Origin of the sequence: Marinobacter sp. CH_CUG1437-1, from assembly GCF_037029655.1 — a bacterium.
Classification (GTDB): domain Bacteria; phylum Pseudomonadota; class Gammaproteobacteria; order Pseudomonadales; family Oleiphilaceae; genus Marinobacter; species Marinobacter salsuginis.
This window is the reverse complement of the sequence record NZ_JAYMEW010000001.1, coordinates 283,412-341,082: the sequence shown is the minus strand read 5'-3', so window position 1 is coordinate 341,082 and position 57,671 is coordinate 283,412. Positions and strand designations below refer to the sequence as shown.

Below are 57,671 nucleotides of genomic sequence, written 5' to 3'. Positions count from 1 at the left end.
ATCGGGATTTGCGCGCGGCAACCGTAGGAGATCTGGTGAGCACATTCCGTGAAGTCCATGAGGGGTATCTGCTTGTGCTGGATGACGACAGGCGTCAGCCTTCACGTTCCTTTCTGCGCGGGCTGGTTTGTGCAGAGGAGCTGTTGCAGCGACTGGATCTCGCCATCGACCTGGATCACCGGGCAACCAAGTTCTATGAGATTGTCCATGTGGTGAAAGGCGGCTTCTGACCTGGTTGATGTCTCCGGCGCAAATGAGGCGCCGGAGACACGTTGTTTTCAGCAATAGCATCGAAAAAATCGATGTTTCTGGCCCAGAAAACCGTATTGAACCGATGCGGTAATCACGTGACACTCTCTACGACTTTAGTCACACCAAAGGACGCCCATGCAGGACGCCCAACAAAATTGCCGGATACGAGTTCCAAGCCTCTTGATGATTCTGGCATTGGGCCTGATTTCACTGCCTGCCTATGCCTCTGACGCCAACCCTGCTCCCCTGTTCTGTGAGTCGGGTTTCTGCCCGCTATTGTCGGATGTCACAAGCGACGGAGGTCTGGAGGGCGGGCTCTCTGATGGCAACCGCTCACAGGGTTTCAGTCTTCACCAGAACGGCATTCTTTCAGGTATCAAAGGCTTCTCGGGACTGGTCCATTGCGCCAGTTTTCCGGTCTTGCCGCAGGCGCCACCTGCTACCTGAGCCCCCAAGTCCAGAGGGCATTCCTGCCCTTAGCAACAACCTTTCGACTTAAACGACTTCCATCACCTGGAGGATTTTCCATGGCTATACGGAAGCTGCTGATCGCCAATCGCGGAGAGATTGCGGTCAGGATTGCCCGGGCCTGCAGTGAACTGGGTATACGCTCAGTTGCCATTCATTCGGAGGCCGACGAGTACTCCCTGCACGTCAAGAAAGCCGACGAAGCCTATCAGATCAGCAAGGACCCTCTGTCGGGTTACCTGAACCCCCACCATATTGTGAATATGGCAGTGGAAACCGGCTGCGATGCCCTGCATCCCGGTTACGGATTTCTGTCCGAGAATGCCGAGCTTGCAGCTATCTGCGAGCAGCGGGGCATCACCTTTGTGGGGCCTTCTGCGAACGCGATTTCATCCATGGGTGACAAGACTCAGGCGCGCCAGACCGCCGTTGCTGCGGGCGTGCCGGTGACTCCCGGATCGGAAGGCAATCTTGAAGATGTGGAAGATGCCGTAGCCCAGGCCGAGGAGATCGGCTACCCGGTGATGCTGAAGGCCACCTCCGGCGGGGGCGGCCGGGGTATCCGCCGCTGCGACAACGAAAAGGAGCTTCGGCAGAACTACGAGCGGGTAATCTCCGAGGCCACCAAAGCGTTTGGTAGTGCCGAGGTGTTTCTCGAGAAATGCATCATCGAGCCCCGTCACATCGAGGTACAGATTCTGGCCGATACCCACGGCAACGTTGTCCACCTGTACGAGCGGGATTGCTCCATTCAGCGCCGCAACCAGAAACTGATTGAGCTGGCGCCGTCGCCGCAACTGGAGGAAAGCCAGCGCGAATACATCGGTGATCTGGCCAAGCGGGTAGCGAAGCAGTGCGGGTATGTGAATGCCGGCACCGTTGAGTTCCTGCTGGACCATGACGGCAGTTTCTACTTCATGGAAATGAACACCCGGGTCCAGGTGGAACACACCATCACCGAGGAAATTACCGGGGTGGATATCATCAAGGCCCAGATCCGGATCGCGGCCGGAGAACCGCTGGGCCTCAGGCAGGAAGACATCTCCTACCGGGGATTCGCGGCCCAGTTCCGTATCAACGCCGAGGATCCGAAGAACGGCTTTCTGCCGAGTTTTGGCCGCATCAGCCGCTACTATTCAGCCGGCGGCCCGGGCGTGCGTACCGATGCCAATATGTACACCGGTTACGAGATTCCTCCTTATTACGACTCCATGTGCGCCAAGCTGATTGTCTGGGCCATGGATTGGGACGAGCTGATTGCCCGCTCCCGACGTGCCCTCGGGGATATGGGCATCTATGGCGTCCAGACCACCATTCCTTATTACAAACAGATTCTCGAGCACCCGGATTTCCAGGCCGCCGACTTCAATACCGGCTTTGTGGAGCGCAATCCCCAATTGCTTGAGTACAGCAGCAAAACCCGCCCGGAATCCATCGCCACAGCCATTGCCGCGGCCATCGCGGCGCAGGCGGGCCTGTAAAAGAACATCGGAGAGATCCCAATGACCAAGCGCAAGATTCACATTACCGACGTTATTCTCAGGGACGCCCACCAGTCCCTGATCGCCACCCGCATGCGTACCGAAGACATGCTTCCGGCCTGCGAGTGGCTGGACCAGGCTGGCTACTGGTCCCTGGAGTGCTGGGGCGGCGCCACGTTCGACGCCTGTGTACGTTTTCTGAAAGAAGATCCCTGGGAGCGCCTGCGGACCCTGAGAAAGGCCCTGCCGAACACCCGACTGCAGATGTTGCTGCGCGGCCAGAACCTGCTGGGTTATCGCCATTATGGTGATGACGTGGTCGAGGCATTCGTGGCCAAGGCTGCGGAGAATGGCATGGATGTGTTCCGCATTTTTGATGCCTTGAACGATGTGCGCAATCTCGAAACCAGCATCAAGGCGGTCAATAAGGCCGGCAAACACGCTCAGGGCACCATCTGCTATACCGTAAGCCCGGTACATGGCACCGATGCCTATCTGGAACAGGCCAAGGCCATGGCCGACATGGGTGCGGACAGTATCGCGATCAAGGACATGGCCGGGCTGCTGACGCCGGCGGTAACCGCCGAGCTGGTCGGAAAACTGAAGCAGACCCTGGATTTACCGGTGTTCCTGCACTCCCACGCCACTTCGGGCATGGCGCCCATGTGCCAGTGGGCGGCCATGGAAGCCGGCGTTGACCATATCGATACCGCCCTGTCGGCCTTTGCCGGCGGCACCAGCCATCCGCCCACGGAATCCCTGGTGGCGGCACTGCATGATGCCGGCCTGGAAACCGGCCTGAACCTTGAGCTGCTCGACAAGGCAACACGCCATTTCCGGGAAGTGCGCAAGAAGTATCACCAGTTCGAGAGCGCCTACAACGGTGTTGATACCTCGGTGCTCCTGTCCCAGGTGCCCGGTGGCATGATGTCCAACCTGGCCAACCAGTTGAAGGAGCAGGGTGCGCTAGATCGCATCCAGGACGTGTTCGAGGAAATTCCACGGGTACGCAAGGATCTCGGTTACCCGCCACTGGTTACACCCACCTCCCAGATTGTGGGTACCCAGGCGGTGATCAACGTGCTGGCCGGCAAGCGCTATGACTCCATCACCAACGAGGTGAAGAAATACCTCCAGGGTTGGTATGGCAAGGCACCGGCCGCGGTCGATAAATCGCTCCAGCAGCGCGCCGTGGGCAAGGAAGAGCTGATTGAAGAGCGCCCTGCCAACCTGATTCCGCGGGAGCTGGACGAGCTGCGTACACAGGTGGGCGATCTGGCCACCAGCGAGGAGGATGTGCTCACCTACGCCATGTTCCCGGACCAGGCCAAGGCGTATCTTGAGCAACGGCGTGACGGCACGCTGCAGCCGGAGCCCCTGGAGCCGATTCCCACCGGTTCTTCGGGCGGCTCGGTCTCCAGCAAATTCAAGATCACGGTTCATGGCGAGAGCTACGATATCCACGTCACCGGCGCCAACCCCTCCGGAGAGAATGAGCGTCGTTTCTACATGACCGTTGATGGCGTGCCGGAGGAAATTCACCTTGCGTCATTGGGAGAAGATGGCGAGGGCGCCCGCTCCAGCGGTGGCCGGGCGACCGCCACGAAGGAAGGTCATGTGACAACCAGCATGCCTGGCAACATCGTGGATGTGCTGGTGAAGGAGGGCGACGAGGTTCAGGCTGGCGACCCGGTGCTGATCATCGAGGCCATGAAGATGGAGACTGAAGTCAAGGCGACCACGGCCGGAAAGATTACCGGTGTGTTCATTGCCAAGGGTGATCGCGTGGTGCCCGGCGAGGTTTTGGTGGAGATCGCATAGTAGTCGTGCGATTACAGCCGGACGGACACGCCAAGAGTGGCCGTCCGGCGATCGTAATCGTACCGGGCAATGTTGCTGTTGTTCTGCGCCTGCTCGAGTTTCAGTCGCACGGAAACAGTGTTGGTTGCCTGATACTCGCCCTCCAGTCCCAGAGTGAGTCGGTTGTCTTCCCGACGCACAATGAATAATCCCTCCGGCACTTCCAGGCGGTGGGGTGTGCGGTAGTAATTGAATCTATAGCTGGCTGATGTGCCGAGTTCGAGTTTCGGTGTAACTGAGTAGCCAAGCCCCACGGTGAGAGTCTGCCCCAGTGGTGAAACGCTGAAGTATTCCGCGCCGGTATCCAGGTTTTCCCGATCATCGTAGTCAACTCGATAACGGAACTCGCCCCGCCAACGCTCATGCCGGGCCTTGTATCGGCTGTCAATCCGGTAATGCTGTCCGTCGTAGGCCTTGAACCGGTTGCCAGCAAACACCTGCTCAGCATGGAGTGTGATGGAACAGCTGGCGGACTCCGAACCAATGGCACATTGCCCGGTACTGAGCGCACTGATCAATCGGGCACGCCTCTCCCTGGAGGAATTGCCCTGCCAAAGCTGATCCGCGCCAAGGCCCAGTTTGAACGTGTACAGGTTGCCGGAATGCTTCCACGCGGTTTCAGCACGGGCAAGATGACTGTTGAAGTCGGTCTCTTCCAGATACTCGCGTCCATAAAGCAGGAGCTTGGCCTGGAGCGCATTGTTGCCTTTACGGATCGGGTACCCCGAAATAGCGTTCACCGATTCCAGAAAACTACCGTCAAGGGTACTTGGAGCAGAATCGGGAAACAGCGCGACGTTTTCCTGAAAGCCCGCATACAGTGACATCAATGCCTGCCAGCGGGCTGATGGTGGTGCCGCGCCGATTTTTTCCAACTGTCCGAGCGCCAGTTTTGTCAGATTGTCTTCTGTGCTTTCATTGGCGACTGCCACGAAGGCCTCGCGGGCCCGTGATTCCTGATTCGTGGCGAGGGCGATCAGCCCGAGATTGTAGAGGGCAAGAGCTCGCTGTTTCGTCGACAGGAGCTTGCTGAACATTCGCTCGGCTGAGTCATACTCACCGAGGCGGTAGTAGAGAACGCCAAGATTGTAAGTCAACGCGCGGGAGTCCAGCTGTGTGGCGGCGGCCTCCAAATGCTTGCGCGCCTGTTCAAGTTCGTTCTTTTGAAAGGCGGCAATACCGGCTTTGAACTGTGCCCGGGCATTAGCGAGTGAGTCAGCCTGCAAGGGCGCCGATGCGACCATGAAAAGCGCTACGAAAATCGGCAAGAGTCGACGAGACGGCAAAACGCGTTTCCCTAACCTGGAGAGCTTACAGAGAATCCGGTTCTGTACTCAGGACCAGAACCCGACACCGCGTAAAATGCAGTGCTGGAAGCTTAACCCAGATCAGGTAGGGAAATCATCAAACCACAGCACGACGCTCCCCGTAAAAAAATGCTTTCACGTTTGAGTGCGTCCCAATGTTGCCTATTCGGTCGAACTTTCTAGCGTGGAGGATGGGTTGTCCAACAGGTCGACGTCGGTATCCGGGATCCCGATATCTGGCAGTTCCGTATTTGGAAGGTCGGGCTCCGGTAAGTCTGTGTCCGGGAGATCAGGCTCTGGTAGGCCCGTGTCGGGAAGATCGCCAGCCGGTGAATCCAAAAGGTTTTCGCCCGGCAGTTCCGTGTCCAATGCGTCCCGCGTTTCTCTGGCCTGCGAGGAAAGGGTCTCAATAAGCTCTTGTGACTCCGCCGAGAGCTCTCCGGCGTCCAGATCATCGAGTTGAGCTGCTCGATCGAGTTCTTCGAGTGACTCTGGAATCTGCATTTCCTGTACAAACGATGAGTCTAGCTCTTCTTCGTCGACGACCATTCTCATGGTAACGTCGTAATCAGTCTCGGCGGCCGCAAAGGTCGGAAAACAGATGCCCACCAACAATATGGCAGGGATGAGACCCGGTGCCCGGCTTTTCAGTACTGTCATGACGATGGCTCCGTTAATTTGCCAATGTCAGTTCTAAAGGTTTTCCGTTTCTCTCCTTCCCCGAGGTGAGCTACCAGACTGCCTTGGCCGGGGAACAGTACGTTTACAGGTAAGGCCAACAGGTTATCTCCGGGTTTCAGACTCACTTTCCAGCTTACTTTATGTCTTCCTGGGAAAGGGGTCAGCTCGAGATTTGGGGGAAGTTCAAGAGTCAAAGTCACGTTTTCCACAGCGTCAGTGGACGTGAACGCCAGTCTCACGGTTTTTTGGGTTATGGCAGGAGGCTGGGAGCCCTCCGCAACCGTCTGAGCAGAAAGCACGTCTTGTCCCGGTTGATTCCACTTTCCGCCAAGAAACACGCCGACAACAAGAGCTGCTGCTACGGCACCAATCCAGGCAGGTGTCTTCCAGTGCTTCGTGGCTGACGGTGAGGAGCCGGCAAGGGCTCGACCCAGAATTCTGGATTCATAATCCGCATCCGGTTCCGGCGCGCGATCCTTGGCTGTCTGTCTGGCAACGAATTTGGCAGTGGCTAGGTTTGCAGCGCAGTCTTCGCAGGAGGCAGCATGTTCCTCCATTGCCTGCTTGGCAATATCTGGAAGCTCGCCTCTCGCCAGCGCGTCCACGTCTTTTTTAAATTCGCTGCATTGCATTCCATTCACCTCATTGGCAGCCACGTTGTTCCGTTTCAGAAGGTTCCATTTCTTCCTGAAGTTTTGTTCGAAGAAGTGCTCTTACCCGATGAAGTCTCGATTTTACAGTACCTAGCGGTATATCGAGAACTTCGGAAATCTCCTCCAACCGCCATCCCTCGGAATCGTGCATCAGTAATAGTGTGCGCTGATCGGGTTTGAGGTCGCTTATCAAGCGCCGCAGAACTATTGCCTGCTGACCATCTTCGGTGTGAGAGAGCGGGTCCCGCGACGCCCCGGGCAGGGTGTCGAGAAATGGCGTTTGCTGGTCGGCTCGATCCAGAGCGCTGGCACTTGTTTCCCGGCCAACAGGCCGTTTACGGATGTTATCGACAAATTGGCGGTAGGTTACCCGGTGCAGCCAAGGGCGTAGCTCATCAACCCGCTCCAGCTCATCGACTTTGGGGACGAGCTTGGTAATTACATCCTGCACGAGGTCTTCCGCATCATGTTGACTGCCGGTCAAGCGATACGCAAAACCATGCAGTGCCCTGAGGTGAGGGCGAACAAGGCTCTCAAATCGTTTTGACTTTGATTGGCGGAATGGAAGCAAGGCCAAATGGACCCCCTGTTGGTCACCTTGCACTTGGCATGTGCATAAAACTTTATGGTTTTTGTAGGCAGACCAGAGTCTAACAGTGCCAGTCGTGTAAAGGTATTCCGGTATTGTAAAAAAAAGAACGAAAGAAAACCTATTTAAAACATGCAGATAAGTAGTGATCTGGGTGGTTCTTGAAGAAAAATCCAAAGACCTTTGGAACTTTTGCAATTAGACCTCCGTGGTGGGCAGCTAAAGGCGACGGATTCGCTGAATACAAGAAACCCAGAGGTGACAGAGTATGTTTATCCGCAATCTTTTAGTTACTGCTGTCTCGGCAGCCACCTTCACGCTCTCTGGTTGTCTGGACAGTTCCAGTCAGACCCAGACCAACGCCGATCCCGACTACCAGATAAAGGGTGGCCAGATTGAACGCGGTACCCACCCCCTATTCGATCCGCTTGAGACGCAATTCGTCATTCCAAGTGATGCGCTTTTTTACCTGAGTGATATCGATGACGGAACCATGCTCAACGGGACCGATCCTGCTAATCCGGTAACGCAGGGTATCGGATTCCTCGATGGCGCTTCTGTGCTGGCGCCAACCGACCTCAAGATCAGTGGTAGTCTGGATAGTCAACAGGTGCTCGACGCTCGCCAGTTCGTTGATATTGACGGAAGTGTGGTTCCCAACCCGGACCAGAATGTCTTTTTGATACCCGTCGACTATGCCGGTGGCGATCCTTTGCAACCACTTGAAAATGAGGCGCCAGGCCTTTCATCGGCGGCGCAGTATCGGCAGGCGCTGCGACTGCAGGAGCAGGGTAATACAGAGGAGGCTGACCGCCTTTTCAGTGAATTGCTGGAAGAAAGAGTACGCGTGGAGTTGCTGGACATTGATGGTGGCCAGAACAACCTTGTGCGGATTTTGCCGCTGAAACCGCTGGCGCCCAAGACCCAGTATATCGTGGCCCTGACCGACGAGATCGTGGACGCAAACGGCGAGCCACTGGTTGGCTCTCCCACTTACCAGTCCGTCGCGGACGGCGAGCGGACTCTGTCGAATCCGCTGTTCCAGCCGTTCCGTCAGGCGATGTTGCCCGCACGAAAGCTTGTGGCCGACTATTTCGACTTCAAGCGTGAGTATCCCACCTCTGCAGATTTTCCCTCCCGGTTCGAAGACATTACCTACGCGACAGCAATCACCACCACCGCTGTAGAGGATGTTTTATTGGCCAATGCGGCACCGATAACGTTTTACCGTGCCTTGCTGGGCTCGGCGCAGCGCCGGCAGGAACTCCGCAAGCTTTTCGAAGGCTTCTACAACCTGAGCGATCAACCCCTCGGCGAAGGCGTCAGTGCCGCAGAAGCTGATATCAACTCCGCCATCTACAATACACTGACGGATCCGGCGTTTCGTCTGTATGACCCGGAGTTGGCGACCATCCTGATGGATGCCAACTCCAACGGAACGGTTGTTCTCTACGGTGACGTTGTAGCCGATTCCGAGGCGGACCGGCGTCTGGCTCATGCGATTCAGGTCGCAACTGCAAGGGCCTCGGATACCAACATTGATGTGGAGGCAGACGCTCAAGCTCTGGCCGGCGCGGCGGATGCGGTGCTGGACACCCCGAAACCCCGGCCGGTGAGAATATTCAGCCAAAAGGAAGGTGGCGATGTGAATCCCGCGCTCCGACAGAGTGTTGGTCTGGGAGGTTTACAGGCGGATCTGGATATCAGGGTGTATGAGGGTGAGATTACGCTGCCTTATTTCCAGGCGCTGCCTGAGACCGGCAATGGAACCCCGTTAACGAGCGAAAACTGGAAGGCTGCCGATTTCACGGATCAAGAGTCCCTGGATGCGGCATCATCGGATCGAGTCAGCTATCGCTTTCCGTTTGCTAAAAAGACAGGCGATACCACCATCCCTATAGTCGTTACCGCCCCTGAAGAGGCGCAGGCTACGGAATACCCCTCCGGCTTCCCGGTGATCATCTATCAACATGCAGTGACAACCGATCGGTCTGCCATCCTACCCATGGCTACGGCGGCAGGCCTGACGTGCCTGGCCGAAACGGCGGATGACTGTTTCGTGACTATCGGCATTGATCAGCCTCTCCATGGTATTTTTGATACGGGGATTGTCGGGCTCGAACCCATTTCGGCCCAGAGTGGTGCTTCGGAGAGTGCCACAGAGCGTCATTTTGGCTTCGCAGCCGATGACAATCTGAACCCGGTTGATGCTACAGCACTGGAAGCGCCGGAGTCCGGCAGCCTGTTCCTGAATTTTGCCAACTATGCCAACACTCGGGACAACATGCGCCAGGGGGCACTGGACCTGCTGAACGTCAATGCCTCGTTGCAGGCGATCGAGGATGCGGTTAATGCGTGTTCCAGTTGTCCCGCAGGCCTGCAGATCGACACCAGCCGCGTTTATTTCATAACGCATTCATTGAGTGGTATGGGTGGTGCTGCCGTGCCCCACATCGCGAATGCCGCCATGGATGCTGGCAATACCAACCTGAACCGGATTACGGCCTCCAATTTCTTCAATACCGGTGGTGCTTTCACCAGGCTGGTTGAAAACTCACAGTCTGTTGCGCCGCGGGTACTGCCAGGCCTGGATGAGGCGTCTGATGGCATTCTGGCGCAGGGCAGGACGGAGTTGAACATCTACTTCAATGTGTTCCAGGGGTTGCTGGACTCCGCCGATCCGACAGCATTTGCACCGTTCTATGCCGGTGAGCCTGTCTTGCTGACAGAGATCGCGGGGGTTCCGGCTGACCCAGACCGTCCCACCGACGACACAATCCCCAACGCTGCCGATGATGTTCGGTATGAGCTGGGGCCACTGACAACCACCATCCCTGAAACCGGCTTCGTCATAGAGGGTGAGAACATGCCACTGGCCGGCACAGATCCGCTGGCAGCTACCATGACGGCTGAGTCAACACCTCTGGGCTCCAGTCTCCCTCTCATTACTCGCTACCTGGAAGGGTCCCATGGCAATCCCATCTCGGCGGGACAAAAAGAAGCGGATGCGTTCTCGTCCAGCGCGGTCTTCTCCGAGATGACCGCCCAGATGCTGGAGCTGTTCAGCCTCGGCTCGGTGAGCGTGACGAATCCCTGTGTGGTTGAAGATGCCGACACATCTGGCACCGACTGCTCAGCTGACGGCAATTCTGATGCCGGCGATGAGCCAGGTGGTGGCGGTGACACTGGCGGAAACGACTCCGGTGGCCTTCTGGGAGGGGGGCTCGGCCTCTGATCTCAACGGCGGCGGCCCAGAAAATCGGACTGTCGCCGGAATCATCCCTGAAACCAGAAAAATCATGGCGTTAGCCTCGCCATACGGGGAGGCTTTGTCCAAAAAACATGCGGAGCAAACGCAATGACAACAAAAAACACCATTTTCGCAAAACCAGTTCGACTTGCGGTGGCGGTGCACCTGGCGTGTCTTTCCAGTGCCGCAGTGGCGTTCGATTTCGACATCTATGAGATCGATGCATCCTTGAGCACCACGCTCACAGCGGGCATCGGGGTGCGGCTTGAGGATCAGGACAAATCCCTGATCAGCCAGGGTAACCTCGGTCCGGAATTCGCTTACAGTAATGTTGGTGCGTCGTCCAATAACTTTGATGACGGCAACCTGAACTTCGAGAAAAACGAGCCATATTCGCAGATTCTGCGGGGCCGATCCGAACTCTTTCTGGACTATGCACCGGACAGTGACACCCTGACACGTGTCGGTGCGCTGGTGCGTGGCACCTACTACTACGACTACGAGCTCAAGAATAACCCGAGGGCGGTTGATCCCGTGGGCCAGCAGCGCGAGCTCAACCCGGAGGCCAAAGACAATGCGGCCGGGGCCGACCTGTTAGACGCCTATGTGTTCACCGACTGGTACTTTGGCGACACCCCGGTTTCGGTTCGCTACGGTCGCCAAGTCGTCAACTGGGGTGAGAGTACCTTTATTCTGGGTGGTATCAACGCAATCAACCCGATTGACGTGCCCGCCTTCCGGGCGCCCGGTGCGGAGCTCAAGGACGTCCTGCTGCCGGTCGAAATGCTCTATACCTCAGTCGGGGTTACCCCGGAAATCAACCTGGAAGCCTTTGTACAAACGGACTGGGAGCCCTTCCGGATTGACGACTGCGGTACCTTCTTTTCGACGGCCGACGTGGCGGCTGATGGCTGCGGACCCGTTCTCCTGGCTGGACAGGTGCCCGACTCTCAGGCCCTGGCTGAGGGTTTTGTGTCACCGAGATTGGGAGACAAAGAGCCGGGAGACAAGGATCAATTTGGTGTGGCCGCCCGCTGGTTTGTGACCGATCTGGATGCCGAACTCGGTTTTTATTACACGCGGTATCATAGCCGACTGCCCTACATCAGCGGCGTGGTGAATAACCCGTCCGATGCGGATGAGACCCAGCAGTACGATCCCAGTAAGCCCGATGCCCGGTTTCCGAGTTATTTCATTGAATACCCGAAAGGTATCGACCTTTACGGTATCAGCATTAATACGACCCTGCCGACTGGCACATCGCTGGGCGCCGAGTATAGCTATCGCCCGAACCTTCCCATTCAGTGGAACACCTTCGAGCTGATCTACGGTGGCCTTCAACAGCGTGGGCCGGATGGGCAGATAGTTAGCAATCTCGAGCGGCGCCGGGCGGAAAAGGGCGGCACCTATGCAGGCACAGCCGTTGAAGGATACGACCGTTATGGCGTATCCCAGGCCCAGGCGACAGCAATCCATTTTATTGATCGAGTGATGGGGGCGGCACGTTTCATCATTGTTGGTGAAATCGGTGCAACCTATGTCCATGACCTGCCGGGCAAATCCGAGGCGCGGTACGGACGCTCGGGTATCTATGGGTCGGGTCCCGTTCCACTGGATGGTGAGAACTTCACAGGGGATTTCTGCAGCCAGAGCCCGGATCCCAACGACCCGAACAAGCGGCTGAACATCAACCCCACCAACTGCCGCGGTGACGGGTTCACGACATCATTCTCCTGGGGCTACCGCACCCTGTTCGTATGGGATTACCCCAGTGCCTTTGCAGGAGTAAATCTTCGACCAAAGCTCTTCCTGACCCACGACGTTAAGGGCTACGCGCCGGACCCGGGGGGCAACTTCAAGGAAGGCAACAAGTCCGTTGGTCTCGGCCTCGAGGCCACCTATCAGAACGCCTACAAGGCCAACATCAGTTACACCAATTACTTTGGTGGTGACTTCAATGAAACCAATGACCGGGATTTCGTCGCTGCTTCCGTTTCTTATTCCTTCTAACGAACCCAAAAACTGAACAGGAGATGTATTCAATGAACATCATGAGAAATTTTCTATATGGCGCTTTCGCGGGGGCCTTTTTGAGCTCGGGCATGGCTCTGGCTGCTGTTTCCCAGGAAGAGGCGGCCAAACTGGGCGCGAGCCTCACTCCCATGGGTGCTGAAAAAGCTGGTAACGGTGATGAAATACCATCCTGGGACGGGGGGCTCACCAAGGCGCCCGCTGACTATAAAGGCGATGGTCGATACGTAAACCCTTTTCCCGGCGACAAGGAGCTGTTTCGAATCGATCAAAGCAACGTAGAGCAGTACGCGGACCATTTGAGCCCCGGCCAGGTGGCCATGATCGACAGGTATGAGAGTTACTTCATTCCGGTTTATCAAAGTCGCCGGACCGCCACCTATCCGGAGGCTGTGCAGAAGCAGACAGTCGAGAACGCCACGAAGGTCGAACTGGTCGAAAGTGGCAACGGGCTGAAGAACTACCAGACGGCAACGCCGTTCCCAATTCCTCAGAATGGTCTGGAAGCCATTTTCAACCACATCACACGCTACCGAGGGGGGTCGTTTACCCGAAATGTGGCTCAGGTTACGCCTCAGCCAAACGGCGATTTCAGCCCGGTAAAGTTCACGGAGTACTTTACCGAGCGGGTCGCTCTGGAGGACTACGACCCCGCTGAAGATCCGAATGTGATGTTCTACTTCAAGCAGGCGATCACGGCGCCTTCTCGCCTCGCCGGTAATGTCCTGCTAGTTCATGAAACCATCAATCAGGTAAAGGAGCCTCGTCGCGCCTGGCTGTATAACTCTGGGCAGCGTCGGGTGCGCCGAGCACCGAACGTGGCCTATGACGGCCCGGGTACCGCTGCCGATGGACAGCGTACATCCGATAATCTCGACCTCTATAACGGAGCGCCTGACCGGTATAACTGGGAGCTGATTGGAAAGAAGGAGATGTATATACCGTACAACTCATACCGGCTGGCGGGAGCGGATCTGAGTTATGACGATATCATCCAGCCGGGCCATATTGACCAGAGTCTCGCGAGGTACGAACTGCACAGGGTTTGGCATGTAAGGGCCACCCTCAAGGATGGCGAGCGCCATGTTTATGAAGTGCGGGATTTCTATATTGATGAAGATACCTGGCAGATTGCAGTGGCTGATCACTACGACGGCCGTGGAAATCTGTGGCGAGTTGCAGAGGCACATGCGATGCAGATTTATGATGCCAACATTCCCGCGTACGCTTTTGAAACTCTTTATGACCTGCTTTCGGGGCGGTACCTCGTTATGGGACTGACAAACGAGGAGGATACGCCTTACGAATATGGAACTGAGCGAAGCTCTCGGGAATACACCCCTGCTGCGCTGCGCAGAGCCGGCGTTCGGTAAGCGTCGGGGAGCAAATGTGGCCCCCGGAGCATAAAAGCTCTGGGGGCAATACAAGAAAGGGAGATGCAATCATGTTTGCAGTTCTTCGCACCGGCCCATTATTCGACGTTAAAAGCCGACTGGTCTTCCGTAGCGGGCAATGGCTGGTCCGAACCCGTGAAATAGCTGAACTTGGTCCCTATCCATCGCGTCTTCAAGCCATCGAAGCATTGTACCGCCACGTCGCCATTTGCTCGGGCAAGCTAAACGATGCCGAACCAGAAGTGGCCCGAGAATTTGTCGGGCACAGCGTGACCCAATGCACCTCTTCCGACTGTGGTATGTGTGCCGATATGCTCTCGGTTGTACCCCAGTGACCGGATTTTCAGCTGAACGCCTGAATCCCGGTCTGGCCGCGGCCCAGAATCAGGGCGTGGACATCGTGCGTGCCCTCATAGGTGTTCACGGCTTCCAGATTCATCACATGGCGAATCACGTGGTACTCATCCGAAATGCCGTTGCCGCCATGCATGTCCCGGGCAACCCGAGCGATGTCCAGAGCCTTGCCGCAGTTGTTGCGCTTGAGCAGCGATATGGCATCAGGCGTGACATTGCCGGCATCCATCATGCGACCCAGTTGCAGAGCGGCCTGCAGGCCAATGGTGATTTCGGTCTGCATATCTACCAGCTTCTTCTGGATCAGCTGGTTGGCGGCCAGGGGTTTGCCGAACTGCACCCGCTCCAGGGTGTAGTTCCGGGCTGCGTGCCAGCAGAATTCAGCCGCGCCCAGGGAGCCCCAACTGATGCCGAAGCGGGCCTTGTTGAGACAACTGAACGGGCCTTTCAGGCCTTCCACCTCAAGGTGGTTCTCCTCCGGAACGAACACCTCGTCCATAAAGATGGAGCCGGTTTCTGACGCCCGGAGGGAGAATTTGCCCTCGATCTTAGGTGTGTCCAGGCCCTTGGCGCCCTCACGCTCGATCACAAACCCGTTTACCTTGCCGTCCAGCTTGGCCCAGACCACGCAGACATCGGCAATCGGGGAGTTGGTGATCCAGGTTTTGGAACCGCTGAGCAGGTAGCCGCCGTCCACTTTCTTGGCCCGGGTTTCCATGCCGCCGGGGTCGGACCCGTGATTGGGTTCGGTCAGGCCGAAACAGCCCACGTACTCGCCGGAAGCCAGCTTGGGCAGGATGCGTTTTTTCATCGCTTCCTTGCCGTAGGAATAGATCGGATACATGACCAGAGAGGATTGAACGCTCAGGGCCGAGCGGTAGGCTGAATCCACCCGTTCCACTTCCCGCGCGATCAGGCCGTAGCAGACATGGTTCAGCCCCGGGCCACCGTACTCTTCAGGCAGGGTCGCGCCCAGCATGCCGAGTTCCCCCATCTGGTTGAAGATGGAGCGGTCGAACTTTTCGTGCCGGTTGGCCTCGGTGATACCGGGCATCAGTTGCTCATCACAGAAGCTGCGGATGCTGTCTCGGACCTGACGCTCCGTTTCGTCCAGTTGACCGTCAAAATCGAGCAAATCATTCCAGGGTGCGGAAGCCATTGTGTACTCTCCTGAAAGCGAATATCGAAAGTCCGGCGCTAGGGGCGAGGGACCAATCTGTGCTATCTTTGTATCAATGATGTTTCATTAAGCGAAACACAGTTTTGTAATTTGATGTTGAAAGACTAATCCGGGTGTTATGGAAATGCAAGCAGTGTTCAAGGCTGACCAGGTGCCTCTGTGCTGAACGGCATGCTGCAGTGGTTGGTATCCCTGGCTGTTGTTGCAGAGCTGGTGGCCATCTGTCTCGATAGCCGCGAGCTCAGTGCTGTGGCGGGCGTGGCGTTCGTTACTGCCTTTCTGGCAGGGGCCGGGCGCCTGCAGGGGTACGCCCGTATGTTACTGGTTATCGCCCTTCTGATTCTGGGAGGGCTTGCCTGGCGCGGGTCGCTGAACAGCGGGCAGGTGTTGAAGGCGGCATCTGACGCCGCGTTCTATTCCGCGTTTCTGGGCAGCCTGGGCCTGATGCAGTGCCTGGTGCGCCGGTTCGAAGTGTTGCGCCGGATTCACGATGTTCTGCTGGGCGGAAGGCCCATGCTGCTCTATCCCAAGTACGCCCTGGTCAGCTGTGGTGTTGCCACGGTTTTGAGTTTCGGCATGATGAACCTGCTGTGCGGAAGCCTTTCCGACACCCTCCGGGAGCGTGGTATCTTCGGTGAATCCCGCCTGCAGTGGTTGCGCAGTGTTCTGATCAGTGCCCTCAGGGGCTTTGCCCTGGTGCCGCTGGTAGCACCCACCAGTGTGGCCGTGGCCATTCTTACCCGGGAGTTGCCGCAGCTTAGCTGGTCGCAACTGTTACCCTTCGGTGTGGTCGCGGCGCTGGTTATGGTGCTGATTGGCTGGGTGCTGGAGCAGCGCCGGTTCCGCAAGGTCAGCAGCGAGCGTGTTGCTGTTGACGGTTGGCTCCCGGGTACCGGTCGCCTTCTGTTTCTCATCCTGCTGGTATTCACGGTGATGGCGGGTCTGGTGGCAATAACCGGTTTCAAAGTGTCGGTGGCGGCCATGTTGTCGGTGCCGACCGTGACGCTGCTTTATATGTTCTGGCAGGAACGGGGGCTGATGCCGGTTCTCAAGGAGGGTGCCGGCCAGGTTTGGGCCATGCAGAATGAAATGGCCATCTTCGCCGCGTCCGCCATCCTCGGTGTTGCCCTGTCTGCGGTCATTCCGGCGGATGCTTTAGCCGGTCTGGTCGCCACTGGTGGCGGCGTTTTCCTGGTCGCGATGGTTGGCATGCTGATGCTGCCCATGTTCTCCATGGTCGGAATCATCCCCATCACGGTCCTGAGTGTTCAGGCCGGTTTGTTGCCCCAGCTGGTGGCGGAAGGAATGGATCTGCTACCGGTCGCCGTGGCTCTGGTAATTGGCTTCTCCCTGGCCATGATGCTGTCGCCTTTCGGTCTATCGGTGATGCTGCTGTCCCGTTTCGGGCAGATTTCCCGGTGGGTCGTGGCGTTTCGGTGGAATGGTTTGTTTGCATTGATAGCGCTGCCGGCTCTCCTGGTGCTGACAGCGCTTGTCGCCTTGCTGGTACCGGGTCAGTAACCCCGGTCGGTATCCACAATCCCCGAAATGGCGCGCCCGGCGGCGTGATCCCGGATCTTGCCAGTGATCTGTTCAATGGTGGCGTCCCGAAGGGTCCGGGCCGAGATGTGTGGTGTAATGGTGATCTCCTTCCGTTGCCAGAATGGGTGTCCCTCCGGAAGGGGCTCCTTGCGGAACACATCGAGGGAGGCGCGCAGCACGGTACCTTCGTCCAGGGCCCGGAGCAGGTCGTCCTCAACCAGGTGTTCACCCCGGCCAACGTTGATTAAAACGGCACCAGGCTGGAGCTGGCTCAGCAGCTCATAGTTGATGATGTCCCGGGTCTCGTCGGTCAGGGGAAGTGTGTTGACCAGGACACGGGTAGCTTGCAGAAAGTCGCTCAGCTGGCTGGGGCCGGCGTAGGAGCTTACGCCTTTTAGGCTGTGTTCTCCGCGGGCCCAGCCGCTCACCTGATAATCCAGATTGGCCAACGTGCGGGCCACTCGCTTTCCGATATGGCCCAGCCCCATGACACCCACTGGCCACTCGCTGCGTTTGATCGGGCGATGGATTTTCCAGAGGCTCTGGCGCTGCTGCTCCCGGTAGGTTTCCATCCCGCGACTGGCCTCCAGCAGCTGGTGCAGCACGTACTCCGCCATTTGCACCGACATGCCTGCGTCTTCCAGGCGCACGACCGTGAGGGCTTCAGGCAGGTTGGCAACCTTGAGCAGCCCATCAATCCCGGCACCCAGATTGAATACGGCTTTCAGGTGCGTTTCCCGCTCGAACAGGGCCTCGGGTGGCTGCCACACGATGGCGTAATCCGCGCCAACGGCGGGCCCTTCCGGATCCCAGACGTAAACCTCGGCTTCCGGCAGCAGTTCCTTGATAGGCACTGTCCAGCGCTCGGGTTTCGGGTCGCCTGCCACAAAAAGAATCTTCATTTTGCCTCCAGGGGGTCGCCACAGGGTTTGATGGCTGCTAGTTTGTTTTGCAATGCAGAATTCAGAAACGGCGAAATCTCAAAAACACGGTATGAAATACCGCCATGCGGTTCCTGATTTGAAACATTAGTGCCAAGTGTTTCATATTTGGTACGAATTTTGAAAAGACTTTCTGGTACTTGATTTCAGCAGCGATTAAAATGATGGATTCGCAACTATTCACCATATTAATACACCGGTTACCGGAGCGGGCGACGCGGTTGGAGGACGTCCCATTATGGCAGGAAAAAAGCAGATCTCACCCGAGCTGAAAGTGGCATCCACTGACGGTGAGCCGGTGAAGCCGGAAAAAGACCGCAAGTTCGTCGAAGCCCTGTCCCGGGGGCTGGATGTGCTACGCGCCTTCAGCCAGGGTCCTGTCATCCTTGGGAACCAGGACATCGCACGGATAACCGGGCTGCCCAAGCCCACTGTGTCGCGGATGACCTACACCCTCACCAAGCTTGGATACCTCAGCTACAACACCCAGTTGGAGAAGTATCAGCTGAGCTCCGGCGTTCTGGCACTGGGTTACGCCTATGTCTCCAACCTCAAGGTTCGCCAACTGGCCAAGCCCTACATGGACGAATTTGCCCGCCAGACCAATATGTCCGTGGGGCTGACCTGCCGGGACCGGCTGCACATGATCTACGTGGAAAACCGCCTGCCACCGGAGGCCTCACTGCTGCGGATGGACATCGGCCTGAAACTCCCCATGGCCACCACCTCGGCCGGCCGCGCCTACTACTGTGCCATCAGCGACAAGGCCCGCCTGGTCATCGACGACGCCATGGCTGCCAAATTCGGAGACGACTGGCCCGAGAAAAAGGCCGGCCTCGACCAGGCCATGAAGGATTACAAGGAGCACGGCTTCTGCCTGTCCATTGGCGAGTGGGACCGCAACATCAACTCCGCCGGCGTGCCTATCCACCTGCAGGACGGCACCATCATGGCCCTGACCTGCGCTGCACCTTCTTACCTGGTGCCGGCTGAAAAGCTTCGTGGTTCCATTGCTCACCAGTTGGCGATGCTGGCGGGCGATATCGAATCTCTGGGCGTCTGAGAATAACTGGAAAGTAGCGAAGGAAGAACCTTCCCGCTGCCTTCCGACGGACTCCATAGCAAAAAACCGCAGAGGAACCCCTGCGGTTTTTTTGTGCCTGTAGTTTAATGGTAGGTTGAAACCACCAACGAACTTCTATTAAATCGTACGAATGTTTCGCTAGTTAAAACCATATTTCAGAAAGAATGCGAGGAGAAAACATGTCTGAGGTCGTTAGCTATAACCGGGAAGGCAACATCGGCGTTATTACCGTGAACTACCCGCCGGTCAATGCCCTCGGCCAGGCTGTTCGTTCCGGTCTGCTCGCAGCCCTGGAACAGGGCCAGAAAGATACCGAGGCCAAGGCACTGCTGCTAGTTTGCGAAGGGCGCACCTTTATCGCCGGCGCCGACATTCGCGAATTTGGCAAACCCATGCAGGAGCCCACCCTGCCGACGCTGGTCAACACCTTTGAAAACAGCGACAAGCCGCTGGTTGCAGCGATCCACGGCACGGCACTGGGCGGTGGTCTGGAAACCGCTTTGAGTTGCCACTACCGGGTTGCCGTCAGCAGCGCCAAGGTGGGTCTGCCGGAAGTGAAGCTGGGCCTGCTGCCCGGTGCAGGCGGCACCCAGCGGCTGCCGCGCCTGACCGGTGCCCAAAAAGCGCTGGAAATGATCACCACCGGTGAATTTGTCGGCGCCAACGACGCGCTGGCCCTGGGCATTCTGGATGCCGTGGAGGACGGAGACGACATCCGCGCTGTCGGCATGGCCTATGCGCAGAAAGTGGTCGACGAAGGCAAGCCTGTGCGTCGTGTTCGCGATATCACCGACAAGATCGAGGCGGACAAAGGCAGCGATGTCTTTGACCAGTTCCGTGACGAACTGAAGAAAAAGGCCCGAGGCCTTTTCTCACCGTTCAAGTGCGTTGATGCCGTGGAAGCGGCCTTCAACCTGCCCTTCGAGGAAGGCATGAAGCGCGAGCGGGAATTGTTCATGGAGTGCATGGAATCACCCCAACGCGCCGGTCTGATCCACTCGTTCTTCGGCGAGCGTGAGGTTTCCAAGGTCAAGGGACTGCCCAAGGATACGCCGGTTCGTGACGTGAAGAGCGTGGGCATTATTGGTGCCGGCACCATGGGTGGCGGTATCGCCATGAACTTCGTCAACGTGGGCATTCCGGTCACCATCGTCGAGGTAAAACAGGAGGCTCTCGACAAGGGCCTGGCGATTATCCGCCGTAACTACGAGAGCTCCGCGAAGAAGGGCAAGCTGACCCAGGAGCAGGTGGAGCAGCGCATGGCGCTGATCACCCCGAGCCTCACCTACGACGATTTCCGGGATGTTGATCTGGTGATCGAGGCGGTGTTCGAGAACATGGCTATCAAGAAGGAAATCTTCGCTAAGCTCGACAAGGTGTGCAAGCCGGGTGCGATTCTGGCTTCCAACACCTCAACCCTGGATATCGACGAGATTGCGTCCGCCACCAAGCGCCCGGAAGACGTGGTGGGTATGCACTTCTTCAGCCCGGCCAATGTGATGAAGCTGCTGGAGAACGTGCGTGGCAGCAAGACCTCAGACGAGGTCAAAGCCACGGTGATGGCGGTTGCCAAGAAGATCAAGAAAGTGGGCGTCATGGTGGGCAACTGTTACGGCTTTGTCGGCAACCGGATGCTCCACAAGCGCGGCACCGAGGCCATGTCCCTGGTGGACGAGGGCGCCACACCGCAGCAGGTGGACAAGGTGCTGACGGATCTGGGCTTCCCCATGGGGCAGTTCGCCATGTCCGATCTGGCCGGGATTGATGTTGGGTACCGCATTCGCGAAGAGCGTCGCAAGTCGGGCGAGAATATTCCTGCAAGCTGGATGGACAAACTCGCCGAACAGGGCCGTCTTGGTCAGAAGACCCAGGCAGGTGTATACAAGTATGAGGAAGGCAGCCGCAAGCCGATCCCGGATCCGGAGGTGGAGCAGCTGATCGAGGAGTTCCGCAAGGAGCAGGGAATCACGCCGCGGGAGATCACCGACCAGGAAATCCTGGAGCGCTGCATGTATGTGATGATCAACGAAGGCGCCAAGATCCTTGAGGAAGGCATTGCCGATCGTCCGCTGGATATCGACATCGTCTGGATCTACGGTTACGGCTTCCCGGCTTATCGCGGTGGTCCCATGTTCTGGGCCGATCAGGAAGGTCTGGACTCCATTCTTTCGGCGGTGAAGAAGTACCAGGATACCGTTGGTGGCGAGCAGTGGGAGCCGGCGGCTCTGCTCGAGAAGCTGGTTGCTGACGGCCGTAAATTTGCTGACTTGTAACATCTGACATAGGGGCTGGTCTGGGGGCGGGGTGCCTTTTCCTCTGGGAAAAGCAACTCGCTTCGCTCAGACATCTTTTCCCGGCGGAAAAGGCACCCCGCCCCCAGACCGGCTTAGCTGAGTGCTTGGCCTGATCTCAACTACAATTTCTCAAATCGAGGGCATTATCATGTCTGAAGCCGTTATCGTTTCCACCGCCCGCACCGGCCTTGCCAAATCCTACCGGGGCTCTTTGAACAACACTCACAGCGTGGATATGGCAGGTCACGTTATCAAACACGCTGTTGAACGCGCGGGCATTGATCCGGCCATCGTTGAAGATGTGATCATGGGTGCAGCTTTCCAGGAAGGCGCGCAGGGCCGGAATATTGCCCGTCTGGCGGCCATTCGCGCTGGTCTACCGGTGACCACCGCCGGTTTTTCCATCAACCGGTTCTGCAGCTCGGGGTTGCAGTCTATTGCCCTGGCCGCCCAACGGGTTGTTTCCGAGAAGGTGCCGGCCATGGTAGCTGGTGGCGTTGAATCCATTTCACTCGTGCAGAACGAGAAGATTAACAGTTTCCACGCTACCAATGAGTGGCTGATGAAGAACAAGCCGGAACTGTACCTTTCCATGATCGAAACGGCGGATATTGTGGCCAAACGCTACAACGTCAGCCGTGAAGCCCAGGATGAGTATTCGCTGATTTCCCAGCAGCGCACGGCGGCGGCCCAGCAGGCTGGCAAGTTTGACGATGAGATTGTGCCTTTCGATGCCACCATGCTGGTGAAGGACAAGGAAACCGGTGAGGTCAGTGAAAAGCAGGTGACCCTGACCGGGGACGAATGCAATCGCCCGAGCACCACGCTTGAGGGCTTGGCGGGTCTGGAGCCGGTGCGCGGCCCGGAGCAGTTCATCACGGCGGGCAATGCCAGCCAGCTGTCGGACGGCGCCTCGGTATGCACCGTAATGAACAGCACCTACGCCGAGAAGCACAACATCGAACCCATGGGGATTTTCCGGGGCTTTGCTGTTGCAGGCTGCGAGCCGGATGAGATGGGCATCGGCCCGGTGTATGCGATCCCGCGCCTGCTCGAGCGCAACGGTCTGACCATGGACGACATCGATCTGTGGGAGCTGAACGAAGCCTTCGCGTCCCAGGTGATTTACTGCCGTGACCGCCTGGGCATTCCCATGGAGAAGCTGAACGTAAACGGTGGTTCGATCTCTATCGGTCATCCCTTCGGTGTCACCGGCGCCCGCCAAACAGGCCACGCGCTGATTGAAGGCAAGCGCCGGGGCGCGAAATACGTGGTGATTACCATGTGCATCGGCGGCGGTCAGGGTGCTGCCGGCTTGTTCGAAGTGGTTTGAAGCCGACCTGTATGAAATCGGGGCCAGAAAAAGCGTTTTTCTGACCCCTTGTTCACCTAAAGGGGAGAAACATGGACAGACAAGCAAAAGCCGTCGTCTGCAGGGAATGGGGCCAGCCTGTTCAGGTGGAGACGATTACGGTGGAAGGCCCCAAGCGGGATGAAATCACCATCAAGATCGCGGCCTGCGGCGTCTGCCACAGCGATCTGTCTGCCACGACGGGCAAGATTCCCTACCCGCCTCCCCTGGTATTAGGGCACGAAGCCGCCGGTGTGGTTGTCGAAGTCGGTGAGGGCGTCACGGCCTTCAAGGAAGGCGACCATGTGGTGAGCACTTTCATCTCCATGTGCGGCAAATGCAGCCAGTGTGCCCGTGGCCGCCCGGTTCTCTGCGAAAACGCCCGCAAGGCCATGTTCAACCTGCCGGATGGGACGGTGCGAACCAAAGGCGCGGACGGCGAGCCCCTGAACGTCTTTGGCGCCTGCGGCGTGATGGCGGAGTTCGCCACCATGCACGTGGACAACTGCGTCAAAGTGGATGAAACCGTGCCGATGCAGAACGCCGCCCTGGTAGGCTGTGCCGTGATGACCGGTGTCGGTGCTGTTTTCAACACCGCAAAACTGGAACCTGGTTCCCGGGCGGCTGTGTTTGGCATCGGCGGCGTTGGCCTTAACGCCATTCAGGGCTGCGTGACCGCTGGCGCCGAGATGATCGTGGCGGTAGACAGCAACCCCGCCAAGCTGGCGATGGCCAAAGAGTTCGGCGCCACCCACACCGTGAATATCAACGAGGTGGAAGACGCCGCCAAGGCCGTGAAAAAAATGACTGGTGGCGTCGACTACGCCTTCGAATGCGTCGGTGCCGGGCCAGTGGTGGAACAGGCGTACAAGAGTCTCGGCCGTGGTGGTACCGCCGTGGTGGTGGGCGTAGCAGATCCGAAGGACAAGACCTCGCTGACCACGCTCACTCTGCCCGCCGATGAGCGCACCCTGAAAGGCAGCTGGCTGGGTTCGGCCCGTCCACAGCACGACTTCCCCAGAATCCTGGGTCTTTACAAGGCTGGTAAACTCAAGCTGGACGAACTGGTTACCCGAACCTACCCCATAGAGGACGCCGTGCAGGCGTTCGATGATATGGTGGCAGGAAAGAACGCCCGAGGCGTTATCGTATTTGAATGAAGGGGGAAGCATGAACGAGCTGAACAGGAACTACATCAACGGCCAATGGGTGAGCTGGGCCGGTGACATGATCGACGTTCACGAAGCGGGCACAGGCGACGTGATTGCTCGCGTTCCCGCCGCTGGCGCGGATGAAATGGAACAGGCCATTGCCGCCGCGGATGCCGCTTTCGAAAGCTGGTCGGAAAGCTCCCTGGACGAGCGGATCAAGGTGCTGGAGCAGCTGCACGCGGGCCTGAAAGAGCGCGCGCCGGAAATTGCCGAGACCGTCTGCCGGGAAGTGGGCATGCCCATCAAACTGGCCACGCCGATCCAGGCCGGCATGCCGGCTGCAGTGACCAAGAGCTACCTGAAACTGCTGCCCGACTACCCGTTTACCGAACAGTCCGGCAACTCCGAGGTGCAGTACACCCCGGTGGGTGTGGTTGGCTGCATTACCCCCTGGAACTACCCGCTGCACCAGGTGATCCTGAAAATCGTCCCGGCGATTGCCGCCGGTTGCACCGTAGTGCTCAAGCCTTCCGAGATCGCTCCCCAGACGGCGTTTATCCTCGCCGAGATCCTCGATGGCACCGACTTGCCCAAGGGCGTCTTCAACATGGTGTGCGGATATGGCCACACCGCGGGCGATACCCTGATCAAACACCCGGATGTGCGCATGGTGTCCTTCACTGGTTCCACACGCACCGGCAACCTGATTGCCCATGCCGCTGCCGATGACTTCAAGCGTTATGCCCTGGAAATGGGTGGTAAATCGGCCTCTGTGATCCTCCCGGACGCGGACCTCGCGGCAGCTGTCAAAGGCACCATCAACAACTGCCTGCTGAATTCCGGTCAGACCTGCACCGCACTCACCCGCATGCTGGTTCCGGCCGACAAGCACGACGAGGCCTGTGAGCTGGCCGCCGCTGCCGTGGCCAAAATGCCCCCGGGTAACCCGCTGGAAGAAACCACACGGTTGGGCCCGCTGTCGTCTGCCCAGCAGCGTGACAAGGTGATCGATTACATCAAGCTGGGTATCGAGGAGGGCGCCAAGCTGGTCGCCGGTGGCCCGGAAGCGCCCGAGGGATGCGAGAAAGGTTACTTCGTCAAGGCGACCGTTTTCGGCAATGTAAAACCGGACAGCCGCATCGCCCAGGAAGAGATTTTCGGGCCGGTGCTGTGCGTGATTCCCTACAACGATGAAGCCGAGGCAGTTAAGATCGCCAACGGCACCCAGTACGGCCTGTCCGGCGCAGTCTGGTCCGGCGACGATGCCAAGGCCAAGAAAATTGCCAGCAAGCTGCGCACTGGTCAGGTATTCGTCAATGGTGGCGCGTTCAACCCGATGGCACCGTTCGGCGGGTTTGGCCACTCTGGTATTGGCCGGGAATTCGGCAAATGGGGCCTGGAGGAGTTTCTGGAAGTTCGGTCGCTTCAGCTGTAAACGCCTATGTGCCTGGCCTGCTGAGACGCGGGCTGGGCCCGAGGTGAGGTACCTTTTCTTCTGGGAAAAACAACTCGCTTTGCTCAGACATTTTTTCCCGCCAGAAAAGGTACCCCACCCCGGACCTGAGGAAATTCTGAGTGGTCCGCTCTATGCTTTTCCTCCAAGCAAAATCCGCACGGCCGTACAGGCATCCTCCAATTCGGCCTCCCTTGGTTCGCGCCCAGCGATGATGTCGCTGTACAGGCAGGATTCTGCCAGTCTAATCATGAAGTAAGACAGGCTGAAGATGTTCATTGGCGGCTTGATGTGACCAGCTGCTACCTGGTCCTTCAGCATCCGCGTGTTGGTCTCCACTGTACGGGTGTGGAGGATCGACTGGGACGAGGTAAGGATCTTCAGGGCGTATTCCGGGTCCTGGTTGATAAAACGGCGCAGCGGCTCGAAACGCAGGATGGTGGAGTTGGTGCGTCGGTATACGCCGACGATATAGTCCACACCGACGCCAGGTGTCTCCGTCATGGCCTGTCGCCAGAGAGGTTCGTACAGAGACCAGAGAATCTCGCCGACCAGCAGATCCTTGTTGCCCACCCAGCGAAACAGGGTAGCCCGGCCAATTCCGAGTTCATCGGCCAGCGGCGCCAGGTGAATGCGTTCACCCTTGAGCCACATGCGACGTGCCCGCTTGAACGCCTCGGCCGGTGTTGCCCTGGTTACGGTTTTGTCTGCCACTGAAACCTCATGCCCGAATTTGGATTCATTTTAACGGCTAAACCCGGAGCCGGCTATGTGGGCGGTTTCCAAAGGTCGTGATGGTTTTGTGAACTTTTCCGCCTACACTCTGCTCTGAACGCAACGAACGATACAGGGAAGGCAGTGAGCCCCTTACGATGACACGAACGGTACTGATTATCGAAGACAATCCCGGCATCGGTGAGCTGGTGCGTATGCAGGTGTCGGATCTGGGTATGAAGGCGGTTCTGATGGACCGGGGTGATACCGGTCTGGAGCGGTTCCGTGAGGGTGGCATCGATCTGGTGATCCTGGATTTGATGCTGCCCGGCCTGGATGGTCTCGCCGTGTGCCGGGAGATTCGTGCCTGCCCGGGCTACGTACCAGTTCTGATGCTGACGGCAAAAAGCACGGAACTGGATCGGGTTCTGGGCCTGGAAATGGGCGCGGACGATTACCTGACGAAACCTTTCAGCGTGGCGGAGCTGGCAGCCCGCATCAAAGCGCTTTTCCGACGGGTAGACGCACTCTCTCGGGGCTCGTCCGCAAGCAAGGAAGTTGAAGAGATTCAGGTGGATGGGCTAAAAATCGACCCGGTTCGCCGGCGGGTCTTTGTCGATGAGAAGGAGGTGGACCTGACCGCCCGCGAGTTCGACCTACTCTGGCACTTTGCCTCCCATCGGGGCCGGGTTTTCAGCCGGGCCCAGTTGCTTGATGCCGTCTGGGGCTACAACCATGAGGGCTACGAGCACACCGTGAACACCCATATCAACCGCCTTCGCAACAAGATTGAAGCCGACCCCGCCGAGCCCCGATATGTCCAGACGGTCTGGGGCGTTGGCTATCGGTTCATGGATTGATCATGGCCCTGTCTGTCTTCAGAACCCTCTATGCCCGGCTGGCCATTGGTCTGTTCCTGTTGCTGCTGGTGGTAGGAGGCCTCTTCACCTTTCTGAGCCTGTCTTCGGTGCGGGAATACTCGGCCGCGGTGAACCAGCAGCTTAACCGGGATCTTGCCCGTAATCTGGTGTCGGACCGCAACCTGGTCACCGATGGCGAGCTCAATCGGGACGCCCTGAAGCAGCTGTTCGAGCTGTACATGACGATCAATCCGAGCATCGAGATCTATCTGCTGGATACTGACGGCAACATCCTTTCCTACTCTGCGGATCCGGCCAAGATCAAGCGCAACCGTGTGTCCCTGGAACCAATCCAGACCCTGATCGAAAACCCTGACGCCTATCCGCTTCCCGGTGATGACCCGCGCAGCCACGACCGGCGAAAGGTCTTTTCGGTAACGCCCGTTCCATCGGCTGAAAACCCGTCAGGCTACCTCTATGTGGTTCTGCGGGGTGAGGAATACGATCTGGCCGAGAGCATGGTGCACAGTAACCGCCTCCTGCAGATGGGCGCAGTCGCGCTGGCGGTGAGCCTGTTCGTCGGTTTGCTGGCCGGCCTGGTGTTTTTCCGGCTGCTGACGCGTCGGCTGTCTCGGTTGACCGAAAGGGTAGAATCCTTCGAGCGGGAAATGTCTCCAGAGAGCACGTCTGCGGTTGCTGGCAAGGGCGATGACATTGATTATCTGGCCGCCCGGTTTGATCAGATGGCGCAGCGGATTGTTGCCCAGCTGGATCTACTGAAGCACAAGGATGCCCAGCGCCGCCAACTGGTTGCCCAGGTCTCCCATGATTTGCGAACGCCCCTGGCGTCCGTTCAGGGTTATATCGAAGCCTTGCGGCTGAAACAGGACACGCTTGGCGCCGATGAGCGTGCCCGGTTCCTGGATGTGGCCCTCGCCGAGAGTCACAGGCTCGGTCGCCTGGTGGAGGAACTGTTCGAGCTTGCGGCGTTGGATGCCCGGGAAAAGCAGCCGAAGACGGAACCATTTGTGGTTGCCGAACTCCTACATGATGTGGTGCAGAAACATCAGCCTGAGGCGGAGCGCGCGGGTGTTGAGCTCTCTATTGTCTCCGTGGCGCCGGTCCAGGTGCTGGCGGACATTGCCATGACCGAGCGAGTGTTGGACAACCTGATCAGTAACGCCATCAGCCATTCGCCAAAGAACTCGGCGATTACGCTGGGCGTTGTCGAAGGGGAGGGCGGTGCCGCAATCACTGTCGCGGACGCCGGACCCGGCATCAATGATGAGGACCTGGAACACATCTTCGAACCTTTCTATCAGGCTACTGGTGCTTCCCGAACAGGACATGCCGGTCTTGGCCTGGCCATTGCCCAGAGAATGGTGTCACTGCAGCAGGGAAAACTCTCTGTTCGCAATGCCGATGGTGCCGTGTTCACGGTCTGGCTCCCCCTGGCCGCCGAAAAATCCACAACGTTATGAATTCGTAACACCTGATGAACGTTTTCGTGAATCCGCGACCTTACGCTTTAGGAATGGAATCACGTAAAGGAGAAGTCTGATGAAACGCAAGATTGTGGGTATATTTTCGGCACTGGCGCTGGTCTCTGTTGCCGGGCTCGTCACCACCAACGCGGTTGCCGAAAAGCCGGAGTCGCAGATGAGCAAATACGCACCGGATCAACCGGGTCTGGCCGTGGCAACCTTTGCTGGCGGCTGTTTCTGGTGTGTCGAAGCTGGGTACGAGAAACGGGTGCCGGGCGTGGTGGAAGCTGTCTCCGGCTATGCCGGCGGGGAAGAGGCAAATCCTTCCTACAAGCAGGTCGCCTCGGGGCAGACTGGCCACACCGAAGCGGTACAGGTCTATTACGACCCGAACGAAATGACCTACGAGGGGCTGTTGCAAGCGCTCTGGCGGATCATGGACCCGACCGATAATCAGGGCCAGTTCGTGGACCGGGGCCAGCAGTACCGGCCCGCTATTTTCTACCATAACGCCGAGCAGAAGCGCCTGGCGGAGGAAGCCGTTGCAGAATTGGAGGCTTCCGGGGTCTACGAGAAGCCCGTGGTGATTGAAATCGTGCCATTTGAGAAGTTCTATGAGGCCGAGGAGTACCACCAGGATTACTACGACAAGAACCCGGTGCGCTACAACTTCTACACCTTCAACTCTGGCCGCTATCAGTTTATCGAGAAGGTGTATGGCGAAGACTACGAGCTTGATTACACCCGTTTCCAGGAGAACGCCACGGTGGATGCCAGTGACAACCTGGTGGGCAGAGAAAGAGCCAATAAACAATCGGGCCAGATGGGTAGTGGCTTTGACCCTGAAAGCTTTGAAAAGCCGAGCCGGGAGTCGCTGAAACAGCACCTGACCGATATGCAGTACGAGGTTACCCAGGAAGACGGCACCGAGCCCGCGTTTAATAACAAGTACTGGGACAACAAGAAACCAGGACTCTACGTGGATATTGTCTCTGGCGAGCCCCTGTTCTCATCCCGGGACAAGTACAAATCCGGTACCGGCTGGCCCAGCTTCACCCGGCCGATCACCCCTGATGCGGTGGTAGAGCGCGAGGACAATTCCTTCTTCATGACCCGCACGGAAATCCGCAGCGTTCACGCGGACTCCCACCTTGGGCATGTATTCAATGATGGTCCCGCGCCGACCGGGCTGCGCTACTGCATGAATTCTGCGGCGATGGACTTCATCCCGCTGGAGGAGATGGAAGAGGCCGGCTATGGTGAGTGGATTGACGACGTCAAGCCGGCATCATAGCCAGAGATCCCCGATACGGGTCTCCCGGCTGAAATGGTGCAATACCTGTGCTTGCAGCAATTCGGCCGTGGCAACCGCATCAATCAGGGCGTTATGGGCGGCATAGTGAGGCAGCCCATAACGCAGCCGGCTGTCAGCCAGTCGAATGGACACGGGCTTTTTCCCCAGCAATCGTTGCCAGCGTGACGGATTACGGTCGGGGTGCAGATGCGCCTCGATAGCCATGGTATCGATCAACGGAAACCGGATGCCTTCCCCCAGTCGCCACTGCAGTGCAACGTCGAAAAATGATCTCTCGATATTGCGGTAGTGAACCACGGGGATGCGGCCGTTCAGGCAGGCAAACAGGTCCTTCAGGATATCTTTCATATCCGGTGCCTGGTCGATATCACTATGGGTAATGCCGTGAATCGTGATTGAGGTCTGGTGCAACGGGAGCTTGGGCCGCACGATCCAGTGCCGGGCCTTTCCCAACTGGATGCCATCGAGGGTGAACGGCACCAGGCCGATACTGACAATCGAATGCTGACTGGCGTCCAGGCCGGTCGTCTCGAAATCGAGCGCGACAAAAGGCACGTCGGACATGGGCGTCTCCGGCGACACACACCCGCTTTCGTAAAAGGCTTTCAGAATCGGTGACTTGCTTTGCTCAGCCAGGGCTTCGAACTGCTCGGGCCATGGCAGGCGTGTAACAGAATTCCCGGCCTGCTCCTCACTAGACATTACGAGCCACCGTGGCGTGATACCGGAATTTCAGGAACTTCTGGGCACCGCTGACCACCTGGAAGGCGTCTTTCAGGTGGCTGCGCTCAAACGGTGAAAGGTCCTCGGGCCGAACGTTGTTGTCCGGCTGTCGGTCCGCCTCGATGGCCAGGGCCTGGTGCCGAATACGCACAATGGAGATGAACTCCAGGGCGTCCCGAAGGTTGCCCAGATCGTCCTCCAGCAGCAGCTTGGTGTTGCCGATGGCTTTCAGACGCTCGAACGAGTTCTGTGCGCGGGAGCCGCAGGCCAGGGCGTGAACCCGGATCAGGTCTGACAGGGGCGCCGTACCCCGACGTTTCAGGTTGAAGGTCTTCTGGTGCTTGCCATCTTCTTCCAGCACGAAAGTCCGGAAAAAGCCGATCGGGGGCGTGCGGTTCAGGGCATTGCGGGCCAGCATTGCCAGGAACCGCTGGCTGTTGCTGGCCTTTTCGGCCACCAGAGTTTTCAGTTGTTCGGCAAAGTCGGTTTCCCCGTAGATACCGTCCAGATCAAAGAAGATGTTGCTGTTCAGAAGGGCTTCGGCCTTCGGGTTATCAATCCAGTCGGTGAAGTAGTCCTTCCAGACCCGCAGTGGCTGCCGCCATTTCTGGTTGGTGGCCATAATGTCGCCGGTGCAGTAGGTGTAGCCGCACTCCGCAAGGCCATCGCTGACAAATTTCGCCAGGGCCAGGAAGTACTCATCGTGCTCTTCCGGCACGAAGCTGTCGTCCAGAATCATGGCGTTATCCTGGTCGGTAACGACCAGCTGTTCGTCCCGCGCCATGGACCCCAGCGCCATAAAACAATAGGGCACCGGTGGCGGCCCCAGTTTCTCCTCGCCCAGTGCCAGCAGGCGCTGGGTAAAGCTGCGCCCGATCCCGGCCATGGCACTGCCAATCATGTGGGAGTTGGCGTCTTCGTTCACCATGCGAACAAAGCTGTCCCGCACATCCAGACTGATTTTCTTCAGGCCCTTCACATCCTGCTGATGGTAGATGTTGCTGACCAGGTAAAGGCTGCTCTGGCTCTCGTACTTCACGATGTCAGACAGCGCAATGACGCCGCGAACCTCATCACCATCCATCACCGGCAGGTGGTGCACATTGTTGTGCAGCATGGTGAGCATGGCCTCGAAGATGAATATGTTCGAACGGATGGTGATCAGATCCTCCGACATGATCTCGCTGATAGGCGTTTCGGAGGCTAATGCCTCGCTGAGGGCCCGGGTGCGCAGGTCGCGGTCGGTGATAATGCCCTTGAGCAAGGGCTTGTCGCCCTCCTCGTCCATCAGCAGCAGTGCCGAGACGCCGTTTTCGGTCATGATCCGGGCGGCTTCCTGCAGGCGGACGGTGCAGGGCGCGGTCACCGGTTCGCGGGATATCAGCCGGGTAACCTTGGACGTCATCAACTGGTTGGATTTTTCACGTCGGGAAACGGCGGATCGCAGGCGGCTTCGGTCTTCGATCTCAACGAAATCGGCGAAGTTGTCGTCATTTTCCCAGAGGTACTGGAACGTATCATAAGGGATCTTGTAGAGCAGGGTGTCTTCGATGGCTTTGGCAGGGAAACGTACCTTCCTGTTCATCAGGAGGCCAAACTGGCCGAAGACCTCACCTTCACCGATTCGGTTATACAGCTCTCCGGTTCGCCGGTAGATTTCAACGGCGCCACTGCGCACGTAAAAGAGCCAGCGGCTCGGGTCACCCAGCTCCAGGATCTGGCTGCCAGCCTTGGAATACACAACCTCTATTTCGCCAACCACTCTATCGAGCAGCTCCTCGGGCATCTCGTCAAACGGCGGGTATTGTGCCAAGTGATTGCGGATGTCGATGAGCTCAGCCTGCATAAAACTCCCTGTTCTGGCGAGGAAAAGTGATTGTCAGTCAAGGAATATAGCAGTGGCAGAGGCCTGCGGCCATGCCGACCTTTGATGGATTTCATTGACCGGTTACCCGGGTGTTGCTAGCCTTGCCACACTTTTTTCAGGTGTCCGTCGCAAAGCGCGACGGGTGAAACGGGAAATCGGTGAGCCTGGCACAGCCAGTGCAAGTCCGATGCTGCCCCCGCAACGGTAAGCAGGACAACGGCAATCTATGCGCCACTGTGTCGCCACGACATGGGAAGGTGATTGCCCGGGAACCCCAGGTTCCGCCTGCCAGCCCGGAGACCGGCCTGGAAAAACACCCGATGTTGCGGTGGGCAACCTGGGTGGGTGATATGCCGGTTCCGCTTTTCTGTTGCCAGTCTACCGCCTGCCCCTACTCCCTGTTCCGCAACGAAAACCAGATTCCCGTGCGGGTGCGCGCGGAGTGCGGAGCAAGCTCTATGTTCAGAATTCAATGCCCTGTTTTGTTGGCCGGCGTTTCCCTGGCCGCCCTGCCTCTGGCCGTTTCGGCCCAGTCTTCTCCAGAATCCGATGCCCTGGATCCGATCGTGGTTACCGCGACACTGGGCCCCAAGACCGTTGGCGAGAGCCTGTCTTCAGTGACGGTCATCGAGAAAGAGGATATTGATCGGCAACAGCCCGCGGAATTCCGCGACCTGTTGCGCGCCCAGCCGGGGATCAACGTGGTATCGGACGGCAGCTACGGCAAGACTACCAGCGTATTCCTGCGTGGCGCGGGCAGCTCAGGTACCGTGCTGCTTCTCGATGGTATCCGCCTGCGCTCTGCCTCCGCGGGTATCCCACCCTGGCAGTTTTTGCCTCCCGAATTGATGGAGCGGGTTGAGCTGGTGCGGGGCGCGAAGAGCTCCCTCTACGGAGCCGATGCGGTCGGTGGCGTCATCCAGGCGTTCACCCTGGAACCGGAGGCCGGGCGCCAGGGTTGGGGCGAGCTGAAAGGCGGTTCCCATCAAACCCGTGAGGTAACGGCCGGACTGGCTGGCCGGAAAGGCCGTTCGTCGTTCCTGGCCGGTGGCGTTTATTCGGATACCGATGGCACGAACCTGCGTGCTGGCGGCGAGGACAAAGGATTCCGGAACGCTGGGGGCCTGGCCAAACTGAGCCACAGTTTTGACCAGGGCGGCGGCGCAGGGCTGACGGTGTTCCAGTCTGAAGGTAATACCGAGTTTGAAGGCGGTGATACCGATTTCCTGATCCGTGCCATGGGGCTGCATCTGGAAGCGGTTGCCAGTGACTACTGGCGCACACGGATCCAGTTCTCGGAAGCCCGTGACGAACAGGATACCTTCGGAGCCAATCCCAGCACGTTCGACACCCTGTCTCGCTCCGCGCGCTGGGAAAACACCCTGACGGCCGGTGTTCATGAGCTGGTTCTGGGTACGGAGGTCATGCTTGACGAAGTCGATGGCACCAGCAACTTCACAGAGGACAGCCGGACCAATAGCGCGGTTTTCGGGCAGGGCCGTTTGAACTTTGATGCCACCGATCTGATGCTCAGTCTGCGTCTGGATGACAACGAGGCCTATGGCAAAGAGGAAACTGGCGGTGTGGCCTTCGGTCACCAGCTGGACCGCGCCCATCGCTTTCGCCTCAGCTATGCGACATCGTTCCGGGCACCCACCTTTAATGACCTTTACCTGACGGTGCCGTTCTACACCGGTAATCCTGACCTCGATGCGGAAGAGGGGCAGATGGTCGAAGCCGGTTTCTCCGGGCGATATGACCAGTGGTACTGGGACATTGCGCTTTATCAGAACGACGTGAAGGATCTGATTACCTACGTGTCTGACCCGGTGACCTTTGAGGGCACCATGGAAAACGTCGAGACGGCCAGAATCCGTGGCGTTGAGGTTTCTTCCGGTATCGAGACGGCTGACTGGAATCTGGCGGCAGCAGTAACCTACGCGGATACCGAGAACCGCGATACCGGCGCCCGTTTACCACGCCGCGCGGAAAAGAACCTGCGTCTGGATATCGATCGCCTGTTCTCACAGTGGTCTGTGGGCGCCAGCTTTATTGCTGAGAGTGACCGCTACAACGATGCGGCAAATACCAGTCTGCTACCGGGCTATGGCACGGTAGACCTGAGAGCGGCCTGGAACTTCCAGCCTGGCTGGTCGGCCTCGTTCAAGGTCGATAACGTGCTGGATCGTCGCTATGCCACCAGCATCGGGTATGACAGTGCGACCTTCGCGCCCTTTGATTATCTGGCCGCCGGACGAACCTTCATGGCCTCGGTGCGCTATGATTTCCAGCAGTAAATTCATTGATCTGAGAGGCTCCCGCCCTCTATGAGGCACCTCTGGCTCGCTGCACTGTGTGTACTGTCTCTGCTTGCGCCCTCGTTGGCGCAGGCCGAGGGACCCTGCGCACGCGATGCACTGAACCAGGAGGTATGCCTGGCCGAGCCAGCGCAGCGTATTGTTTCTCTGTCACCGGGCGCCACGGAGCTGTTGTTCTCCGCCGGTGCCGGCGAAATGGTCGTGGCGGCGAGTGCCTGGAGCGACTACCCGCCAGAGGCCGAGTACTTACCGCAGGTGGGTGACAGCAATCGTCTGGACCTCGAAGCGATCGTTTCGATGGCACCGGACCTGGTGGTGGCCTGGGTGGATGGCAATTCCCGCAGCCAGCTGGAACGGCTGTCGGGTCTTGGTATTCCGGTTCTCTGGCTTGCTCCGCGAACCTTCGACGACATTGCGATGGCAGTATCGGATCTGGCATTGCTGACGGGTTCACCCGAACTCGGCAACGAGCGGGCCGAAGCGTTTCGCGCAGAGATGGCCGAACTGAAAGCCCGGTATGCCGATGCCAGACCGGTCAGGGTGTTCTATCAGATATGGGACCAGCCCCTGATGACCGTGAACCGGGAAGAACTGATCAGCAAAGCCATATTCCTGTGCGGCGGCGTGAATGTGTTTGGCGAGCTGCCACGGCTGGTGCCCCGGATCAGCCGGGAGGCGGTGCTCGAAGCCAACCCCGAAGCCATTATCACGGCCGGCTCGTCGGATGACAGGCAATGGCTTGAGGCCTGGCGAGAGTTCCCGGGCCTTGCCGCGGTAGCCTCAGGCAACCTCTTCCTGGAACCACCCGATCTGCTGGCGCGCCCCACGCTACGTATGGCAGACGGCGCCAGACACCTGTGCCAGACCCTGGAGCAGGCCCGTGCCAATCTCTAGCCCGTACAAACCGCTTCTTATTCTGTTGCTGGCGGGTTTTCTGGCGGCTCTGCTTTCCGTCAGTATCGGCAGCACCGCCATCGGCTTTGGGGACACTCTGCGGGTGATAACCGGCAGTGGCACTGAACTGCAGCAAACGCTGATTCTTGAATTGCGTCTGCCCCGCACCCTGAGTGCCTTTGCAACAGGCGGTTTGTTGGCCGTAGCCGGGGCTTTGATGCAGGTATTGTTGCGAAATCCCCTGGCAGACCCTTATGTGCTGGGGCTGTCTGGCGGTGCCGCCGTGGGTGCGTTACTGGCCATGCTGGCCGGCGCTGCCGGTTTCCTGGTGTCCGGCTCCGCGTTTGCCGGTGCCATGCTGGCCACCTTGCTGGTGTTTGGTCTGGCCCACGGCAGTGGCAGCTGGACGCCCTCGCGGCTGTTGCTCACCGGCGTGGTGGTTGCCGCCGGCTGGGGCGCCATCATCACACTGATCCTCTCGATGACCCCGGCCAGTCGATTACCGGGCATGCTGTACTGGCTGATGGGCGATCTTTCCAACACAGCCAGGCCCTGGCCGGGATTGACTATTCTTGTGGCCGTGTGCCTGATGGTGTTTCCGCTGGGCCGGGCCCTGAACGTGTTGGCCCGGGGTTCCCTGCAGGCGGCGGCGCTGGGCGTTTCGGTGCGGCCACTGGAATGGTCGATTTACCTTATGGCCAGCCTGCTGACCGCATCCGCCGTCACCATGGCCGGTTCGGTTGGCTTTGTCGGCCTGGTGGTGCCCCACATGTTGCGGCTGGCGCTGGGGAACGACCAGCGGCTGATTCTGCCGGCCTGCGCACTGGCCGGCGGCACGCTGCTGGTGCTGGCAGACACGCTGGCGCGGGTAATGATTGCACCGGAGCAATTGCCGGTGGGCGTGATCACCGCACTGATCGGTGTGCCAACCTTCCTGTACCTGCTGTATCGGAGCCGATGATGACACGCCTGGCCACCGAAGCGCTGATGATCGATATTCCCGGGCGAGCCTCAGGTGCCCCCCTGAATCTGGCCATAGAGCCCGGGCAGGTCTGGGGCGTTCTTGGCCCTAACGGTGTGGGTAAAACCACCTTGTTGCATACCCTGGCAGGATTGCGGGAGCCCAGAAGCGGGCAGCTGCTACTCGACGACACCCCGCTGCACGACATCCGCCGCAAGACCGTCTCGCAGCAGATGGGCCTGGTATTCCAGGACCGGCAGGATGGATTCCCGGCCACGGTCCTTGAGACCGCCCTGATCGGCCGCCACCCCTGGTTATCCCCCTGGCAGATGGAGAGTGGCGAGGATCTCGCGATTGCGGAAAAAGCACTGGAAGCGCTGGACGTCATCCACCTGAAGGATCGCCTGGTGAACACCCTCTCCGGCGGCGAACGCCAACGGGTCGCCATTGCCACCCTGATGACCCAAAGCCCGGAAATCTGGCTCCTCGACGAGCCGACCAATCACCTGGATTTACAGCACCAGACCGCCGTTATGAAACTGCTTCGCCAACAAGCGGTGGAGGGCAAGGCAATCTTCATGTGCCTGCACGACCTGAACCTGGCCGCCCGATGGTGCGACCAGATCCTCCTCCTGTACCCCGACGGGCAGGCCTGCTGGGGCCCGGCCCGCGACATGCTGGTAACCTCTGCACTTGAGAGCCTGTTTGGTCAGCGTTTGCTATCTGCCGAACTGGATGGCTTTCCGGTGTTTGTGCCGGGCTAGATTGCGAGGCTTTATCCACGCCTCAGTTACTGGTTATATAGTCACTACATTACCAACAAGGCCAACACCATGACGTCCCCACTTGTAACCACCGACTGGCTGCAGGAAAACCTCGATAACGACCGTTTGGTTTTGATCGACGCGAGTATGGCCACGGTGATTGGCAAGGAGCCGATCGTTTACGACCAGCCGGTGTGGATACCGGGGAGCTACAAGATCGACCTTGAAGGAACACTCTGCGATACCGAATCGTCCCAGCTCCATGCGTTTCCAACCGAAGACCAGTTCACGCAGGAAGTGCGCAGACTGGGGATAACGCCCGAAAGCATGGTGGTGCTTTACGACAACCAGGGAATCTACTCGTCGCCCCGGGCCTGGTGGATTCTGCGGTCGATGGGCCTGGACAATGTTTTCGTGCTGGATGGTGGCCTGCCTCTGTGGCTGGCGGAGGGGCGTGAAACGGTGTCGGCTCCGGTTCAAGAAGCGGCTTTTTCCGGCTCCTTGTCGGGCCGTCTGGACTGTGAACGGGTTCGGGATTCCGCGTTCGTGTATCAGCACCTCGACGACGAGCAAGTCTCGGTAATTGATGCGAGATCCCGGGCGCGGTTCCTGGCCCAGGCGCCGGAACCGCGTCCGGGTGTGCGCGGCGGCCATATACCGAACTCTCTCAACCTGCCGTTTACCGAGGTGCTGGATGGTTACCGGTTCAAACCGGTCAGTGAGCTGAAAACAACGTTCAACCAGCTTGCGCCGAATCTTCAGCCTGGAAACGGGCATCAACTGGTGTTTTCCTGCGGCTCCGGCATCACCGCCTGCATCATTCTGCTGGCGGCGGAGCTGGCCGGGTATGACCAGCTCTCTCTATACGATGGTTCCTGGGCGGACTGGGGCAGCGACGAATCGCTGCCGGTGGCTTGAGCCAGGAGGGTTTTCGTGTATTACGGGCTGTCAGGCCATGCGCTTCATGATTCGGTCGCCCAGCAGGTACTGGTGCGCCAGGGCAGCCGCCACGTGTAGGCCAATCATTACCAACAACACGTTGGTCAGTAATTCGTGCACGTCTTCGCCGCTCTCTTCCAGCCATTCCGTTTCCGGACCGTAGCCAAAGACTGTCCAGCCGAAAAAGGTAACCGGATCGCCTTCACCGAGGGACGTCGCCAGGCCTGACAGCGGCATCAGAATCATCAGGGCGTAAAGCGCCAGGTGTCCCAGTTTGGCCATGGTTGCCCAGTGTGCCGGTGGTGACAGACGTGCCCGGTTAAGCCAGCGCCACAGGCCGCGAAAGATCACCAGCCCGAAGATGGTCAGGCCCAGGCTCTGGTGCCAGGCCATCAACGACGCCTCGGAGAGGGAATGTTCCAAAGCCTCAAACCAGACTTCGCTGGCAAGCATGACCAGCAGCAGAACCGCCATGATCCAGTGCACAGCCCGGGAAACGGCACCATAGCGGTCGTCAGCGTCCATCAATGTCATCGTGATTCTCCTTGATCAAATGATGGCGGGGCACCCTCCGGGCCCCGCGCCTGCTGATGGTGATCAGCTCCGGTGTCCGCCGCGAACCGGGGCGCCGTACTGGTTGAACTCATGCTCCCGGATCAGATTCTGCTCGGCATCTCGCAGTTGGATCCGGTAGGTGCCATCGGTCGTTTCCTCAACGGACACTTCCACGCCCGGGCCGAAGCGTCTCAGCGCCTGGCCATAGGCCATGATGCGCATTTCTTCGGTGCTGTACTGCTTCAGATCGGAACCCATGGCTTTGCCGTGATGGCGATTCTCGTATCGATCGTCACAGTCACCTCTCCCGTGGTCGTCATCGGCAGACGCAAATAGTGGCGTGGCGCTGAGCAGTGCAGCGATGGAGAGAGCAGCAATGGTGGTAGTTTTCTTCATGGTCGAACTCCTTGGTTGGTGAAACCCATGACGGAATGTCATCGTTGGTCGGGAGTTATTGCACCAAGGAAACGTCGCAGAATTGTCTCGGTGACCCATCGAGTTTGTCGCAACTTTTCGCAAGGCCGGGATTTGCGACGGTTTTTGACAAGATCGCGCCCATTGGGAAACTCGACTCCCCTATAATCGGGGCAGACGGTAATCCAACGGAGTAACGAGTGAGCGACTCTCCCACCATTCTGGTCGTCGATGACCATCGAGACATTCGCGATCTGGTCGGCCGCTATCTGCAGGAGCATGGTCTGCGGGTGCTGCTGGCGGATGGCGGCGATGCCATGAAGCGCCAGCTGCGACAGCAGTCCGTCGATCTGGTTGTGCTGGACATCATGATGCCCGGCGACGATGGCCTCACCCTCTGCCGTTACCTTCGCGAGCACACCGAATTGCCGGTGATACTGCTCACTGCAATGAGCGAGGAAACCGATCGCATCGTCGGCCTGGAAATGGGCGCTGACGATTACCTCACCAAACCCTTCAACCCCCGGGAGTTATTGGCGCGCATAAAAGCGGTTTTGCGCCGGACCACAGCGCTGCCACCGCAACGCAGTCCCATGGCCGGGCAGTGTCTGACGTTCGAAGGCTGGAAGCTGGACGTCGACCGCCATCAACTGGTCGATCCGGAAGGTGTTGAAGTTTCACTGAGTACCGCTGAATACAAACTTTTGCTCGCCTTCCTGGAGCACGCCGGTCGCGTGTTATCCCGGGATCAATTGATGGATCTGACCCTCGGTAGAGAGGCGGATGCCTTCGACCGCAGCATTGATAACCATGTAAGTCGCCTGCGCCGCAAGATCGATCCGGATGCCCGCAGCCCCAGGCTGATCAAGACGATTTGGGGCGGTGGTTATCAGTGGATTGCTGCGGTGGAAGGGGCTGAAAAATGAGGCTGTGGCCAAGGCGAGCTGGCGGGCAACTGGCGCTGTTACTGATTCTGGTGCTGCTGGTGGCCCAGGCTATCACCATCGTTATTCTGGCGGGTGAACGCCAGGGTGCGCTGCGCAGTGCGGGCCTGGAACACGTCCTCCAACGGGTTTCTGATGGCTACACCCTGGCTGATACCACGGATCCGGAACGTCAGGAGCGTATCCTGCGGGCACTCTCCAGCCCGACCCTGCGGCTTTCCATCGATCCTGAGCCCTATCTGACCGAGGACCAGGCCTCCGGCATGACGCGCCGGCTGGCCGGGGAGCTGGGGTTGCCCGTTGAGCAGGTTCGAACGGCTATGGAGGCGGACGAGGATGACTGCCGGCCCGATCGCGATGACCACCGGAAACGTGAGCGGCATGACGATGAGGATGATGAGCACCATGAATATGAAGAACATCGTGATGATGACGACCATCGGGATGAACGGCATGAATGCCCCCCGGTCCTGGGGGTTTCCCTGGCCATGTCCTCTGGCCAGTGGTTCAACGCCCAAGCGAGGCCACCAGCGCCTTCCTGGCTCTGGCTAAAGGCCACGCTCACCAGCGTCGGGATTACCGCCGTGCTGCTTACGCTGACCCTGTTGCTGGCGGTCCGTCGAATTCTGAGGCCAATGAATGAGCTGAGCCGGGCCGCCCACGCGTTTGGACGCGGGGAGAAAGTCCGGATTTCTGAAAAGGGGCCAGAGGATGTTCGTGAGGTAACCCGTGCCTTCAACCAGATGCAGGATCAGGTTGGCCGCGCCCAAGAAGACCGGGCAAGGCTGCTGGCGGCCCTGGCCCATGATCTCAGGACACCCATCACCTCCATGCGGCTGCGGGTGGAAATGCTGCCGGAAGGCGAGGACAGGGATCGCCTTCTGGATGCCCTCCGGGAGATGCAGCATCTGGCCGAGGCCACCCTCGACTTCATCCGGGGCAGCACCACCGAACAGCACCGCCGTTATGATCTGGCCACCCTGCTGGACAGCCTGTGTGGAGACCTACAGGAAATGGGGCTGGCGGTTCACTGCCAGGACAGTCCGAGATGTGTGCTCCAGGGACAGCCCGAAGCCGTCAAACGTGCCCTGCGCAATTTGATTGAGAACGCGGTTAATTACGGCGAGCAGGCGGACGTAACCCTGGCAACAACGGACACCGAAGCGGTTGTGACGATTGTTGATCAGGGTCCGGGTATTCCTGAAGTGGAACGGGAGCGGGTTTTCGAACCGTTTTACCGTTTGGAACAGTCCCGCAGCCGCGAAACGGGTGGCGCAGGCCTGGGACTGGCCATCGCCCGCACGCTGATCCGGGGTATGGGCGGCGACATCCATTTTGACGCCGGCCCAGACGGCAAAGGCCTCAAGGTGTCAGTCACTTTGCCGCTTTAATCGAGCCATCTGCCTGGGCGGGGCGTGGTAAAGCGTTTGATCCTGTCCGGCGGCGTGCAGCCGGGTTTCATTTGTTCATCGGAAAGCAAAAGGTAGTTGTCACGGTGAGCCGTGCCCACGGGAATGGCACCGTCTTTCGTGAAGCAGGGCAGCTCAATTTGATCGGCCACGAGCAGGTAGCTATCCGGTGTTTCCTTCATCCACAACCAGGCATTGCGGTTCTCCTGTTCCCGACCGGTGAAGAAACTGAAATGGGTGAAATCGCGCTTTGAAAACAGCAGGAACTGTTCCCGGAAGTCGATCATACCGAGCTGACCGCCGGCCGGGATATGCTGTTCTGCGGCGGCCAGAACGTTGCGGGGGGTTCGAAGTGGCTCAAGAATTCGATAGCCCCAGGTGCCCAGCAGCAGCCAGGTGATCATCATGGCCAGGAACAGACGCCCGAGGGCACGGGAGCGCCAGAACCCGAACAGGGTGATCAGCCACGCCAGTCCTATGACGAAGATGAACGTCCCCGCCTCGTGCAGTTTGTCCGGGTCGGTGCTGTAGTCGGCCACCTTTTCAACCAGCTTGGGGTGGTCGGTCCAGGCCAGTATGCCAACTGCCATCAACGCAACACCGAGCAAGAACTGTAAACCCGTCAGGATTGGCGGAAACCAGCGTGCTGGCTTTTGGGCACTGAGAAGCGGGGCGAGAATCAGCGCGAGCATGGGCAATGCGGGCAACAGGTAAACACCGCGCTTGCCGGGGCTGAGGCTGAAAAACACGATAACCAGGGCAATCCAGCCCAGAAGCACCGGAATAATCGGGCGGTACCGGGCGGTTTCAGACAGGGGCCGGATCAAGGCCAGCAGCAACAGGGGAAGCGGAAACCAGAGCGAGGGGATTACGCTGGTGAGGTAATAGTACCAGGGCTGGATATGGCCCCAGGAGTCGGCATAACGCTCGCCGGTTTGTTTGAACAGGATATTGTTCCGATAGGCCAGGGCCTCTTCGGTGCCGAGATTGTTAACGTAAAGCACCATGGGAATCAGCCAGGCGGCAACCACGGCCAGCATGGCCAGCGGGCCCAGTGCGCAGCGCCAGGTGAGCGTGCCACGGAACAGTGTGCGATCGCGAAGCTTCATGACCACGATCGGAATGAGCATCAGCGCCGGCAGGAAGCCAACCCCTTTGGTGATGATTCCGAGCCCCATAAACGCCCAGCCGACAAAGTACCAGCCCCAGGCGGGCCCAGTGAAAAAGTGGCGGATCAGGCCATAGCAGGCAACCGCAATCCAGCAGGCGACCATAGCGTCGATCTGGGCTTTCTGGGCCTGGATCACGAACTGGGGCGCAAGCATCAGCAACATTAATGCGATGGCACCGGTTCGCTGGTTCCACAGGCGGGTGCCCAGATCAAAGACCAGTCCCAGTGTCAGCAAGCTACACAGTGCATTGGGCAGCAGGAAGGCAATCTTCAGGTTGCCGGTCAGCCAGTAGAAGAAGGCGATGCTCCACATGAACACCGGTGGCTTGTCCGGGTAGAACTCGCCACCCCGCATGGGGATGAGCCACTGCCCGGAGGCGACCATTTCACGGGCCACTTCCGCAAACCGTGGTTCGTCGGCAGGCCAGGGGGAACGTAGTCCGATGCCGGTAAAAATCACGACTGCGGCAAAGGCCAGCAATAAGAGCAGAAGTTGATTGCGGGACAGGTTGAACAGGGTGTCCGGCAGGTGGCGGACGAAGGGGGATGCAGGCATGGGTCGGTCTCAGAGAGAGTCGGAAACGGAATCGGCCAGCGTCCTGGCCCTCTGGTTGTGATAGAGAAAGGCTCCAATCAGCGAGGCGAGAATGAAAAAGCCAATGCTCACGGCAAGCTGATAGGCATTGGCATTGCCGATACCGGCACCGGCCAGGGCAAACACCAGCATCTGGGGCAGGTAGCCCAGGGTGCTGCCAAACAGAAACGGCGAGAAACGGATCCCGGAGCAGCCGGCGACAAGGTTGGTCACCAGGTTACTGCCCACGGGCAGCAAGCGGACCATGAGAACTTTCAGCAGGGTCTGCTCCCGGAACAGGCGATCAAACTGCTGCATTCGGTGGCTGAACCGCCGGCTCAACGGCGTTCTCAGCAGCCAGCGGGCGGTCAGGAAACAGCCGGTGGCCCCAATGGCGGCGGCCAAAGTCGAAAGCAGCGTTCCATTGAGCCCGCCCAGGGCAAAGCCCAGCACGAAAGCGAGCAACTGGCGTGGAGCGCCCAGACCGGTAAACAATGCCCCGGTGAGAGTAATCACCACCAATCCGCCGACACCATGGCTGTGGAGATAGTTCGCCACTTCATTCTGGTCGGCAATAAAGTCGAGCCAGCCGTTATGGATGGTCAGGTAGCCAACCAGAACCAGCGCGGCGAAGGCCAGCCAGCGGGAACCGTTGATCATCTCAGGACCGCTCCGCTACCGACGCCTGTGGGTCGGCCTGTCCAGCACTGCTGACAACAGGAACCCGGGTGCGGTGCAGTAACCAGAGCACGCCGAGCAGGTCCAGGATACCGGCCCAGGTCCGGTTCCAGGCGTTGTATTTGGATACGCCGGCGGTGCGTGGGCGGTGGTTGACTTCCACGATGGCAATGTCACCGCCAATTCCCCGTACCAGCGCCGGGATGAAACGGTGGCCGTGGTCGAACCAGGGCAGTTTGAGGAAGGTTTCCCGTGGAAACAGCTTCAGGCCGCAGCCGGTATCGGGCACGCCATCATGAAGCAGCGCATCCCGCACGCGGTTCGCAAGGCGGGACTGGAAGCGTTTCCAGGCGGTGTCCTTGCGATTCTTGCGATAGCCGGCAATACAGAAATCCGGGTTCCGCAGGGTGTTGGCTTTCTGGAGCATGGCGGGGATGTCGGCAGGATCGTTCTGGCCATCGCCATCCATGGTAACGATGAGCCTGCTCCTCGCCTGCCGGATACCCGATGCCAAGGCACCGCTCTGGCCGATGCTGCGCTCGTGACGAATGGTCAACAAGCGGCCACCGAGGGCCCGGGCGGTTCTCACGGCTGTGTCCAACGTGCTGTCGGTGCTGCCATCATCCACCAGCACCACCTCGAAGCCATGATAGTCACGCATTACCCCGTAGGCTTCGGTCAGCAGGGTAGCGATGTTGGCTTCTTCATCCTTGGCCGGGATAACCAGCGACAGAGTTCTTTCCTGACCCATTTAGAGACATCCTCGAAAACGGAATATCAACCGGGCCGTCTGGCGGCCCTGTTCACTTGGGCCGGAGTATCCTCTTCAAACCTTAAAACAACCTTAAACCTGCTTGCGACGGGAAGTCGCACGGGCCGGGAGCCAGATGCTGACGCACAGGCCGGAGTTGCCATCCGGCCGGTCGCTGAGGGTTAGCTGGCCACCGTGGAGTTCCGCGATACGCCGGGCGATGGCCAGCCCGAGACCGGCGCCGCCACCGAGCCGCTGGTCCAGTCGGACAAAGCGGCTCAGCGCCCGTTCGCGCTCCTCGGCAGGAATGCCGGGGCCCTGGTCGCACACGGTGATGTGGTATCCCTCGCCGGATGGCGTCAGGTGTGTCTCTATCGTTGTGTGCTCGGGGCTGTACTGGATGGCGTTCGCCAGCAGGGATCGCATGAGGGTGTTGATCAGCGCGCTGTGGCAGGAGACCAGGGCCTGACCGGCATCGTCCTGGAGTACCGGGTCGATGTGCTTTTTCAGGGCCAGGGGGGCCACATCGGCAATGCTCTGCTCAACGATGGCCGACAGGTTGTGGTATTCCGGCGTGAAATCGGCACCGGAGTCGACGCGGTTCAGCAGCAACATCTGTTCAACCAGGTGCACCATGCGGTCCACGGACTGGATCAGGTCACCGTATTGTTCGGGATCCTTCTCGTAGACCTTTTCCAGGTTCAGTCGCAGGGCGGTCAGTGGCGTTCGCAGCTCATGGGCGGCATCGGCAGAGAACCGTCTTTCACGCTCCAGGGCCTGGTTGAGTCGTCTGAGCAGGCCATTCACCGCTTGCACCAGACCGGCGACCTCCTTCGGTGCCTGCCGGTCGTCCAGTGGGTGAATGTTTTCCGGGGCCATGTTGCGGATTGGGCGCTCAAGCTTCAGGAGCGGCCTGAAGCCGAACTGGATGGCTGCGCTGGCGGCGAGTAACAGCAGGGGCAGGGCAATCAACAGGGGCAGAATGTTTCCCAGGGCAAGTTCCTCGCTGAGCTCCTCACGAATATCCTCGCGCTGTGCTGTCCGGATCCAGAAACCGGTGGCCGGGTCCTGAAGCGTGAATACTCGCCAGCGAAAGCCACTGGATTCTGCCCAGGAATAGCCGGGTGTCAGTCCTTCGGTATCGTCGGCTTTGAGGGTATCCAGCAATGGTTCGCGGTCGGGGGTCCAGACCTCGAACGCCAGTTTCTTCTCGTACTTGTGCCCGGTGCCGCCGGGCAGGATTTCATTATTGTCGGCTTCGAAATCCACTCCTGGCGTGTCGGGTCGGGGCAGCTCCAGGGTTTCACTCAGGGTCTTGGGCAGCTGCTCTACAGACTGGGTGTCGGCCAGGTGCTGAACCAGACCCTGGACGATCCTCGTGCTCTGTGCCAGTTCAGCGTCAAACAGTTCCTCCAGCTCGTGGTTGCTTTCGATGTAGCTCCAGGCTGCGGCTACAAGCGCAATCAGCAGAACGGTGGAGGTAACCAGCAGCGTCAGGGTGCGGGTCAGGGACATTCGGTCACCCTGGCGGCAGCCTGGCTGTCGAGCAGGTAGCCCACGCCGCGTATGGTCCGGATGGTCTCCTTGCCAACCCGGCGGCGCAGGTGGTGGATATGCACCTCCAGGGCGTTGCTTTCTGCGCCGTGATCCCAGCCGTAAAGTTGCTCCTCCAGCCGTCGTCGCGTGGCGACCTGGTCTGGGTGTCGCATCAGGTAGTGAAGAATCTGGAATTCACTGCGGGGCAGTGTGGTGGTCTCGTCGCCGTACGTCAGTTGCCCGGAATCAGGGTTGAGAACCAGCTGGCCCACCGTCAGACCATTCTGCGGCACGGACGAGCCCCGACGGGTGACCGCCCGGATTCGGGCCTTGAGTTCCGCCATGGCGAAGGGCTTGGTGAGGTAGTCATCGGCACCGGCATCCAGACCGGTCAGCTTTTCATCCAGGCCGGCCCTTGCAGTCAGGATGATTACCGGCGTTTGCACACCCTGTTTCCGGGCTGTCTTCAGAATGTCCAGGCCATCTACACGGGGCAGGGTCAGATCAAGGATCGCCAGATCAAAGTGTTCGCTGGTGAGCGCGCCCAATGCCTGCTGTCCGTCGTCGAGCCAGTCCACCGTGTTCTGTCCGTCACGCAACATCCCCAGCATGGTATTGGCCAGGTGATGGTCGTCTTCTACAAGCAATATCCGCATGGCAGGTCCTGTTACCGCTTTGGTGATCATTCTGGCACAGAAATCTTAAGGCCAGCTTAAGAAAACTTCTGGCGGCTCTTAAGCCTGGGTTAAGGCTGGCGCTCTAGTCTGGAAGGCGTACCCAAAGGGAGGCCTTTTATGACAGACCCGCTGATGATGTCCACGTGTTGTCCCCCGGATTCCGGGGAGGTGGTTCCGGTCATCCGTTGTGCCGGTCGCTGGTTTAACGAGATCCGTCCTGACACGACCATGGCCGAGACGGTTGCGGGTTTTATTCGCCGCCGCTTCCTGCATGCCTATGGCGCTGAACCTTCTTTGCGCATACCTGCGCTCCTGGCCCTGACCACGGCCCAGGGCAGCCTTCTGGCAGCGGTCGGTGTACGAAACGCCGCGCTGGAAAAGCTGTTTCTGGAAGACTACTTGTCGGTGTCGGTGGAATCGGTGATGCCGGTTGCGGGTGTCGAGCGCCATCGGATTGCCGAGATTGCCCATCTGGCCGGCGTTGAAGCCGGCGTCAGCCGGTTTCTGTTTGCCTCGCTGTCGGTGTGGCTGGATGGGGCCGGCTATGACTGGGTGGTGTGCACCGGCACGGATCAGCTGCGCAACAGTTTTCACCGCCTGGGTATTGCCACCGAGGTTCTGGCGACGGCGGATCCTGCCCGGTTGCCCGATGGGGGCGCCGGCTGGGGGCGTTATTACGACCATCATCCGGTGGTCATGGCCATCCGGGTGGCCGATGGCATGTCAGCCCTCAGGAGTGCGGGTCTGCTCAGGCTGATTCAGCCCGTTGAGTCTGAAGCCGCCGGGAGCGAGGCGATGGCAGGAGGTTCCTATGGCCACATTGCCTGAACTTCTGCAACGCCAGGCCGCTGATCAACCCTCGCGCACCGCGCTTCAGGGGCCCGATTCAGCGTTCAGCTATGCCCAGATGATGCAGGCGGCCGCTGCCCTGGCCGATCAGCTGACACGGTTGGGTGTCCGCCGGGCCGGCTTGTGTGGTGACAATTCCGTGGCCTGGATTCTTGCGGATCTGGCGTGCCTGCTGGCCAATGTGGTGTGTGTACCGGTGCCGGTTTTTTTCTCCAGAACACAGACTCAGCATCTGATTGAACGTGCCGACCTTGATTGCCTGCTGTCTGCGGACAAAATCGATGGCGGCGAACACATCGGCCATGGCGTCTGGTTAAAGCATCTGCCTGTGTCTGCTGCCGGGGCCTGGATGCCGGAGCAGACCGCAAAGATCACCTTCACCTCTGGCAGCACCGGCAACCCCAAGGGCGTTTGCCTGTCGGTAGCCCAGATGACGGCCACCACGCTGGCATTGAAGGAGCGGCTGGACGGGGTCGAGCTTGAGAAGCACCTGTGCATCCTGCCGCTGGCCACACTGCTGGAGAACATTGCCGGTGTTTACCTGCCCCTGCTGATGGGCAGCACGGTGATGGTCGCTCCCTTGCAGGATCTGGGCATGACCGGCAGCAGTGGCCTGGAATTCGGGCGGCTGGTGCAGGGCATTAATAGGCACCAGCCACACTCGCTGATCCTGGTACCAGAACTGGCCATGGCGCTGGTGTCTGCGGCCGAACAGCAGCATCTCAAAAGCGATTCGTTCCGGTTTCTGGCGGTTGGCGGCGGACGGGTTTCGTCTGATCTGCTTGCCCGGGGCCGCAGTGCCGGCCTGCCCCTCTATGAGGGTTACGGGCTTTCCGAGTGCGGTTCCGTGGTGGCATTGAACGTGCCGGGGACCGAGCGCGAAGGGTCGGTGGGCAAACCACTTTCCCACGTTCAGGTACAGGTGGACGAGCGGGGCCACATTCTGGTGGCGGGCAATACCCATCTCGGCTACCTGGGGGATGAACCGGCAGGCGAGGAATGGCTGGATACCGGTGATCTGGGTGCCCGGGATGACGAGGGCTTCCTGTCGGTCAGTGGTCGCGCAAAGAATCTCCTGATTACCAGCTTTGGCCGCAATATCAGCCCCGAGTGGCTGGAAAGTGAACTGATCCAGGCGATCGGCGCGCGCCAGGCGGTGGTGTTCGGTGATGGCGACCCCCACCCTTCCGCCCTCGTGGTTGTCCAGGATGGCCGCTCACCGGATGTGTTGCGTCCCCAGCTGGAATCCCTGAACGACACCTTGCCCGATTACGCCCGTTTGTCCGGTGTTTATATCCGCCGTCAGCCACTGAGTCAGGCCGACGGGTATCTGACCGCAAACGGACGGCCCGTACGCCAGAAGATTCAGGACGACCTGCCGAGCCTGCTGGCCGGCGCATTTCCGGTTTTCATGAATCTTTCCATCTCAACCACTGATTTTTCAAACACGCCAGGAGGATCTTTCATGGCATTTTTCGATCGACTGCAGTCCGAAACTGCGCAAGCCCGCGCCCACGTAACCGGCGCACCCGTTATTGCAGCCATCCGCGAGGGTCGGTTTGATCTGACGGGCTATACCTGGTTCCTGACCCAGGCCTATCACCACGTCAAACACACGGTGCCTCTGATGATGGCCTGCGGCGGCCGTCTGCCCGAGCGTCTGGAATTTGTGCGCAAGGCGCTAGTGGAGTACATCGAGGAAGAGTACGGCCACCACGAGTGGATTCTCAACGATCTTGAGGCCTGCGGAGAAGACAAGGAAGCCATCCGTCATGGCAGTCCGGATACCTCCATCGAGCTGATGGTTGCCTACCTTTATGACCGCATCAACCGCGGCAACCCGGCGGCGTTCTTCGGCATGGTCCAGGTGCTTGAAGGTACGTCGATTGAGTTGGCGACACCGCTTGGTGAGGCCATTCAGAAGCAGCTCGGGCTGCCGGATGAGGCCTTCAGCTATCTGTACTCTCACGGAGCCCTGGACCAGGAGCATTTCGAGTTTTTCCGGAACCTGATGAACGACATCACCGATCCGGAAGACCAGCAGGCCATCATTGAGGCGGCGCGCATGGTCTATCGGCTTTATGGCGACATGCTGCACAGCATTCCCCTGCCCGAAAGCCGGAAGGAGCAACAACATGAGGCTGCATGACCGCGTTTTCCTGCTGCTGGGTGGTACAGGAGGCATCGGCAAGGCGCTGGTCGAACCTCTGGTAAGAGCGGGTGCCCGGGTGATCATTGCTTCCCGGCACCCGGAAAAGCTTGAGCATCGTGAGGGCGTCTCGCTTGCTCACCTGGACCTGTCAGCGCCGGACCTAGACCAGCAGCTGGACCGCCTTGGCGATGCCTATCCGGACATTGATGGCGTTATCCACTGTGCCGGGCAGAACCGGTTTGCCAGCCTGGGCAATATGGCCGTCAGTGACCTGGACGCACAGATCGCCGTCAATCTCCGGTCAGCGATGATTGTAGCCAGGCATTTTGCGCCACGGTTTGAAAGAGCTGGGCAGGGGGCGCTGGTGTTCGTGGGTTCTACCTTTGGCAGCATCGGTTTCCCGGGTTACACCGCCTATTGCGCCAGCAAGTTCGGTCTGCGGGGCTTCACCGAGGCGCTGCGCCGGGAGCTGGCCGATACCCCGGTTCAGGTGATCTATGTAGCGCCGCGCGCCACCGCCACGGATATGAATCCGGAAGCCGTAAATGAGCTTAACCGGGCACTGGGCAATGCCATGGACGCGCCTGAAGCGGTGGCGTCACAGATTCTTGCCGCCATGGAAAACGACGACCGCCGGCGCTTCCTGGGCTGGCCGGAAAAGCTGTTTGTGGTGATCAACGGCATCCTGCCGAGAATTGTCGACAAGGCGATGCTGAAGCAATTGCCGGTCATCCGGCGGTTTCTGAATCCGGGAGTGTTGTCATGAAACGAGTGCTATTGGTGATTCTGTGCCTGGCGGCCCAGCCACTCTGGGCGGCGGCTCTGGAGACCGAACTGGCAGGTATCCAGCATCGCTGGGCGGAGATTCAGTATCAGGTACCGGCGGACGAGAAAGAGAAAGCCTTTGAGGGTTTGGCTGATGAGGCAGAACAGTTCGTCGCCCATTATCCGGGCCGGGCAGAGCCTCTGATCTGGCAGGGTATAGTGTTGAGCACCTACGCCGGCGCCAAAGGTGGCCTGGGGGCCCTGGGGCTGGTGAAGGAGGCCCGTAAATCATTGGAAGCGGCCCTTGAGATTGATCCCGACGCGCTGGATGGCTCGGCGTACACCTCTCTTGGCAGCCTTTATTACCAGGTCCCTGGCTGGCCCCTGGGCTTTGGTGATGATGATAAGGCCCGGCAGTATCTGCAGAAAGCATTGGCCATCAATCCTGATGGCATGGATGCCAATTTCTTCTTTGGCGATTTCCTGCTGGACCAGGGCGAGCCGGAACGCGCCCGGAGTTATCTGCAGAAAGTCCTCGATGCACCCGACAGGGCCGGACGAGACGTCGCCGATGCCGGTCGGCGGGAAGAAGCCAGGAGCCGCCTGGACTCGCTCTGATTCGTCCTCTTCAGAACGGGTTTGCTTCCTGTCAGCGTGGGCTACACTCTTTAATGGAGAGGGGTGAAAATCGTCCGTCAGGAGGACGTGTTGTCCATGGCGTCAAGGTCCGGTAACGGGCAGCAAACTGCTTTGTCTGCCCGTTTTTTTCAGAAGCTGGCCTCAGGGGTTCCTGGAGTCCTCTTCGTATATTGGGTGAGTTCGGAAGGAGATTCCCACCGCTGTCCTTTTATCAGCGAACATGTGCAGTCGCTCTTTGGCATTGATCCCGCAGATCTGAGTGATAACGCGGATGCGATTTTCGCCATGATCCATCCGGAGGATGTTGATGCCGTTATGGCCAGTATCCGTGCCTCGGCAGACAGGTTGAATACCTGGAGCTATCGGGCCCGGCTCAGGCTTGAGCATGGCGGTTACGAGTGGTTCGAGGTTAATGCGGAGCCCGAGCGCCAGCCTGATGGCGGCACGCTCTGGTACGGCCAATTCCACAACATCCAGCACTACAAGAACCTGGAGCAGAGCCTGCGCGAAAGTGAGGCGGAGTTTTCCTTCCAGGCCGGGTTCCAGCGACTGATTGCCCGTCTGTCCACCGAATTCATCAATCTGGGATTTGGCACCATTGATCAGTGTATTGATGAACTTCTGAGATCCATCGGAACGTTTTTCAAGGTAGACAGGGCCTACCTGTACTGCTTTTCCGATGACTATTCCGTGATGACCAATACCCATGAGTGGTGCAGGGACGGTGTGCCCGCTCTGATCGACACACAGCAGGAGGTGTCGATCGACAGTTTTCACTGGTGGCAGGAACAGATCGAGGGGATGGTGAGTGGCAGCCGGGTGGTGTTTATTGAAGATGTCGACCGACTGCCCCGGGAAGCTGCTCCCGAGCGGGCACTGCTTCAGGAGCAGGGGGTGTCGTCGATGTTCTGCGTGCCTATCCGGGTACGCGGACGGGTAACGGGCTTTTTCGGCGTTGACTCCCTTCGCCGAAGAACCTGGCGTCTGGACCAGGCCGACCTGTTGATTATTGTTTCCGGCCTGTTATCGGGTGCCCTGGAGCGCAACCGCCTGGAAGAAGAGCTGCTGAACCAGTCCATTCGGGACCCGCTGACCGGCCTGCACAATCGCCGTTACCTGATGCCGAGGCTGGATGAAATGCTCGGCCGGAGCAACCGCCGGGGTGAGCGCTTCGCCCTGGCGATCTTCGACATCGATCACTTCAAAAAGATTAACGACTCCATCGGACACCTCGGCGGGGATTATATCTTGCAGCGGTTTGCCGACATTCTGATCAGCCAGACACGCTCCATGGATGTGGTTGCCCGCTTCGGCGGGGAAGAATTCATTGTTGTCTTCAGCGCTGTAGAGCACGGCAATGTACGACAGCTCGTCCAGCGAATTCTCGAAGCTGTGCATGAGGAGCGTTTTGTCTTTGATGACGATGAGATACCGGTGACCGTCAGCGCAGGTGTGGCCGGAATAGAGGAGTTCGTTGACCGCCCAGCCTCGCCGGACGCTCTCATTGCCGGGGCGGATCACAGGCTTTATCTGGCCAAGCAGGCAGGGCGGGACTGTCTTGTTGATGTATCAGGAACATTGCGCATATAAAAAAAGATCATTTCACCTCATATTACTAAATAGTATATCCTTAGATTAAAAGTGATATTTGGATTGTCTAGAGGTGACTGTCATGAGCAACCCGATCGTTCAGCATTTTTTTGATGAACCCACCAATACGTTCAGTTACGTGGTGCGTGACCCGGACAGCCAGGCCTGCGCCATTCTCGATTCGGTCCTGGATTTTGATTACGCCGCGGGCAAAACCGATGTGCGTTCTGCCGATGAAATTATCGAGTACATCCGCAGCAACGATCTGAAGGTCGAGTGGATCCTGGAAACCCACGTCCACGCGGATCACCTGTCTGCCGCGCCCTACCTGCATGAGAAGCTGGGTGGCAAGACCGGCATTGGTGCGCACATTCGCGACGTACAGGAAATTTTCGGCAAGGCGTTCAATGCCGGTACCGAATTCCAGCGCGACGGAAGCCAGTTCGACAAGCTGTTCAAAGAGGGCGACACTTTTGCTATTGGCGGTCTGGAAGGACGCGTTCTGCATACGCCGGGGCATACCCCTGCCTGTCTCACTTATGTGATTGGCGATGCGGCTTTCGTCGGGGACACCCTGTTCATGCCGGACTTTGGCACAGCTCGCTGCGATTTCCCCGGTGGCGATGCCCGCACCCTGTACCAGTCCATCCAGAAGGTGCTGTCCCTGCCTGCGGAAACCCGAATTTTCCTGTGCCACGATTACAAGGCGCCCGGCCGCGATGAGTACCAGCACATGACCACCGTTGCGGAGCAGCGCGCCGCAAACATTCACGTCCACGAAGGTGTCTCCGAGGAAGAGTTCGTGAAAATGCGCACCGAGCGGGATGCGACCCTGGATATGCCGCGGCTGATTCTGCCGTCCGTTCAGGTGAACATGCGGGCAGGCCATATGCCGCCGGCCGAGGACAATGGCCAGGTTTACCTGAAAGTACCGGTTAACCTGTTCTGAGATTCCTGATGAATCTTAAACGTTATCTGCCGATTCTGGACTGGGCGCCAACATACGGCCGTGATCAGGCCACCAGTGACCTGGTGGCCGCGTTCATCGTCACCGTCATGCTCATTCCCCAGTCGCTGGCCTATGCTCTGCTGGCCGGGTTGCCCGCCCAGGTGGGGCTGTACGCCAGTATCCTGCCCCTGGTGATTTACGCCGTCTTCGGCACCAGTCGGACCTTGTCCGTCGGGCCTGTGGCCGTGGCCTCGCTGATGACGGCGGCGGCCCTGGCACCGCTGGCCGAGGCAGGAACTCCGGAATACGTGGCCGGTGCCGTTCTGCTGGCCGTTATGTCGGGGCTGATGCTGACGCTGATGGGGGTGCTTCGGCTCGGGTTCCTGGCCAATTTTCTGAGTCACCCTGTGATTTCCGGCTTTATCACGGCCTCTGGCATTGTGATTGCGGCCAGCCAGTTGAAGCATATATTCGGAATTCAGGCCTCCGGCCATAACCTGTTGGAAATCGGTCAGTCACTGTTCCAGTCCATTGGCGATACCAACCTGGCCACCCTGTCTGTTGGCGCCGGGGCGCTGTTGTTTCTGGTGCTGGCGCGCAAACGCTTGAAGCCACTTCTTATGGCGATGGGCCTGGCACCGAGAATGGCCGACATTCTGACCAAAACCGCGCCCATTCTGGCGGTTCTGGTGACCACCCTGGTGGCCTGGCAATTCCAGCTTGATGGCCAGGGTGTGCGACTGGTCGGGAATGTACCCCAGGGGCTCCCGGAGTTCACCATGCCGAGCCTGGACATGGGCTTGTGGCAGCAACTGGCGGTCAGCGCCTTGCTGATCAGCGTTGTCGGTTTCGTGGAGTCGGTGTCCGTGGGCCAGACTTTGGCGGCCAAACGGCGCCAGCGCATCGATCCTGACCAGGAGCTGATCGGCCTGGGGACCGCCAACCTGGGTGCCGGCTTTTCCGGGGGTATGCCGGTTACCGGTGGTTTCTCCCGTTCCGTGGTCAACTTTGATGCCGGGGCCGAGACCCCGGCCGCTGGCGCCTACGCCGCGGTCGGTATTGCCATGGCGACGCTGTTCCTGACACCGGCCATCGCGTATCTGCCACAGGCGACGCTCGCCGCCACCATTATTGTTGCGGTAGCCACACTGATTGATCTTCCGGCCCTGGGTCGAACCTGGCGCTATTCCCGCACCGACTTTGGAGCCATGCTCGCAACCATCGTGCTGACCCTGGTGCACAGTGTCGAGGCCGGTATTATCGCCGGGGTGGCGCTGTCCATCGGGCTGTTCCTGTATCGAACCAGTCGGCCCCACAGTGCGGTTGTTGGCCGTGTGCCCGGTACCGAGCATTTCCGCAATGTGCTTCGTCACGATGTTGAACTGTGCCCGAAGGTGACCTTCCTCCGTGTAGATGAGAGCCTGTACTTTGCCAATGCCCGGTTTCTCGAGGAAACCGTGATGGATCTGATGATCCGGGAGCCAGAGCTCAAGGACCTGGTGCTGGTGTGTCCGGCAGTGAACCTGGTGGATGCCTCTGCGCTCGAAAGTCTGGAGGCCATCAACGAGCGTATGAAAGATGCAGGGGTCAGATTGCATCTGGCGGAAGTGAAAGGCCCGGTAATGGACAAGTTGAAAGGGACGGAACTGCTTTCCCATCTGGGTGGCGAGGTTTTCCTGAGTACTTATGAAGCCTGGCAGCGCCTGACCGACCTCGGCAAACTCGAAAAACAGGTCGCCTGATCAATCTGGGCTCGCTTGCACCGGGGGTGGGGCGAGCCGCTAAGATGTCATTCCCGACCCCGTTGCTGCGGTAAGTTCACTATGGGCATGACTGAAAACCTGCTATCCACCAGCCAGTGGATCATCACGCTTCTGCTCTTTCTGGTGATTCTGGTCCGGGCGCTGCGCTCGATTGACTGGCAGGCCTTTCGCAAGGACAACGCACTCCAGCACTCGTTCTTCGGTGCTGCCGTGGTGCTGGGTTTTGTCTGGCAGTTGCGGGCCGGCATTTCACCCGGCCTCGCCATCCACGTTTTTGGTATCACGGTGATCACGCTGATGCTGGGGTGGGCCCTGGCAGTGCTGGCGGGCCTTATGGCACTGGTGATCACGGTGATCACCGGTCGCGAGCCTCTGATCATGTTTGCCGCCAACGGGCTGATCACGGTGATGGTGCCTGCCATTGTCAGCCACGGCATCATGCTGTGGGAGCGCCGACGGGATTTTCGGAACTTCTTCGCCTACATCTTCTTCTGCGGGTTCTTCGGTGCGGGCATTTCTGTAGCGGCGGCCGGCACGGTCATGTGCCTGATGCTGTGGACCAGCGGCGTCTACACGTTTGATGAACTGGTGCACGAGTACATCCGTTACCTGCCACTGTTCATGATTCCTGAGGGATTTGTGAACGGCACCTTTGTAACCGGCCTGATGGTGTTTCATCCCGACCGGCTGACCACGCTGGACCAGAGACGGTATCGCTAGGGTGATCCGCCCTAGCGACCCTCGCCCCGGGCCACAACGGGATTGAGCATGTCACCGCTCTTGCCGGACTCTGCCTGTGCCCGCCAGTGACGGGTCCAGCCCAGCACTTCACCGGAAGGCATGGGGCGGGCAATGCCGTAACCCTGAACGAAATTGCAGCCCATCCGGCGCAGTGCCCGGGCATGCTCCATGGTTTCCACGCCCTCGGCCAGAACCGGGTGGGCGAACCGCTGGGCCAGGAAGATCACGCTCTCCACAATGGCATGGTCGCTGGCATCCTCAAGCATGTTCCGAACAAAACTCTGGTCGATCTTGATAATGTCCACCGGCAGGGTGCGCAAATAGGTCAGCGATGAGAAGCCGGTGCCAAAATCGTCCAGCGCCACCTGAAGGCCAAGGCTCTGGCAATGCGCCAGAACATTGCTGGCCCGTTGGGTATCCTCCAGGGCGGTTGATTCCAGCACCTCCAGGGTGATCTGGCCGGGCGCTATCTCGGGATGGCTGTGCAGATAACTCTCAAGATAGTCGGCAAAGGAGCGGTCCATCAGGTGTTGAGCGCTGATGTTGATGCTGACCGCCAGATCCTCGCCAGCCTCTTTCCAGTTGTTCATCTGGTGAATCGCTTCTTTCAGTACCCACTGTCCCAGTGGTACTTCCAGATGACTGTTCTCCACAATCGGCAGAAACTCGCCCGGTGAGACAAGCCCTTTCTGGGGATGATTCCAGCGGATCAGCGCCTCGAAACCGAACAGCTGGCAATCGGTCACGCGGATCTGGGGCTGGAAAAACAGTTCGAACTCCTCGTTTTCCAGAGCACGTGTGAGTTCCATCAACTGGTTGCGTCGGTTCCGGCGATGTTCGTCCAGCCCGGGATCGAAAAAGTGATACTGGTTGCGGCCTTTTTCCTTGGCGGAATACATGGCCTGGTCGGCGTGACGAATAAGGCCTTCCGCCTCTGATCCGTCTTCCGGGTAGCGGGTGATGCCAAGACTGGCTGTGAGGGTGACGTTTTGATCGCCCACGGCGACGGGGTCGCCTACAGTGGCCAGGATCCGCTGGTACACCGCATCGTGGTTGTCGTCCCCCTGCAGCAGGAGGACGAATTCGTCGCCACCGATGCGAGCCACGGTGTCGCCGCTCCTCAGAGCACGGGTCAGTCGCTCGGCGAGGGTTCTGAGGGCCTGGTCGCCCGCCAGATGGCCCCATTTGTCATTGATAGCCTTGAAGCCATCCAGGTCCAGATAGCACACGGACACAGTGCGATGTTGCCGGTCGGCGTGATTACGGGCCGTGCGCAGGCGCTCTTCCAGCAACTGGCGGTTGGGCAGGCCGGTCAGGTCGTCGTAGTTGGCTGCCCGGTCCAGCTCACGCGCATGGTTC

Annotated in this window: 49 protein-coding genes and 1 riboswitch (2 of these 50 running past the window's edge); of the genes, 32 read left to right on the top strand and 17 right to left on the bottom strand. The window is 58.9% G+C overall.

Annotation, left to right across the window (positions count from 1 at the left end; genetic code table 11):
* From WA411_RS01585 to oadA, 4 genes are all read left to right on the top strand, one after another.
* Positions 1–230, top strand: the final stretch of a protein-coding gene (locus WA411_RS01585; RefSeq protein WP_069182598.1) for a hypothetical protein. It extends 370 nt beyond the left edge of the window; the window shows 230 of its 600 coding nt (coding positions 371–600); its start codon lies beyond the left edge, outside the window; the stop codon is at positions 228–230.
* 205 nt (positions 231–435) lie between these two features.
* Positions 436–699, top strand: coding sequence for a hypothetical protein (locus WA411_RS01580; RefSeq protein WP_291905335.1), 264 nt, complete (start codon positions 436–438; stop codon positions 697–699).
* Positions 700–779: 80 nt separating this feature from the next.
* Positions 780–2,201 carry an acetyl-CoA carboxylase biotin carboxylase subunit gene (locus WA411_RS01575; RefSeq protein ID WP_069182600.1) on the top strand — a complete coding sequence of 474 codons (1,422 nt, stop codon included), beginning with the start codon at positions 780–782 and terminating at the stop codon, positions 2,199–2,201.
* 21 nt (positions 2,202–2,222) lie between these two features.
* Positions 2,223–4,022 (top strand): sodium-extruding oxaloacetate decarboxylase subunit alpha, encoded by a 1,800-nt coding sequence (oadA, locus tag WA411_RS01570; protein ID WP_291905338.1) that lies wholly within the window; start codon positions 2,223–2,225, stop codon positions 4,020–4,022.
* An 11-nt stretch (positions 4,023–4,033) separates the two neighbouring features.
* Here the strand turns inward: oadA and WA411_RS01565 are convergent, their stop codons facing one another.
* The 4 genes from WA411_RS01565 to WA411_RS01550 form a co-directional block, all read right to left on the bottom strand.
* Positions 4,034–5,347 (bottom strand): tetratricopeptide repeat protein, encoded by a 1,314-nt coding sequence (locus WA411_RS01565; protein WP_291905341.1) that lies wholly within the window; start codon positions 5,345–5,347, stop codon positions 4,034–4,036.
* 183 nt (positions 5,348–5,530) lie between these two features.
* Positions 5,531–6,028, bottom strand: a complete 498-nt coding sequence (locus tag WA411_RS01560) for a hypothetical protein (protein ID WP_291905344.1) — start codon at positions 6,026–6,028, stop codon at positions 5,531–5,533.
* Positions 6,025–6,705 (bottom strand): zf-HC2 domain-containing protein, encoded by a 681-nt coding sequence (locus WA411_RS01555; protein ID WP_291905346.1) that lies wholly within the window; start codon positions 6,703–6,705, stop codon positions 6,025–6,027. The genes WA411_RS01560 and WA411_RS01555 overlap by 4 nt, the downstream gene beginning before the upstream one ends.
* A complete protein-coding gene (locus WA411_RS01550; RefSeq protein WP_291905351.1) occupies positions 6,692–7,489 on the bottom strand; it encodes an RNA polymerase sigma factor in 798 nt (265 codons plus the stop codon). The genes WA411_RS01555 and WA411_RS01550 overlap by 14 nt, the downstream gene beginning before the upstream one ends.
* A 70-nt stretch (positions 7,490–7,559) precedes the next feature.
* On the opposite strand from WA411_RS01550, the gene WA411_RS01545 reads away from it, so the two are divergent.
* From WA411_RS01545 to WA411_RS01530, 4 genes are all read left to right on the top strand, one after another.
* Complete coding sequence (locus WA411_RS01545; RefSeq protein ID WP_291905353.1) at positions 7,560–10,526, top strand: hypothetical protein; 2,967 nt, start codon at positions 7,560–7,562, stop codon at positions 10,524–10,526.
* Positions 10,527–10,649: 123 nt separating this feature from the next.
* A complete protein-coding gene (locus WA411_RS01540; RefSeq protein ID WP_291905356.1) occupies positions 10,650–12,551 on the top strand; it encodes a DUF1302 domain-containing protein in 1,902 nt (633 codons plus the stop codon).
* Between the two features lie 41 nt (positions 12,552–12,592).
* A complete protein-coding gene (locus WA411_RS01535) occupies positions 12,593–13,945 on the top strand; it encodes a DUF1329 domain-containing protein (protein WP_291905815.1) in 1,353 nt (450 codons plus the stop codon).
* A gap of 71 nt (positions 13,946–14,016) precedes the next feature.
* On the top strand, positions 14,017–14,301 hold the full coding sequence (locus WA411_RS01530; RefSeq protein WP_291905358.1) for a hypothetical protein: 285 nt from the start codon (positions 14,017–14,019) through the stop codon (positions 14,299–14,301).
* An 8-nt stretch (positions 14,302–14,309) separates the two neighbouring features.
* On the opposite strand, the gene WA411_RS01525 is transcribed toward WA411_RS01530, so the two are convergent.
* Complete coding sequence (locus WA411_RS01525) at positions 14,310–15,479, bottom strand: acyl-CoA dehydrogenase (RefSeq protein ID WP_291905360.1); 1,170 nt, start codon at positions 15,477–15,479, stop codon at positions 14,310–14,312.
* Positions 15,480–15,662: 183 nt separating this feature from the next.
* On the opposite strand from WA411_RS01525, the gene WA411_RS01520 reads away from it, so the two are divergent.
* Positions 15,663–17,021, top strand: a complete 1,359-nt coding sequence (locus tag WA411_RS01520) for a hypothetical protein (protein ID WP_291905817.1) — start codon at positions 15,663–15,665, stop codon at positions 17,019–17,021.
* Here WA411_RS01520 and WA411_RS01515 read toward each other — a convergent pair.
* Positions 17,015–17,944, bottom strand: a complete 930-nt coding sequence (locus tag WA411_RS01515; RefSeq protein WP_291905362.1) for a 2-hydroxyacid dehydrogenase — start codon at positions 17,942–17,944, stop codon at positions 17,015–17,017. The two genes, WA411_RS01520 and WA411_RS01515, sit on opposite strands and share 7 nt — an antisense overlap.
* 277 nt (positions 17,945–18,221) lie before the next feature.
* Between WA411_RS01515 and WA411_RS01510 the strand changes: the two genes are divergently transcribed.
* The 5 genes from WA411_RS01510 (at position 18,222) to WA411_RS01490 (ending at position 25,298) form a co-directional block, all read left to right on the top strand.
* Positions 18,222–19,046, top strand: a complete 825-nt coding sequence (locus WA411_RS01510) for an IclR family transcriptional regulator (RefSeq protein ID WP_014579059.1) — start codon at positions 18,222–18,224, stop codon at positions 19,044–19,046.
* Positions 19,047–19,246: 200 nt separating this feature from the next.
* Complete coding sequence (locus WA411_RS01505; protein ID WP_291905367.1) at positions 19,247–21,340, top strand: 3-hydroxyacyl-CoA dehydrogenase NAD-binding domain-containing protein; 2,094 nt, start codon at positions 19,247–19,249, stop codon at positions 21,338–21,340.
* Between the two features lie 169 nt (positions 21,341–21,509).
* Complete coding sequence (locus WA411_RS01500; RefSeq protein ID WP_136630645.1) at positions 21,510–22,694, top strand: acetyl-CoA C-acyltransferase; 1,185 nt, start codon at positions 21,510–21,512, stop codon at positions 22,692–22,694.
* A gap of 71 nt (positions 22,695–22,765) precedes the next feature.
* On the top strand, positions 22,766–23,872 hold the full coding sequence (locus WA411_RS01495; protein WP_153634261.1) for a zinc-binding dehydrogenase: 1,107 nt from the start codon (positions 22,766–22,768) through the stop codon (positions 23,870–23,872).
* Positions 23,873–23,882: 10 nt separating this feature from the next.
* Complete coding sequence (locus WA411_RS01490; protein ID WP_291905371.1) at positions 23,883–25,298, top strand: aldehyde dehydrogenase family protein; 1,416 nt, start codon at positions 23,883–23,885, stop codon at positions 25,296–25,298.
* Between the two features lie 150 nt (positions 25,299–25,448).
* Here WA411_RS01490 and WA411_RS01485 read toward each other — a convergent pair whose 3' ends face one another.
* Complete coding sequence (locus tag WA411_RS01485) at positions 25,449–26,030, bottom strand: QsdR family transcriptional regulator (RefSeq protein WP_209399263.1); 582 nt, start codon at positions 26,028–26,030, stop codon at positions 25,449–25,451.
* 158 nt (positions 26,031–26,188) lie between these two features.
* Between WA411_RS01485 and WA411_RS01480 the strand changes: the two genes are divergently transcribed.
* The 3 genes from WA411_RS01480 (at position 26,189) to msrB (ending at position 29,668) form a co-directional block, all read left to right on the top strand.
* Positions 26,189–26,890 (top strand): response regulator transcription factor, encoded by a 702-nt coding sequence (locus tag WA411_RS01480; RefSeq protein ID WP_291905374.1) that lies wholly within the window; start codon positions 26,189–26,191, stop codon positions 26,888–26,890.
* A 2-nt stretch (positions 26,891–26,892) separates the two neighbouring features.
* A complete protein-coding gene (locus WA411_RS01475) occupies positions 26,893–28,371 on the top strand; it encodes a sensor histidine kinase (RefSeq protein ID WP_291905376.1) in 1,479 nt (492 codons plus the stop codon).
* A 79-nt stretch (positions 28,372–28,450) separates the two neighbouring features.
* Positions 28,451–29,668 carry a peptide-methionine (R)-S-oxide reductase MsrB gene (gene msrB / locus WA411_RS01470; protein ID WP_291905378.1) on the top strand — a complete coding sequence of 406 codons (1,218 nt, stop codon included), beginning with the start codon at positions 28,451–28,453 and terminating at the stop codon, positions 29,666–29,668.
* Here the strand turns inward: msrB and WA411_RS01465 are convergent.
* Together WA411_RS01465 and WA411_RS01460 are read right to left on the bottom strand one after the other, a co-directional pair.
* Positions 29,663–30,391, bottom strand: a complete 729-nt coding sequence (locus WA411_RS01465) for a 3'-5' exonuclease (RefSeq protein WP_153634265.1) — start codon at positions 30,389–30,391, stop codon at positions 29,663–29,665. The genes msrB and WA411_RS01465 overlap by 6 nt on opposite strands.
* Positions 30,384–32,258: a putative nucleotidyltransferase substrate binding domain-containing protein gene (locus tag WA411_RS01460; protein ID WP_291905380.1), complete on the bottom strand. Its 1,875-nt coding sequence runs from the start codon at positions 32,256–32,258 to the stop codon at positions 30,384–30,386. Before WA411_RS01460 ends, WA411_RS01465 begins: the two co-directional genes overlap by 8 nt.
* A gap of 121 nt (positions 32,259–32,379) precedes the next feature.
* Positions 32,380–32,602, top strand: a riboswitch (cobalamin riboswitch).
* Between the two features lie 135 nt (positions 32,603–32,737).
* Here WA411_RS01460 and WA411_RS01455 point away from each other — a divergent pair.
* The 5 genes from WA411_RS01455 (at position 32,738) to WA411_RS01435 (ending at position 38,134) form a co-directional block, all read left to right on the top strand.
* The gene (locus WA411_RS01455; RefSeq protein WP_291905382.1) at positions 32,738–34,576 is read left to right on the top strand and encodes a TonB-dependent receptor plug domain-containing protein; all 1,839 of its coding nucleotides are present in this window, start codon (positions 32,738–32,740) and stop codon (positions 34,574–34,576) included.
* A 30-nt stretch (positions 34,577–34,606) separates the two neighbouring features.
* A complete protein-coding gene (locus tag WA411_RS01450; RefSeq protein WP_291905384.1) occupies positions 34,607–35,491 on the top strand; it encodes a cobalamin-binding protein in 885 nt (294 codons plus the stop codon).
* Positions 35,478–36,452 (top strand): FecCD family ABC transporter permease, encoded by a 975-nt coding sequence (locus tag WA411_RS01445; protein WP_209399258.1) that lies wholly within the window; start codon positions 35,478–35,480, stop codon positions 36,450–36,452. The genes WA411_RS01450 and WA411_RS01445 overlap by 14 nt, the downstream gene beginning before the upstream one ends.
* Entirely contained in the window at positions 36,452–37,216 is a 765-nt protein-coding gene (locus WA411_RS01440) for an ABC transporter ATP-binding protein (protein WP_069182615.1), read from the top strand. Before WA411_RS01445 ends, WA411_RS01440 begins: the two co-directional genes overlap by 1 nt.
* A 69-nt stretch (positions 37,217–37,285) precedes the next feature.
* On the top strand, positions 37,286–38,134 hold the full coding sequence (locus WA411_RS01435) for a sulfurtransferase (RefSeq protein WP_291905388.1): 849 nt from the start codon (positions 37,286–37,288) through the stop codon (positions 38,132–38,134).
* Positions 38,135–38,164: 30 nt separating this feature from the next.
* Here WA411_RS01435 and WA411_RS01430 read toward each other — a convergent pair whose 3' ends face one another.
* Together WA411_RS01430 and WA411_RS01425 are read right to left on the bottom strand one after the other, a co-directional pair.
* Positions 38,165–38,689, bottom strand: a complete 525-nt coding sequence (locus WA411_RS01430; RefSeq protein WP_291905389.1) for a cytochrome b — start codon at positions 38,687–38,689, stop codon at positions 38,165–38,167.
* Between the two features lie 63 nt (positions 38,690–38,752).
* Positions 38,753–39,106: a hypothetical protein gene (locus WA411_RS01425; protein ID WP_291905391.1), complete on the bottom strand. Its 354-nt coding sequence runs from the start codon at positions 39,104–39,106 to the stop codon at positions 38,753–38,755.
* A 218-nt stretch (positions 39,107–39,324) separates the two neighbouring features.
* Between WA411_RS01425 and WA411_RS01420 the strand changes: the two genes are divergently transcribed.
* Together WA411_RS01420 and WA411_RS01415 are read left to right on the top strand one after the other, a co-directional pair.
* Positions 39,325–40,050 (top strand): response regulator, encoded by a 726-nt coding sequence (locus WA411_RS01420; RefSeq protein WP_291905393.1) that lies wholly within the window; start codon positions 39,325–39,327, stop codon positions 40,048–40,050.
* On the top strand, positions 40,047–41,459 hold the full coding sequence (locus WA411_RS01415; protein ID WP_291905395.1) for a sensor histidine kinase: 1,413 nt from the start codon (positions 40,047–40,049) through the stop codon (positions 41,457–41,459). The genes WA411_RS01420 and WA411_RS01415 overlap by 4 nt, the downstream gene beginning before the upstream one ends.
* On the opposite strand, the gene WA411_RS01410 is transcribed toward WA411_RS01415, so the two are convergent.
* From WA411_RS01410 to WA411_RS01390, 5 genes are all read right to left on the bottom strand, one after another.
* On the bottom strand, positions 41,456–43,204 hold the full coding sequence (locus WA411_RS01410) for an ArnT family glycosyltransferase (RefSeq protein WP_291905396.1): 1,749 nt from the start codon (positions 43,202–43,204) through the stop codon (positions 41,456–41,458). The genes WA411_RS01415 and WA411_RS01410 overlap by 4 nt on opposite strands.
* A 9-nt stretch (positions 43,205–43,213) precedes the next feature.
* Entirely contained in the window at positions 43,214–43,882 is a 669-nt protein-coding gene (locus WA411_RS01405) for a TVP38/TMEM64 family protein (protein WP_291905398.1), read from the bottom strand.
* A gap of 1 nt (position 43,883) precedes the next feature.
* Positions 43,884–44,651: a glycosyltransferase family 2 protein gene (locus tag WA411_RS01400; protein ID WP_291905401.1), complete on the bottom strand. Its 768-nt coding sequence runs from the start codon at positions 44,649–44,651 to the stop codon at positions 43,884–43,886.
* Positions 44,652–44,744: 93 nt separating this feature from the next.
* The gene (locus WA411_RS01395) at positions 44,745–46,166 is read right to left on the bottom strand and encodes an ATP-binding protein (protein ID WP_291905402.1); all 1,422 of its coding nucleotides are present in this window, start codon (positions 46,164–46,166) and stop codon (positions 44,745–44,747) included.
* On the bottom strand, positions 46,157–46,843 hold the full coding sequence (locus WA411_RS01390; RefSeq protein WP_209399245.1) for a response regulator: 687 nt from the start codon (positions 46,841–46,843) through the stop codon (positions 46,157–46,159). The genes WA411_RS01395 and WA411_RS01390 overlap by 10 nt, the downstream gene beginning before the upstream one ends.
* A 138-nt stretch (positions 46,844–46,981) precedes the next feature.
* On the opposite strand from WA411_RS01390, the gene WA411_RS01385 reads away from it, so the two are divergent.
* The 8 genes from WA411_RS01385 (at position 46,982) to WA411_RS01350 (ending at position 56,291) form a co-directional block, all read left to right on the top strand.
* On the top strand, positions 46,982–47,692 hold the full coding sequence (locus WA411_RS01385) for a thermostable hemolysin (protein WP_291905405.1): 711 nt from the start codon (positions 46,982–46,984) through the stop codon (positions 47,690–47,692).
* Complete coding sequence (locus tag WA411_RS01380) at positions 47,676–49,862, top strand: AMP-binding protein (protein WP_291905407.1); 2,187 nt, start codon at positions 47,676–47,678, stop codon at positions 49,860–49,862. Before WA411_RS01385 ends, WA411_RS01380 begins: the two co-directional genes overlap by 17 nt.
* Entirely contained in the window at positions 49,849–50,631 is a 783-nt protein-coding gene (locus WA411_RS01375; protein ID WP_136630669.1) for an SDR family oxidoreductase, read from the top strand. Before WA411_RS01380 ends, WA411_RS01375 begins: the two co-directional genes overlap by 14 nt.
* Positions 50,628–51,248: a tetratricopeptide repeat protein gene (locus WA411_RS01370; protein WP_136630670.1), complete on the top strand. Its 621-nt coding sequence runs from the start codon at positions 50,628–50,630 to the stop codon at positions 51,246–51,248. The genes WA411_RS01375 and WA411_RS01370 overlap by 4 nt, the downstream gene beginning before the upstream one ends.
* Before the next feature lie 96 nt (positions 51,249–51,344).
* Positions 51,345–52,859 carry a diguanylate cyclase gene (locus WA411_RS01365; protein WP_291905411.1) on the top strand — a complete coding sequence of 505 codons (1,515 nt, stop codon included), beginning with the start codon at positions 51,345–51,347 and terminating at the stop codon, positions 52,857–52,859.
* An 82-nt stretch (positions 52,860–52,941) separates the two neighbouring features.
* Complete coding sequence (locus WA411_RS01360) at positions 52,942–53,808, top strand: MBL fold metallo-hydrolase (RefSeq protein WP_069182633.1); 867 nt, start codon at positions 52,942–52,944, stop codon at positions 53,806–53,808.
* An 8-nt stretch (positions 53,809–53,816) separates the two neighbouring features.
* Positions 53,817–55,550, top strand: coding sequence for a SulP family inorganic anion transporter (locus WA411_RS01355; protein ID WP_291905414.1), 1,734 nt, complete (start codon positions 53,817–53,819; stop codon positions 55,548–55,550).
* Between the two features lie 81 nt (positions 55,551–55,631).
* Positions 55,632–56,291, top strand: a complete 660-nt coding sequence (locus WA411_RS01350; protein ID WP_069182635.1) for an energy-coupling factor ABC transporter permease — start codon at positions 55,632–55,634, stop codon at positions 56,289–56,291.
* Positions 56,292–56,302: 11 nt separating this feature from the next.
* On the opposite strand, the gene WA411_RS01345 is transcribed toward WA411_RS01350, so the two are convergent.
* On the bottom strand, positions 56,303–57,671 hold the 3' portion of the coding sequence (locus WA411_RS01345) for a GGDEF and EAL domain-containing protein (protein ID WP_291905416.1). 764 nt of this gene lie beyond the right edge of the window; 1,369 of the gene's 2,133 nt are visible here — the last part of the coding sequence; its start codon lies beyond the right edge, outside the window; it ends in the stop codon at positions 56,303–56,305.

Coding starts and splice junctions, on each gene's coding strand:
- WA411_RS01580 (WP_291905335.1), top strand. CDS start 436: ATGATTCTGGCATTGGGCCTGATTTCACTGCCTGCCTATGCCTCTGAC.
- WA411_RS01575 (WP_069182600.1), top strand. CDS start 780: ATGGCTATACGGAAGCTGCTGATCGCCAATCGCGGAGAGATTGCGGTC.
- oadA (WP_291905338.1), top strand. CDS start 2,223: ATGACCAAGCGCAAGATTCACATTACCGACGTTATTCTCAGGGACGCC.
- WA411_RS01560 (WP_291905344.1), bottom strand. CDS start 6,028: ATGACAGTACTGAAAAGCCGGGCACCGGGTCTCATCCCTGCCATATTG.
- WA411_RS01545 (WP_291905353.1), top strand. CDS start 7,560: ATGTTTATCCGCAATCTTTTAGTTACTGCTGTCTCGGCAGCCACCTTC.
- WA411_RS01540 (WP_291905356.1), top strand. CDS start 10,650: ATGACAACAAAAAACACCATTTTCGCAAAACCAGTTCGACTTGCGGTG.
- WA411_RS01535 (WP_291905815.1), top strand. CDS start 12,593: ATGAGAAATTTTCTATATGGCGCTTTCGCGGGGGCCTTTTTGAGCTCG.
- WA411_RS01530 (WP_291905358.1), top strand. CDS start 14,017: ATGTTTGCAGTTCTTCGCACCGGCCCATTATTCGACGTTAAAAGCCGA.
- WA411_RS01525 (WP_291905360.1), bottom strand. CDS start 15,479: ATGGCTTCCGCACCCTGGAATGATTTGCTCGATTTTGACGGTCAACTG.
- WA411_RS01515 (WP_291905362.1), bottom strand. CDS start 17,944: ATGAAGATTCTTTTTGTGGCAGGCGACCCGAAACCCGAGCGCTGGACA.
- WA411_RS01510 (WP_014579059.1), top strand. CDS start 18,222: ATGGCAGGAAAAAAGCAGATCTCACCCGAGCTGAAAGTGGCATCCACT.
- WA411_RS01505 (WP_291905367.1), top strand. CDS start 19,247: ATGTCTGAGGTCGTTAGCTATAACCGGGAAGGCAACATCGGCGTTATT.
- WA411_RS01500 (WP_136630645.1), top strand. CDS start 21,510: ATGTCTGAAGCCGTTATCGTTTCCACCGCCCGCACCGGCCTTGCCAAA.
- WA411_RS01495 (WP_153634261.1), top strand. CDS start 22,766: ATGGACAGACAAGCAAAAGCCGTCGTCTGCAGGGAATGGGGCCAGCCT.
- WA411_RS01490 (WP_291905371.1), top strand. CDS start 23,883: ATGAACGAGCTGAACAGGAACTACATCAACGGCCAATGGGTGAGCTGG.
- WA411_RS01480 (WP_291905374.1), top strand. CDS start 26,189: ATGACACGAACGGTACTGATTATCGAAGACAATCCCGGCATCGGTGAG.
- WA411_RS01475 (WP_291905376.1), top strand. CDS start 26,893: ATGGCCCTGTCTGTCTTCAGAACCCTCTATGCCCGGCTGGCCATTGGT.
- msrB (WP_291905378.1), top strand. CDS start 28,451: ATGAAACGCAAGATTGTGGGTATATTTTCGGCACTGGCGCTGGTCTCT.
- WA411_RS01465 (WP_153634265.1), bottom strand. CDS start 30,391: ATGTCTAGTGAGGAGCAGGCCGGGAATTCTGTTACACGCCTGCCATGG.
- WA411_RS01460 (WP_291905380.1), bottom strand. CDS start 32,258: ATGCAGGCTGAGCTCATCGACATCCGCAATCACTTGGCACAATACCCG.
- WA411_RS01455 (WP_291905382.1), top strand. CDS start 32,738: ATGTTCAGAATTCAATGCCCTGTTTTGTTGGCCGGCGTTTCCCTGGCC.
- WA411_RS01450 (WP_291905384.1), top strand. CDS start 34,607: ATGAGGCACCTCTGGCTCGCTGCACTGTGTGTACTGTCTCTGCTTGCG.
- WA411_RS01440 (WP_069182615.1), top strand. CDS start 36,452: ATGACACGCCTGGCCACCGAAGCGCTGATGATCGATATTCCCGGGCGA.
- WA411_RS01435 (WP_291905388.1), top strand. CDS start 37,286: ATGACGTCCCCACTTGTAACCACCGACTGGCTGCAGGAAAACCTCGAT.
- WA411_RS01430 (WP_291905389.1), bottom strand. CDS start 38,689: ATGACATTGATGGACGCTGACGACCGCTATGGTGCCGTTTCCCGGGCT.
- WA411_RS01425 (WP_291905391.1), bottom strand. CDS start 39,106: ATGAAGAAAACTACCACCATTGCTGCTCTCTCCATCGCTGCACTGCTC.
- WA411_RS01415 (WP_291905395.1), top strand. CDS start 40,047: ATGAGGCTGTGGCCAAGGCGAGCTGGCGGGCAACTGGCGCTGTTACTG.
- WA411_RS01410 (WP_291905396.1), bottom strand. CDS start 43,204: ATGCCTGCATCCCCCTTCGTCCGCCACCTGCCGGACACCCTGTTCAAC.
- WA411_RS01405 (WP_291905398.1), bottom strand. CDS start 43,882: ATGATCAACGGTTCCCGCTGGCTGGCCTTCGCCGCGCTGGTTCTGGTT.
- WA411_RS01400 (WP_291905401.1), bottom strand. CDS start 44,651: ATGGGTCAGGAAAGAACTCTGTCGCTGGTTATCCCGGCCAAGGATGAA.
- WA411_RS01395 (WP_291905402.1), bottom strand. CDS start 46,166: ATGTCCCTGACCCGCACCCTGACGCTGCTGGTTACCTCCACCGTTCTG.
- WA411_RS01390 (WP_209399245.1), bottom strand. CDS start 46,843: ATGCGGATATTGCTTGTAGAAGACGACCATCACCTGGCCAATACCATG.
- WA411_RS01385 (WP_291905405.1), top strand. CDS start 46,982: ATGACAGACCCGCTGATGATGTCCACGTGTTGTCCCCCGGATTCCGGG.
- WA411_RS01380 (WP_291905407.1), top strand. CDS start 47,676: ATGGCCACATTGCCTGAACTTCTGCAACGCCAGGCCGCTGATCAACCC.
- WA411_RS01375 (WP_136630669.1), top strand. CDS start 49,849: ATGAGGCTGCATGACCGCGTTTTCCTGCTGCTGGGTGGTACAGGAGGC.
- WA411_RS01370 (WP_136630670.1), top strand. CDS start 50,628: ATGAAACGAGTGCTATTGGTGATTCTGTGCCTGGCGGCCCAGCCACTC.
- WA411_RS01365 (WP_291905411.1), top strand. CDS start 51,345: ATGGCGTCAAGGTCCGGTAACGGGCAGCAAACTGCTTTGTCTGCCCGT.
- WA411_RS01360 (WP_069182633.1), top strand. CDS start 52,942: ATGAGCAACCCGATCGTTCAGCATTTTTTTGATGAACCCACCAATACG.
- WA411_RS01355 (WP_291905414.1), top strand. CDS start 53,817: ATGAATCTTAAACGTTATCTGCCGATTCTGGACTGGGCGCCAACATAC.
- WA411_RS01350 (WP_069182635.1), top strand. CDS start 55,632: ATGGGCATGACTGAAAACCTGCTATCCACCAGCCAGTGGATCATCACG.